We start from the raw sequence: 47,040 nt of genomic DNA, 5'->3' as shown, positions 1-47,040 counted from the left end.
GCATTCCCGCCGACACCCGTGGTGGCACCGCCGCCTGCGTTCCCGCCCGTGCCCACCTTGGCGGCGCCACCCGCGTTCACGCGACCGCCCACGTGGGCACCGCCACCCGAGGTCACACGGTCGCCCGCATTCACGCCGACGCCCGTGTCAGCGGCGGCACCCGAGCCCACACGGTCGCCCACGTTCCCGCCGCCGCCCGAGTTCGTGTCGTCGGTCGCGGTCGCGTCGGTGCTCGTCGTGGGCTCGGGGTGGGTGGAGGGGGCTGTGGGGGCGCGGCGCGGAGTGTGGCGCGCTTCCGTGCTCATGCACCCCCCGTTTCCTCGTCCCCGGGCCGTCTCCTCGGTACGCGGGTCGTCCTGTCCCTCACCCGGGCCCGCTGTCGGTCCGTCCCGGGCACGCATACCCGCACGGACGCGACGGCATCCCGGCGCGGGGCCGCGGCCGACGGCGTCGCATCGTGCGTGCGCGTCACTCTACGGGTTGTTCCACGGCCAACGGGAACCAGTCCGCGACGCCGTGGCATCTGCCCGGAACGTCCCCCTACCCTGCGGTAATCCTGTCTGGCAGGCTGCGTCCATGACTGCGCGCGCCGCCGACCGGGCCCGTTACGACCGGGCCGCCGCCCACCTCGACGCCCCTGTCGCGATCGTGGACCTGGACGCCTTTGACGCCAACGCGGACGACCTCGTGCGCCGGGCCGGCGGGAAGCCGATCCGGGTGGCCAGCAAGTCCGTGCGCTGTCGCGCCCTGCTGGAACGCGTCCTGGCGAGGGACGGTTTCCAGGGCATCATGTCGTTCACGCTGGCCGAGTCGCTGTGGCTCGCGCGTTCCGGGTTCGACGACGTCCTGCTCGCCTATCCGTCCGCCGACCGGTCCGGTTTCGCCGAGCTGACCGCCCATCCCAAGCTGGCCGCCGCCGTCACCGTCATGATCGACGACCCGGCCCAGCTCGACCTCATCGATGCCTCCCGCGCCGGCGGCGGTGAAGTCGTGCGCGTCTGCCTGGAGTTGGACACATCGCTGCGGCTGATGGGCGGGCGGCTGCGGGTCGGGGCGCTGCGTTCGCCGCTGCACTCCCCCGACCAGGTCGCCGAGTTGGCGCGCGCGGTGGTGCGGCGCCCCGGTTTCACGCTCGTCGGGATCATGGCGTACGAGGGTCATATCGCCGGGGTGGGCGACTCCGTCGCCGGTCGTCCGCTGCGCTCGCGGGCCGTCCGGCTGATGCAGGCCACCGCGCGACGCGAACTGGCCGCGCGGCGGGCCGCCGTGGTGCGGGCCGTCCGTGCGGTGGCGCCCGGACTGGAGTTCGTCAACGGCGGCGGCACGGGCAGCGTGCAGCACACGGCGGCCGAGGCCGCCGTCACCGAGGTCGCGGCCGGTTCCGGGCTGTATGTGCCGCGCCTGTTCGACAACTACACGTCGTTCACCGGCCGTCCGGCCGCGCTGTTCGCGCTGCCGGTGGTGCGCCGGCCGGGCGTCGGTGTGGTGACGGTGCTCGGCGGGGGCTATCCGGCCTCCGGGGCGGCGGGCGCCGACCGGCTGCCGGTGCCGTGGCTGCCGCAGGGGCTGCGCTACGACCCGCAGGAGGGGCCGGGCGAGGTGCAGACGCCGCTGCTCGGTGCGCCCGCCGACGACCTGCTCGTCGGCGACAAGGTGTGGTTCCGGCACGCCAAGGCCGGTGAGTTGTGTGAGCGGTTCGAGGTGCTGCATCTGGTGGAGGGGGACCGGGTGACGGCGGCCGTGCCCACCTATCGGGGCGAGGGTCACACGTTCCTGTGACGGTCAGTGCGACGGGCCGAGGCTGCTGCCGACGCCGCCGCCGGTGTCCGCGTCGCCCACCGCCCGTATGCCGCGGGTGATCTCGTCCATGTCGGACAGCGGGGGCCCGTCGGCGCCGGCGTCGAAGACGAAGCGGACGACGACGGGTGCTTCGGTGCCGACGCTGGACGGGAAGGCCAGCGACTGGACGTAGCCGCCGGGCCCCTTGGCCGTGCTGACCCGCCAGCGCACGTAGTACCCGCTGCGGCCGGCGACCGCGATCTGGCCGGAGGCGACGAGCCGATGGGACGTGATGCCGCCGAAGGGCCGCTGCCCGAGGGCGTTCTCGTCGAAGGCGGCGTCCGCGGCGTCGGTGATGTCCTGTTCGGCGAGCGCCCGGGGCGAGGTCCCGGCGGTGGCGCCGTCGGTGCGGGTGCTGACCAGGCCGTGAAAGCACAGGCCGACGCCGGCCGGGCAGTCGTAGGTGCCGTCGGTGGTCATGACGACGTCGTCGTCGGCGATGTACCGCGGGCGCTCCCAGCCGTCGGGCAGCGGCAGTGTGATGCCGTTGAGCTGGTCGACGACGGTCGCGGGGTCGTCGGCGGAGGGGTCGGAGGCCGACGGTGTGCCGGACGGCGACGGCGATGCGGGCCCCGGGTCGCCGGTGGTGGGCGTGGCCGCGGTGTTCGCCTCGGTGGCGCCGGCGCCCTCGTGGTCCGTGCGGAGCACGAGGGCGCCGGTGACGATCGCCGCGACCAGCACGGCGCCCGCGGTGACCAGCGCTACCGCCTTGGCCCGCCGGGAGGCACGGTCCGGGGCCGCCGGCGGGACGGGCGCGCCGGGCGCGCGGCGGTGCTCGGTCCAGGCGCTGCCGTCCCACCAGCGCTCCGCCTGCGGGGCGCTCGGGTCGGGGTACCAGCCGGGCGGCGGCGTCATGCTCATCCGGGCACTGTAGGCCGCGGCCCCGAGTCGCGTACACGGTGTCCGGCCCGCGGGCGGGCGCGGTCCGCTCAGAGCGGTGTGACGTAGGCGCCGGAGATTCCGCCGTCCACGAGGAAGTCGCTGGCGTTGACGAAGGAGGAGTCGTCGCTCGCGAGGAAGGCGACGGCGGCGGCGATCTCCTCGGCCTCGGCGAACCGGCCGAGCGGGATGTGCACCAGGCGGCGGGCGGCGCGCTCCGGGTCCTTGGCGAACAGCTCTTGCAGCAGGGGGGTGTTGACGGGGCCGGGGCACAGCGCGTTGACCCGGATGCCCTCCCGAGCGAACTGCACACCGAGTTCCCGGGACAGGGCGAGCACCCCGCCCTTGGAGGCGGTGTAGGAGATCTGCGAGGTGGCAGCGCCCATGCGGGCCACGAAGGAGGCGGTGTTGATGATGGATCCCCGGCCCTGGCGGCGCATGTAGGGGATGGCGGCCTTGCAGCACAGGTAGACGGAGGTGAGGTTGACCTCCTGGACGCGTTTCCATGCCTCAAGTCCGGTCTCCAGGATGGAGTCGTCGTCGGGCGGGGAGATGCCGGCGTTGTTGAAGGCGACGTCGACGCTGCCGTAGGTGTCGTACGCCGTCCTGAACAGTGCCTCGACCTGTTCGGGGTCGGTGACGTCGACCTTCGCGAACAGCCCGCCGATCTCGTCGGCGGCGGCCTTGCCGCGGGTCTCGTCGATGTCGCCGCAGACGACGTGGGCGCCTTCGGAGGCCAGTCGGCGGGCGGTGGCGAGGCCGATGCCGCTGCCCGCTCCGGTGACGACGGCGGTACGGCCGACCAGCCGGCGGCAGATGGTCTCAGGGGTCTCGGCGGTCACTGTGCGGGGCCCTCCGTGCTGATGAAGACGTTCTTGGTCTCGGTGAAGGCGGTCAGGGCGTCCGGGCCCAGTTCGCGGCCGAGGCCGGACTGTTTGAAGCCGCCGAACGGGGTCCAGTAGCGGACGCTGGAGTGGGAGTTGACGGACAGGTTGCCGGCCCGGACGGCACGGGAGACGCGCAGGGCGCGGCCGAGGTCCCGGGTCCACAGGGAGCCGGCCAGTCCGTAGGGGGTGTCGTTGGCGAGGCGGATGGCGTCGGCCTCGTCGGTGAAGGGCAGCAGGACGGCGACCGGGCCGAAGATCTCCTCGCGGGCCGCGGCCGTGTCGGGCCGCTCGCCCGTGAGCACGGTGGGCGGGAACCAGTAGCCGGGTCCCTCGGGCGCGGTGCCGCGCAGGGCGGGGGCGTCGGCGGGCACGTAGGAGCGTACGCGGTCGCGTTGCCGGGCGGAGATCAGCGGGCCCATCTGGGTCTTCGGGTCGGCCGGGTCGCCCACCACGACGGCCGCGAGCGCATCCGCGAGCAGTTCGCGGACCTGGTCGTGGACCGGCTCCTGCACCAGGATCCGGGTGCGGGCGCAGCAGTCCTGGCCGCAGTTGTCGAGGAAGGAGAACGGGTCGACGGCGGCCTCGACGTCGGCGTCGGCGAAGACGATGTTGGGGCTCTTGCCGCCGAGTTCGAGGGTGACCGGCTTGACGAGGCGGGCGCACCGCTCCATGACCTCGCGGCCGGTGCGGGTGGAGCCGGTGAACACGATCTTCGCCACGTCGGGGTGGTCGACGAGCGCGCGGCCCGCGATGTGCCCGTGTCCGGGCAGCACCTGGAACAGGTGCTCGGGCAGGCCCGCCGTCAGGGCGAGTTCGGCGAGGCGGAGCGCGGTGAGCGGGGTGGCCTCGGCGGGCTTGAGGACGACGGCGTTGCCCGCGGCGAGCGCGGGGAAGCAGCCCCAGGCGGCGATGGGCATCGGGAAGTTCCAGGGCGCGATGACCCCGACCACGCCCAGCGGCTCCTGGAAGGTGACGTCCCAGCCGCCGGGTACCGGGATCTGCTTGCCGAGCAGGCGTTCGGCGCCGCCGGCCGCGTACAGCAGCAGATCGCGGGCGTTGCCGGCCTCCCAGCGTGCGGTGTCGAGCAGATGTCCGGCCTCGCGGACCTCCAGCCGGGCCAGTTCCTCGATGTGGGTGTCGACGGTGTCGGCGAAGCGGCGCAGCAGCCGGGCCCGGTCGGCGGGCGCGAGGGCGGCCCAGCGCCGCTGTGCCGCCGTGGCCCGTGCGACGGCCGCGTCGATGTCGGCCGCGGTGGCGGCGGGGACGGTGGCGACGATCTCTTCGGTGGCGGGGTTGCGCACCTGGAGTTCGGGTGCGGTGGACAGCGCGTCGTTCGAGCCGTGCGCGTCGGACCGGTCGGACACGGTGGGCCTCACATGCGTTCGAAGGAGCGGCGCAGCTCCCAGTCGGTGACGGCGGCGTCGAAGGCGTCCAGTTCGACGCGGGCCAGGTTGTGGTAGTGGTCGACGACCTCGTCGCCGAAGGCGGCCCGGGCGATCGGGCTGGCCGTCCAGAGCGCGGCGGCCTCCCGCAGGGTGGTCGGGACGTGCTCGAAGCCTGCGGTGTAGGCGTTGCCCGGGCAGGGCGGTGGCAGTTCCAGTTTCCGTTCGACGCCGTACAGTCCGGCGGCCACCAGGGCGGCGACCGCGAGGTGCGGGTTGACGTCGCCGCCGGGCAGCCGGTTCTCGAAGCGCAGGGAGCGGCCGTGGCCGACGACGCGCAGGGCGCAGGTGCGGTTGTCGTGGCCCCAGGCGACGGCGGTCGGCGCGAACGAGCCCGGCTGGAACCGTTTGTAGGAGTTGATGTTGGGCGCGTACAGCAGGGCGAAGTCGCGCAGCGCCGCCAGTTGTCCGGCGAGGAAGTGCCGCATGACGTCGGTCATTCCGTCGGGCCCGGCCATCGCGCCCACGCCGTCGGCGTCGGCGAGCGAGAGATGGATGTGGCAGGAGTTTCCCTCGCGTTCGTTGTACTTGGCCATGAAGGTGATCGACACGCCTTCCTGGGCGGCGATCTCCTTGGCGCCGGTCTTGTACACGGCGTGCTGGTCGCAGGTGACCAGGGCCTCGTCGTAGCGGAAGGCGATCTCGTGCTGGCCGGGGTTGCACTCGCCCTTGGCCGACTCGACGGTGAGGCCGGCGCCGGCCATGTCGTTGCGCAGGCGGCGCAGCAGCGGTTCGATGCGGCCGGTGCCGAGGATGGAGTAGTCGACGTTGTACTGGTTGGCCGGGGTCAGCCCGCGGTAGCCCGCGTCCCAGGCCTGCTCGTAGGTGTCCTTGAAGACGATGAACTCCAGCTCGGTGCCGACCTGGGCGGTGTAGCCGAACCCGGCCAGCCGTTCCAGTTGGCGGCGCAGGATGTGGCGGGGCGCGGCGGCGACCGGGGAGCCGTCCGCCCAGGCGAGGTCGGCGACGACCAGGGCGGTGCCCGGGTGCCAGGGGATGCGGCGCAGGGTGCTCAGGTCGGGGTGCATGGCGAAGTCGCCGTAGCCGCGGTCCCAGGAGGACATGGCGTAGCCGTCGACCGTGTTCATCTCGGTGTCGACGGCGAGCAGGTAGTTGCAGCCCTCGGTGCCGTGATGCAGGACCTCGTCGAGGAAGAAGCGGGCGGCGAACCGCTTGCCCTGGAGCCGCCCTTGCATGTCGGGGAAGGCCAGCACGACGGTGTCGATCTCACCGCTCGCGACGAGGGCGTGCAGTTCCTCGACGGCGAGCGGGGGTGTGCGGTCTGCCACGGCAGAGCCTCCTTCGGCTTCTACGGCCGGCCGGGAGCCATAAGGTATTGCCGAGAACCATTGGTTGGGAAGGGGGCACGACCGGATGGCGCGGGACACACGGCGGGGGATGCCGGACGACCGGCTCGCGCCGGTGCTGCGGCCGGTGCGGGCGGGCAACGGCTTCGAGGAGGCACTGGAGCAGATCCTGCAGATCGTACGACTCGGCCTGGTGCCGTGCGGCGAGCGGCTGCCCGCCGAACGGGAGCTGGCGCAGCGTCTTGGCATCAGCCGGGTGACGCTGCGCGAGGTGCTGAAGGTGCTCCAGGACCAGGGGCTCGTGGAGTCACGGCGCGGGCGCTACGGCGGCACGTTCGTGCTGCCCCGGACGAACGCGGGCGGCGAGGACGAGCTGCGGCGCCGCATCGCCGCGGTCGACGTCGACGACGTGCTCAGGTTCCGTGAGGTGCTGGAGGTGGGCGCGGCGGGACTGTGCGCGACGCACACACCGGCCGGCGCGTCGGCGCAGCGGCTGCGGGCGGCGCTGGCCGGCACGCACGACGCGCCGCTTCCCGAGTACCGGCGGCGGGACACCCTGCTGCACCTCACCCTGGCCGAGCTGTCCGGCTCGCCGACGCTGGCCGCGCAGTACGCGGCCGTCCGGGCGACCGTCAACGACCTGCTGGACTGCATCCCGCTGCTGGTCCGCAACCTGGAGCACTCCCAGCGCCAGCACACGGCCCTGGTCGAGGCGGTCCTGGACGGCGACGCAGAGGGGGCCCGGGACATGATGCGGGAACACTGCGCGGGAACGGCGGCACTCCTGCGGGGCTTTCTGACATGAGCCGGCGCGGCACGGCCGGTGGCGGCGGCACGCCCCACGGCACCGCCCCGAGGCGTCCGCCGCGGCGGCGCCGGGCCGGGGGGCTTGCCCGGGGGTGGGTTCACGGTAAAGGTGTGCGTGCCAGCCATTGCGGGGAGCCAAGGAGGGTGCCATGGCGGGTCGGCCGTTGATCGGGGTCAGTACGTATCTGGAGTCCGGGGCGCGCTGGGGGGTGTGGGAGCTGGAGGCGGCGCTGCTGCCGGCCGGTTATCCGCGGCTGGTGCAGCGGGCCGGCGCTCTGGCCGCGATGCTGCCGCCGGACGGGCCCGAGCAGGCCGCGGCCACCGTGGCACGGCTGGACGCCTTGGTGATCGCGGGCGGCCCGGACGTCGAGCCGGTACGCTACGGCGCCGTCACCGGCCCGCGGACCGGTCCGCCGGCCCGGGCCCGCGACGCCTGGGAACTCGCCCTGATCGACGCCGCGTTGGCCGCGGCCGTGCCGCTGCTCGGGATCTGCCGCGGCATGCAACTGCTGAACGTCGCGCTCGGCGGCACGCTGGTGCAACACCTCGACCAGCACGCCGAGCACGCCGGGCCGCCAGGGGTCTTCGGCCGGCACCTGGTCGAGCCGGTGCCCGGCACCCGGTACGCCGGCATCGTCCCGGAGGAGACCTCCGTACCCACGTTCCACCACCAGGCCGTGGACCGGCTCGGCAGCGGGCTCGTGGCGTCGGCGCACGCGAAGGACGGCACGGTCGAGGCGATCGAGCCCTCGGGGCCCGGCGGGTGGGTCCTGGGGGTGCAGTGGCATCCGGAGATGGGCGAGGATCTGCGGGTGATGCGGGCGCTGGTGGCGGCGGCCGGCTGAGCCCGGCTCAGCCGCGGGTCAGCGACAGCAGTTCCCGGGCCGGTCCCGTCGGCCGGTGCCCGGTCCGCCAGACCGCCCGCAGGTCACGGCCGAGCAACACGTCCCGTACGGGGATGCGGACCAGGCGGCGCAGGCCCAGTTCCTCCCGTACCGCGAGTTCGCTCAGGACCGCGGGCCCGGCGCCGCCGACCGCGGAGGCCTTGACCGCCGTGGTGGAGGACAGTTCGATCAGCGGGCGGGCGAGCCCGCCCAGGGCGGCGTCCAGGACCTGGCGGGTGCCCGAACCGCGTTCGCGCAGGATCAGCGGGGTGGTGGCCAGCTCGTCCGCGGCCAGCGGGCCGCGGCGGCGGGCCCAGGGGTGCGCGGGTGCGGTGACGACGATCAGGTGGTCGTGCGCGATGACCGCGGAGTCCAGCCCGGCGGGGACCGTCAGCCCCTCCACGAAGCCGAGGTCCGCCTCGTCCGCGAGCAGCCGTTCGGCCACCGTCGTCGAGTTCCCGGCCAGCAGGGAGACCGCCGTGTCCGGGCGTCCCGCGCGCAGGGCCAGCAGCCAGCCCGGCAGCAGATACTCGGCGATCGTCATGCTGGCCGCCACCCGCAGCCGCGAGTCACGCCGGTCCCGCAGCGCCTGCGCGCCCGCGTCGAAGGCTTCGGCCGCCTCCACGATCCGCCGCGCCCAGTCGGTCACCAGCGCCCCGGCGTCGGTGAGCCGGGAGCCGCGCGGCGAGCGGTCCACCAGGGCCACGCCGAGCTGCCGCTCCATGGAGCGGATCCGGCTGCTGGCCGCCGGCTGGGTGACGCCCAGTTCCCGGGCCGCAGCGCCGAGGCTGCCGGTGCGCGCCACCGCCAGCAGCAGTTCCAGCGCGCCGAGATCGGGCACCCGGTGGGCCAGCGACCTCGGCCCGCGCCGCTCCTCCGCCTCACTCATAAGACCAGCTTATGCCCTGATAGGGACGGACTCCCTGGTGACCGTCCGCGCCCCGCGTGAGGGTGGACCCATGGTCATCGCAGCCCAGCCCCCGGTCCCCCGCCGCGCCCCGCGCGTCCGCCACCTCGGCCCCAACTGGTACGCCGCCGTCATGGGCACGGCGGCCGTCGGCTCGGCCGGCGCCGTGCTCCCCTGGCACACCGGGCCGCTGCGCACCGGCTGCACCGTCGTGTGGGCCCTGTCGCTCGCCCTGCTGGTGGCCCTTCTCGCCGCTCGCGCCCTGCACTGGGCGTACCACGGCGACCAGGCCCGCGACCACCTCCTCGACCCGGCGACGGCGCCCTTCTACGGCTGCCTGTCCATGGCGCTGCTCGCGGTCGGCGGCGGCGCCATGACCGTCGGGCGGGACCCGCTCGGCGCGGCGGGCGCCATGGCCCTGGACGCCGTGCTGTTCGTCGCCGGCACCGTCGTGGGGCTCGCGGCGGCGGTGGCGGTGCCGTACCTCATGGTGGTACGGCACCGGATCGAGCCCGCTCAGATCTCCCCGGTGTGGCTGCTGCCGCTCGTCGCGCCCATGGTGTCGGCCGCGCTCGGCCCGCAGCTCGTGCCGCACCTGCCGCCCGGGCAGCCCCGTCAGACCCTGCTCCTCGCGTGTTTCGCGCTGTTCGGGCTCAGCCTGCTCGCGACCCTGCTGATGCTGCCCCTCGTGTTCGCCCGGCTGATCGTCTCGGGCCCGCTGCCGCTCGCGCTGACCCCGACGCTGTTCCTGGTGCTGGGACCGCTCGGGCAGTCCACCACCGCCGTGGGCGCCTTCGCGGATGTCGCGCCGGGGGTCGTGGCGGCCCCCTACGACCGCGGTTTCGTGGTGCTCGCCGTCCTGTACGGGGTGCCGGTGATGGGTTTCGCGCTGCTGTGGCTGGCGTTCGCGGCGGCCCAGGTGGCGCGGGCCCGGCGGCGCGGCATGGGGTTCACGATGACCTGGTGGGGGTTCACCTTCCCGGTGGGCACCTGTGTCACCGGTGCGGCGGCGCTGGCCCGGCACACCGGTCTTGCCGCCTACGACTGGCTGACGGCCGGCCTGTACGGGGTGCTCCTCGCCGCCTGGGCGGCCGCCGCCGTGGGCACGGTACGCGGGCTGATCAGCGGTGAACTGCCCGCAGCGCCCCGGACAGCACCCGCGGCGCCTCGGCCAGCGACGGGCCGTACCACGTCAGATGCCGTCCGCTGACCAGGGCGCAGGGCAGACCCGGGAATGCTTCGGGGCCGTCGTCGGCCGTGAAGCGGTACGGCTCGTCGGGCAGCACGACGAGGTCGGGCGCGGCGGCCCGCAGCTCGTCCAGCGGGATCCGCGGATAGCGGTCGGCGTGCCCGGCATGGATGTTGTCCACGCCCAGGCGGGCGAGCACGTCGCCGGCGAAGGTGTCCCGGCCGAGCACCGTCCACGGCCGTCGCCAGACCGGCACGACCGCTGTCACGCGCCGCGCGGGCACCGGCAGCGCGGACCAGGCGTCCTCGGCCTCGTCCAGCCAGCGTGGCCGGGTCGTCGCGCCGCACGCGATCAGCACGCGGGTCAGCTCGCCGAAGGACCGTGGCACGTCGCGCACCTCGGTGACCAGCACGGTGAGGCCCGCGGTACGCAGCGCGTCCAGGTCGGGGGCGCGGTTCTCCTCCTCGTTGGCGATCACCAGATCGGGGGCGAGGGCGACGATCCGGTCCACCCGCGGGTTCTTGGTGCCGCCGACGCGGGTGACGGCAAGGCCCGCCGGGCGGACGCACCAGTCGGTGGCACCGACCAGCACGCCGGGCACGGTCTCGGCGACCGCTTCGGTGAGCGACGGAACGAGAGAGACGACGCGCATCATGCGCTCCGCGGAAAGCGCACGCACGGCGCTGCCGCGGCCGGTGACCGGCGGGTCGTGTGCCTGGCCACGGTGAGGTCACCCGGTCTGTTCAGCGGGGCCGGTCGTGGACGGCCTCGATGTGCTCGGCCACGGCGACGACGATCACGCGGGTGTCGGGGACCGTGGCGCGCCAGCGGTGGCGCACCCCGCCCGTCAGGTAGAGGGTGTCGCCGCGGCCCAGGCGGTAGGCGCGGCCCTCGGCCTCTATCTCCACCGCGCCGTCGGCGACGTACAGCAACTCGTCGTTGCGGTGCTGGAATTCGCGGCCCGCGTCGTGGTCGCCGGTGAACTCGGAGGCGTGCAACTGGTGGTGACCGCGCACCAGCGAGCGCACCCGGGGGGCGAAGTCGGTCTCGATGACCTCGCCGCGCACGACGTCGACGCTGCACGCCGGGTCGGCGGCGGCGAGGAGTTCGACGGCCGTGGTGCGCAGCGCGTCGGCGACCTTCTCCAGGGAGTTGGTGCTGGGGCGTGCCCGGTCGTTCTCGATCTGGCTCAGGAAGGGCACGGACAGGCCGCTGCGCTCGGCCACGACGGCGAGGGTCAGCTCCAGCGCGCGGCGCCGCCGCCGGACGGCCGCGCCCACTCGGACAGGCTGTTGTTCCTTGTGGTCGCCCATCGCTCCGGCTCCCTCCTCCGCTCGTCGTGCCGCCGCTGTCGGGGCCCGACGCCGGGCCCCGTCGCCCTGATGGGTTCTCTGCACCCTACGCATGTTCGGCAAACCGTTTCATGCGGCCGTCACATCCACGTCACGTGGGGTAAGCGCGACCCTCACGGTTCGCGCCAGTGGGCGGGCGGTCCGCCGATCGGTCCGGCCGACCGCGGGACGGTGGGCCCATGGCGACCAGCTCCCGGGGTCGTGGCGCGACCGCTGACCCTCGATCAGCACGGGATCGCGCCCTTTATCTTCAATGCGCCGGCGGCTCCCGGTGTTCCCGGCCCGCGCCCCGGATCCGCGCCGTGCGACGGAGTCGCTGGTCAGGGCGGGTACGGCGGGTGGCGAAAAGGGTGCGGGCCGGGCCCGGCGGGCGACCGCCCGAACGACCGGGCGGTGCACGGTCCGCCGTGCGCGCGGTCGACGGCCCGGCTGCGGTGTGCGCGGGCTCGGGCGGGACCGTGGCGCTCCGTGGTTGGCCGGATCCTTCTCGTGGGCGGCGGCACCACGGCGGGCCCGGCGCCGAAGGGGTCCAAGAACGGTCTCGACGACCGGGACCTGCCGGCCGAGTACGGCGCTCGCGGACCGCGGCGGGTGAGACAACGGGAGATCACGGGTGGCGCGGAACGGGCGGAGCGGTGGCCACGCCCTTCGACGCGACCACCGCTCCCTTCGCCGGCGGGCCTCAGGCCACGGGTGCCAGCTTGTCCTCAAGACCCGGCTGGGCGTCCAGCCACTGCCGTGCGGACGCCTTCTCGTGCCCGGCGCCGCCCTGCTGTATCGCGACCTCCAGGGAGGCGAGCTGTTCCTCGGTGAGCTCGAAGTCCTTCAGCCAGCCGGACAGCTCCGGGAAGTCCTGGCTGAACGTCTTCTTGCCGACCATGTGGATCCGTTCGCCCTTGCCCCAGGCGCCCTCGGGGTCCTTCAGCTTCTTCAGGTCGTACTTGCCGTACGCCCAGTGCGGCGACCACAACGTCACCACCACCGGCTCACGCTTCTTGATCGACCGGTCCAGCTCCGCCAGCATCGACGACGTACTCGACGACACCACCTTGTACTCACCCTCCAGCCCATAAGCCTTCAGGACCTTGCTGTTCAGCGTCCCCATCATCCCGGCACTCGCCTCAATACCGATGATCTTCCCGCCGAACTTCTTCCCCTGACCCTTCAGATCGGCCAGCGAATCGATCCCCTTCACATACGAGGGAACCGTCAACTCCAACGACGTCGGCCCGTACCACGACCCCAGATCCTCCAGCCGCGAACCGTACTTGTCCCAGTACGCCTTGTGCGTCGTCGGCAGCCAGGCATCCAGCTGTACGTCCATCTGGCCCTGGGCGAGGGAGCTGTAGAGCGGGCCCGGGTCCAGCTGTTTCAGGGCCGGCTTGTAGCCGCGGTCCTCCAGGATGTTCTGCCAGAGGTAGGTGCTGGCGATGGCCTCGTCCCACGGGAAGTAGCCCATGTTGACGGTCTTGCCCGCGTCCTTGCCCCGCTTCTTGGCGCCGCCGTCGGGAACGGGGGCGAGCCGGTCGACCAGGCCGGGGCTCTTCTTCAGCCAGGAGCGCACACCGTCCTGCTCATGGCCCTGGCCGGCGTCCCTGATGTCGTTCTCCAGACCGGTCAGCTGCTGCTCGGTGAGCTTGAAGTCCTTCAGCCACTGCGCGGCGACCGGGTCGTCGGCGCTGAAACCCTTGCGGGCGACGGTGTGGATCCGTTCGCCCTTGCCCCAGGCGCCCTCGGGGTCCTTCAGCTTCTTCAGGTCGTACTTGCCGTACGCCCAGTGCGGCGACCACAACGTCACCACCACCGGCTCACGCTTCTTGATCGACCGGTCCAGCTCCGCCAGCATCGACGACGTACTCGACGACACCACCTTGTACTCACCCTCCAGCCCATAAGCCTTCAGGACCTTGCTGTTCAGCGTCCCCATCATCCCGGCACTCGCCTCAATACCGATGATCTTCCCGCCGAACTTCTTCCCCTGACCCTTCAGATCGGCCAGCGAATCGATCCCCTTCACATACGAGGGAACCGTCAACTCCAACGACGTCGGCCCGTACCACGACCCCAGATCCTCCAGCCGCGAACCGTACTTGTCCCAGTACGCCTTGTGCGTCGTCGGCAGCCAGGCGTCGGTCTGGAAGTCGACGTCGCCGCGGGCCACGCCGGAGTAGAGCGGGCCGGGGTCGAGCTGCTTGACGTCGGTCTCGTAGCCGCGCTGCTCCAGCAGTTCCTTCCACAGGTACGTGGTGGCGGTGCCCTCGTCCCAGGGGATGTAACCGATGTTGATCCGCTTGCCCTTGCCGACGTCGGTGCTCGAACCGGCCTGGGCGTCGCCGGAGCCGACCAGGTTCAGGCCGCCCGCGACCAGCGCGAGCACGACGACACCGACGACCGCGACCGCGCCGGCCGGCCGGTAGTGGGCGAACCGCGCCCGTCCCACCAGGGCCGAGACCTTGGCCGCCGCGCGCCGGCCCAGCGGGGACACCCGCTCGCCCAGGGCGCCGGTCATCCGGTCCAGGTACATGGCGAGGATGACCACCGCCACCCCGCTCTCCGCGGCGAGACCCACCTTGAGCTGGGTGATCGCGGAGTACACCTGCTCACCGAGGCCGCCCGCGCCGGCCATGCCGCCGATGACCACCATCGACAGGGCCAGCATGATGACCTGGTTGACGCCGGCCATGATGGTCGGCAGGGCCAGCGGCAGCTGGACGCGCAGCAGGATGTCGCGCGGGGTGGTGCCGAACGCCTCGGCGGCCTCGACGAGTTCACCGTCGACCTGACGGATGCCGAGCTCGGTCATGCGCACGCCCGGCGGCATCGCGAAGATGATCGTCGCGAGCAGACCCGGGGTCGTGCCCACGCCGAAGAACATCACGCCGGGGATGAGGTAGATGAACGCCGGCATGGTCTGCATGACGTCCAGCACCGGCCGCAGCTGAGCGCTGACGCGCCTGCTGCGCGCGGCCCAGACACCGAGCGGAATGGCGATCACGACGGTGATGACCGCGGCCACGAGCACCAGGGACAGGGTGTCCATGGCGTCGTCCCACAGCCCCAGCGAGTCGATGAGCGCGAGCCCCACGAAGGCGAGGACACCGGGCAGCAGGCCGCGCAGCCAGGCGGCGACCACGGCGAGGATGCCGGCCAGCAGCAGCGGTTCGCCGCCGCTGAGGACGGTGTCCACGGCGCTGTACATGCCGTCGAGCACGGCGTTGACGATGTCGAAGACCCAGGTCAGATGGGACTGCAGCCAGTCGACCGCGGTCTCCACCCAGTCGCCGAAGTGGATCCTAGGCACGGGCGGCCACCTTCCCGCCGCGCGGACGGCAGGGCGCGGGCTCGCCCTGCTCGTCCCCGAGGAACCCGACGAGGCGGTGCCGCGGCACGACGCCGACGAGGCCGTTGTCGCGGTCGACGACGGCCACCGGGTGGTTCACACGGGCGCTGATCGCGCACAGCTCCGTGAACGGAGTGTGCGGGGTGGCGGTCTCGCAGTCGCAGTCGGCCTCGTCACCGCGGACGTCGGTGTCCATGACGGCGGCGGCGGTCAGCACACGCGCGCGGTCGACGTCCTTGGTGAACGAGGCGACGTAGTCGTCGGCGGGGCGCACGAGGATGTCCTCCGCGGTGCCCACCTGGGCGATCCGGCCGTCGCGCATCACGGCGATCCGGTCGCCCAGGCGCATGGCCTCGTTGAGGTCGTGGGTGATGAAGACGATCGTCTTCTTCAGGCTCTTCTGCAGTTCCAGCAGCTGGTCCTGCATGTCACGGCGGATCAGCGGGTCGAGCGCGCTGAACGACTCGTCCATGAGCAGCAGGTCGGCGTCCGTGGCGAGGGCGCGGGCCAGGCCCACGCGCTGCTGCATGCCGCCGGACAGCTCGTCGGGCCAGGACTTCTCCCAGCCGGCCAGGCCACACAGGGCGAGCGCCTCGTCGGCGCGACGATCGCGCTCGGCGCGGGGCACGCCCTGCACGCTCAGGCCGTAGGCGGCGTTGTCGCGGACGCTGCGGTGCGGGAACAGCGCGAAGTGCTGGAAGACCATGCTGATCTTGCGTGAGCGCAGCTCGCGCAGTGCGCTGTCGGACAGCGCGGTCAGGTCCTGGCCGTCGAACCTGACGCGGCCCGCGGTGGGCTCCGACAGGCCGTTGAGCATGCGCAGCAGGGTGGACTTGCCGGATCCGGACAGCCCCATCACGACGAAGATCTCGCCGGGTTCCACCTGGAAGGAGGCGTCGATGACAGCGGCGGTGGTGCCGTCGGCGCGCAGTTCCTCCCGGTCGGCGCCCTGCCGAAGTCGCTCCACTGCATCGTCGGGTCGTCTTCCGAACACCTTGTAGAGATGTTCGGCCTCTAGCCTGGGTGACACGCGTACCTCTCGTCTCGGGGGCCGGGGACAGAGGCCGCGCCTGCCCCGATCCGAGGAGGGCAAACGCCAGAGTGGCCCACCTCACATCACCGGTGGGCGGGCCGTCGCCGCTGGTCGCGGGCGGGTGTCGGTGCCGTACGGCATGATGCGGGGCGTGACCGGACGACTCATGCTCCTCGACACCGCCTCGCTGTACTTCCGTGCGTACTTCGGCGTCCCCGACTCGGTGAAGGCACCGGACGGCACCCCGGTGAACGCCGTGCGCGGGCTGCTGGACTTCATCGACCGGCTGGTGCGGGACCACCGGCCCGACCGGCTGGTGGCCTGCATGGACGCCGACTGGCGGCCCGCGTGGCGGGTCGAGCTGATCCCCAGCTATAAGGCACACCGGGTCGCCGAGGAGCATGCGCTGGGCCCGGACACGGAGGAGGTGCCGGACACGCTGTCCCCGCAGGTGCCGGTCATCGAGGAGGTGCTGGACGCGCTCGGCATCGCCCGGGTGGGCGTCGCTCAGTACGAGGCGGACGATGTGATCGGCACGTTCACCGCGCGCGCCGAGGGCCCGGTCGACATCGTCACCGGCGACCGCGACCTGTACCAGCTGGTGGACGACGCGCGCGGGGTGCGGGTGCTGTACCCGCTCAAGGGAGTGGGCACGCTCCAGCTCACGGACGAGGCCGTGCTGCGCGGGAAGTACGGCGTCGACGGCCGGGGGTACGCGGATCTGGCGCTGCTGCGGGGCGACCCGAGCGACGGGCTTCCCGGGGTGCCCGGCATCGGTGAGAAGACGGCGGCGAAGCTGCTCGCCGCGTTCGGCGACCTGGCCGGGATCATGGCGGCGGTCGACGACCCGAAGACCGGGCTGACCCCGTCGCAGCGCAAGCGTCTCGACGAGGCCAGGGCGTATGTCGCGGTCGCCCCGAAGGTCGTCCGGGTCGCCGACGACGTGCCGCTGCCGGACGTCGACACGGCGCTGCCGCGCGCCCCGCGTGACCCGGCGGGCCTGGAGGCGCTGACGGCGCGCTGGGGGCTGGGCGGGTCGCTGCAGCGGCTCCTCGCCACGCTCGCCGGGTGAGCGGCGTTGCCACGCTCGCTCGCGGGGGTGAGCGGGTGTTCCGGCCTGTTCCGCTCCGTGTTCCTGTCGGCCGCAAGGACGTGGTGCTAACTTAGGTAAACCTAAGGAAGTGACATGGAGGCAGCCATGGCAGAACGTCCGGCACGGAGGCCGAGGAAGCCCCACTCCGCGCAGGTCATCCGCACCGAGCGGCTGACCCCGCACATGCAGCGGGTCGTGCTCGGCGGTGCGGGACTGGCCGATTTCGCGGCGGACACCTGCACCGACCACTATGTGAAGCTGCTGTTCCCGGTCGGCGGCGCGACCTATCCGGAGCCCTTCGACCTGGAGCGGATCCGGGCGGAGTTCCCCCGTGAGCAGTGGCCGGTGACCCGGACGTACACGGTGCGTGACTGGGATGCCGAGCACCGGGAGATGACCCTGGACTTCGTGGTGCACGGCGACGAGGGTCTGGCCGGCCCCTGGGCGCTGCGCGTGCGGCCCGGCGAGACCGTGTGGTTCATGGGCCCCGGCGGCGCCTACGCGCCCGACGCGAGCGCCGACTGGCATCTGCTGGCCGGCGACGAGAGCGCGCTGCCCGCGATCGCCCGCGCCCTGGAGACGCTGCCTGCCGGTGCCCGCGCCCATGCCTTCGTGGAGGTGTCCGGGCCCGAGGAGGAGCAGAAGATCGACTGCGACGTGGCGGTGACCTGGCTGCACCGCGGGGACCGGCCGGTCGGCGACGCCCTGGTCGAGGCCGTACGGGCACTGGAGTTCCCGGCGGGCCGGGCGCACGCGTTCGTGCACGGCGAGGCGGGCTTCGTGAAGGAGCTGCGCCGGCTGCTGCGGGTCGAGTACGCGATCCCCCGCGAGGACCTGTCGATCTCCGGCTACTGGCGGCTTGGGCATGACGAGGACGGCTGGCAGGCGTCCAAGCGGGAGTGGAACGCCCGCATCGAGGCGGAGCAGGAGGGCAGCGCCGCCGCATGACCGCGGCGATCCGCGGGCCGCGCCCGAAGGGGCGCGGGAAACCGCGCGATCAGCCACGACGCCCCGGCACCCGACCGACGCCCCCTGCACGGCGGCCCCACCACGCCTACGTGCGCCGGACGGCGGGGCGTGGACGGCGCGGACGGCCGGTGCCGGCCGGGGCCGCTCGGCTTCGCGCACCGGCGCGGGCAGCGGCCCGTACGCTGGGTGTGATGAGACGAAGGACCCGCATCCCGCCCGCTCCGCTGCCCGCGCGCGACGGCGTGGATCCCGTGCGGGTGCGGCTGCCCGCCGAGGGGCCCTGGGAGACGGTGCGCGCGCATCTCGTGGCGCGGCTGTCCGGGGCGCCGCCCGGCCTGGTCGACGGGATGCTGGCGGCGGGCCGGATCGTCGGGGCCGACGGGCGGGCGGTCACACCGGACGATCCGTACGTGCCCGGCATGTACGTGTGGTTCCACCGGGAGCTGCCCACCGAGGTACCCGTGCCGTTCGAACTGGGGATCGTCCACCAGGACGCGCATCTGGTCGTCGCCGACAAACCGCACTTCCTCGCCACGACCCCGCGCGGCGGCCACGTCGTTCAGACCGCGCTGACACGGCTGCGCCGGGACCTGGGCGTTCCCACGCTGTCCCCGGCGCACCGTCTGGACCGGCTGACGGCGGGGCTGGTGCTGTTCACGGTGCGGCCCGAGGAACGCGGCGCCTACCAGTCACTGTTCCGCGACCGGCTGGTACGCAAGGAGTACGAGGCCGTCGCCCCGTACGATCCCGCGCTCACCCTGCCCCGGACGGTGCGCAGCCGGATCCTGAAGGAGCGTGGGGTGCCGGCCGCCCGGCAGGTCCCGGGCGAGCCGAACGCGGTGACCCGGGTCGAGCTGGCCGAGGTCCGGGAGCGCGAGGCGCTGGCCCGCTACCGGCTGACCCCGCACACCGGGCAGACGCATCAGCTACGGGTGCACATGAACGCCCTGGGCGTGCCGATCCTCGGCGATCCGCTGTATCCGGTGGTGACCGAACCCGGGCCGGCCGGTGACTTCCGTCGACCGCTGCAACTACTCGCCCGCCGACTGGAGTTCACCGACCCGATCACCGGATCGGAACACCGCTTCCACAGCAACCGAACACTCACGGCCTGGACCACAAACTGACCCACCGCACCCAAGCCCCCGAAGGGGGCGCGGGGAACTCCGCGAGCAACCCCACACAACCCGCACCCACCCACCCACAGCCACACCCCCAAAGGGGCGCGGGGAACTGCGCAAACAACCCCACACAACCCGCGCCGACCCCGACACCCAAGCCCCCGGAGGGGGGGCGCGGGGAACTGCGCAAACAGCCAAAAGCAACCCGCACCCACCCCGACACCCAAGCCCCGAAGGGGCCGGTGCCAACCGTCACCCCACCGACGAGTACGCCACCACACCCCGCAGCAACTGCTCCACCGCCTTACGCGCACTCTTGGCCACGGTCGAGCCCTCCGCAGGAGCCGCCGCCGAGATCTGCCCGAGCACATCGATCACCTGCTTGCACCACCGCACGAAGTCCCCGGCCGGCATCTCCGCCTCGCGCAGCACCTCGTCCAGGCCCGAACCGGAAGCCCACATATAGGCGGCCCAGGCGAACCCGAGATCGGGCTCACGCTGCCCCACCCCCTCGGTCTGGGTGATCCGGAACTCCTCCTCCAGACCGTCGAGCCGCCCCCAGATGCGGACCATCTCGCCGAGCGCGGCCTTCGCCCGGCCCGACGGCACCCGGGGCGCCAGCGCATCGTCACCGACCCGCGCCTCGTACACCAACGCCGAGACACAGGCGGCGAGTTCGGCGGGCCCCAGCCCCTCCCAGACCCGCTCACGCAGACACTCGCTGGCCAGCAGGTCGAGTTCGCCGTACAGCCGGGCGAGCCGCTTGCCGTGTTCGGTGACCTCGTCGCCCCGCAGATAGTCGAGTTCGGTCAGCAGCGCCACGATCCGGTCGAAGGTCCGCGCGATCGTGTTCGTACGCCCCTCGATACGGCGCTCCAGCTGCGAGGTGTCGCGCAGCAGCCGGTGGTAGCGCTCCGCCCAACGGGCGTGGTCCTCACGGTCGTTGCAGCCATGGCAGGGGTGCGCGCGAAGCGCGGCGCGCAGCCGGGCGATCTCCCGGTCGTCGGCGGCCTGCGCCCGCTTCTTGCGGTGCCGCTCCGGCGGAATGTGCCCGGCCTTGCTGCGCAGCGCGGACGCCAGGTCCCGACGGGACTGCGGCGAGCGCGGGTTGAACGTCTTCGGGATGCGCATCCGCTCCAGCGGCTCGACCGGCACCGGGAAATCGATCGACGCCAGCCGCTTGACCTGCCGCTCGGCGGTGAGGACGAGGGGGCGCGGCCCGTCGTGGTACTCGAAGCCGCGGTGGCCGTTGGAACGCCCGGCGGGCAGGCCGGGATCCAGCACCAGGGCCAGGCCCGCGTACTTGCCGGTGGGCACATGGATGACGTCGCCGGGCCGCAGCTTCTCCAGGGCCACGGCGGACTCGGCACGCCGCTGGGCCGCACCCTGCCGGGCCAGTTCGTTCTCCCGGTCCTTCAGTTCGCGGCGCAGGCGCGCGTACTCCTCGAAGTCGCCGAGGTGGCAGGTCATGGACTCCTTGTAGCCCGAAAGTCCCTCCTCGTTGCGCTGCACCTGCCGGGAGATCCCGACGACCGACCGGTCCGCCTGGAACTGCGCGAAGGAGGTCTCCAGCAGTTCGCGCGAGCGGTGCCTACCGAACTGCTCGACCAGGTTGACCGCCATGTTGTACGACGGCTTGAAGCTGGAGCGCAGCGGATAGGTGCGGGTGCCCGCAAGGCCCGCGAGGTGTTCGGGGCTCATGCCGCGCTGCCACAGCACCACCGCGTGGCCCTCGATGTCGATGCCGCGCCGACCGGCCCGCCCGGTGAGCTGCGTGTACTCGCCGGGGGTGATGTCGGCGTGCTGCTCGCCGTTCCATTTGACGAGCTTTTCCAGCACCACCGAGCGGGCCGGCATGTTGATGCCGAGCGCCAGGGTCTCGGTGGCGAAGACGGCCTTCACCAGGCCGCGCACGAACAGTTCCTCGACGACCTCCTTGAAGGTGGGGAGCATGCCCGCGTGGTGGGCGGCGATGCCCCGCTCCAGGCCCTCAAGCCACTCGTAGTAGCCGAGGACGTGCAGGTCCTCGCGGGGGATGGAGGCGGTGCGCTCCTCCACGAGGTCACGCACCCGCTGCCTGGCCTCCTCGTCGTTGAGCCGCAGTCCCGCGTACAGGCACTGCTGGACGGCGGACTCGCAGGCGGCCCGGCTGAAGATGAAGGTGATGGCGGGCAGCAGGCCCTCGGAGTCGAGCCGTTCGATGACCTCGGGTCGGCCCGGCGTCCACACCCGGGAACGCTGCCGCCGCTCGCGCTCGCGGTCCGCCTCGCGCATCGCACGGCCGCGTCTGCGGTCCTGGTAGGAGGGTCTGCTGGCCTCCATGCGGGCGAGCCGGGCGAGGTCGGGGTTGACCGCCCTCTTGTGGCCCTCGCCCTCCTCGAACAGGTCGTACATCCGGCGTCCGGCGAGCACGTGCTGGAACAGCGGGACCGGCCGGTGCTCGGAGACGATCACCTCCGTGTCACCGCGTACGGTGTCCAGCCAGTCGCCGAACTCCTCGGCGTTGGAGACGGTCGCCGACAGCGAGACCAGGGTGACCGACTCGGGGAGGTGGATGATGACCTCCTCCCACACCGCGCCGCGGAAACGGTCGGAGAGGTAGTGCACCTCGTCCATGACGACATGGCCGAGGCCGAGCAGGGTCCGGGACCCCGCGTACAGCATGTTGCGCAGCACCTCGGTGGTCATCACGACCACCGGGGCGTCGGAGTTGACGCTGTTGTCGCCGGTGAGCAGGCCCACCTTGTCCGGGCCGTAGCGGCGGCACAGGTCGGCGTACTTCTGGTTCGACAGCGCCTTGATGGGTGTCGTGTAGAAGCACTTCTTGCCCTGGCGCAACGCGAGGTGGACGGCGAACTCGCCCACAATGGTCTTCCCGGAGCCGGTGGGGGCGGCCACCAGCACGCCCTTGCCCGCCTCAAGGGCCTGGCAGGCCTCGATCTGGAAGGGGTCGAGGCCGAAGTCGTACATCTCGCGGAAGGACGCGAGCGCGGTGGCCTGCTCGGCTGCCCGCCTGCGGGCTGCCGCATACCGCTCGGCCGGTGAGAGGTCCTCTGTCATCGTGCTTTCGAGCGTACCGGGCCGCACTGACAACAGGACGATCATTATCCGGAACGCGGGATGTACGCCGGGCGCACCCAGGCGCCGCACACGCGGCCTGCCCGCGCCGTCGCGGGCGCGGGCAGCTCACCTCGCGGGGCGCGAACGCTCAGGTCACGTCGTCGTAGCCGTTGACCCGGTCCGTGCTGGACTGCTCGGGCAGCGCCCGGCCGGCGGAGACCGTCTCGACCTCGCCGATGTCCTCGGGCGTCAGATCCAGGTCGGAGGCCTCGTCGTCGGCGGGGCCCTCGGCCTCGCGCCGCCGCCTGCGCCGGTCGTTGAGCAGGGAGAAGGCGACCGCGAAGAAGTACAGCACCCAGATCGGCCCGGCGAGCGACAGCATCGAGATGGGGTCGGTGCTGGGGGTGGCCACGGCCGCGAAGACCGTGATGCCCATGATCATGGCCCGCCACCAGCCGAGCATGCGCTTGCCGCTGAGCGCGCCGGTCAGATTGAGCATGATCAGCAGCAGGGGCAGCTCGAAGGAGAGACCGAAGACGACCACCATGCGGGTGACGAGTTGCAGCAGATCGTCCAGCGGCAGCAGGTTGTCCACGCCGTGCGGCGTGAACTGCATCAGCACCTCGGCCGTGGTGGGCAGCACCCGGTACGCGAAGTAGGCGCCGCCGAGGAACAGCGGGGCGCCGGTGCCGACGAACGCGTAGGCGTACTTCTTCTCGTGCCGGTGCAGACCCGGCGCGACGAACCCCCACAGCTGGTAGAGCCAGATCGGCGAGGCCAGCACGACGCCCGCCATCAAGGAGACCTGCAGGGCCAGCGTGAACGGGGCGAGGAGGCCGTTGATGGTGATCCGCGCGCACTGCTGGGTGTCGTCGCTCGACCGGGCCAGTTCCTCGAAGGTCTTCCCGCAGCCGACCGAGTCGAGGATCGGCTTGGTGAGGAAGTTGATGATGTCGTTGTAGAAGAAGGCGGCGACGACCGTGACGACGACGATGGCCAGAATCGCCTTCGCGAGCCGGTTGCGCAGCTCACGAAGATGATCCGCAAGGGGCATCCGCCCCTCGGGATCCTTCTCCTTGTTGCGGGCAGGCTTGGGCAACCCACGTCCTCATCTCGTGCGGCGGGCCGGGAGCTTCCGGCCCTGCGTCAGCGCTTGGTGGTGTCCGACGGCTCGGTGACCGGCCGCGAGCTGGTCACGTCGCCGGGGGCTGCCTGGATGGTGCGCTGGGCCGAGGACTGCTCGTCGGAGCTGGGGGCCTGCGCGGAGGCGGCGGTGTTGTTGCCGCCGTCCTCCTTCATCGCCTTGGCCTCGCTCTTGAGGATGCGGGCGGACTTCCCGAGCGAGCGGGCCATGTCCGGAAGCTTCTTCGCGCCGAACAGCAGGACGATGACGACGAGGATGAGAATGATCTCGGGGGCTCCGAGCCTTCCGAACATAAGTCTTTACCTTCTCACCGAGGCGGCTGGGTGGGGTGCTGTCCGACCCATCGGACATGTGCCCGAAGGACCGTGCTGGCAGCGATCGTAACGCTCAGGGGTGAACGCGAGGCAATCCCTGTGCGTACTCCCGGTCCGCGGTACGGGCCTCGTTCTGCGCACCGCGACCAGCAGCGTACCCGCCCAAACGGGCGGCGTGACAGGGCGAAGTAACACATAGCGCGTCCGGTTCACACGGTCACCGCCGCGCACCTCGGCCCTCACAGCGCGTCGGCGGCCCGGGACGCGCTCACCGCGGCCCGCTCCAGGTCCTCGGCCGCACGGCCGATCCGGCGCGCCGAGTCCTCGACCTGCCGCCCCAGCCGCCGCGCCTCCACGAAGACCCGCACGGCGAGCACACCGAGGACGGCCAGACCCAGAAAACCCACGGCCACCGCGAACATCGCCCAGAACATGGCGTCGAGCCTAAAGGGCGGAGTGCAGCCGCAGCGTCCTGACCCCACCGTCGGTCAGCAGCTCGACGATGCGTTCACTCGCGGGCTTGCGGACCAGGACACCGCAGTCCGGGCAGGTGAAGGAGTAGAACGTCGTACGGCTGGTGGCGCCGACGGCGAGCCTGAGGGCGCCGGCGGACAGCTCGAAACGGCCCCGGCACTCCGGGCAGCCCGCCCTGAACACCACCGGAACCACTCTTCGCATCCCCGCGAAGGCGGCCGCGACCGTCATCTCTCCCGCATCCGACACCGCAGACTCGCTCAAAGCCCTCGCTCCTCACTTCGTGGTAGGTCGCCTCCGCGGCGAAACCGCAGGCGACACGGCCGCCGCGCCGCGCACGGCCCGCCCGGCGCGGCGGCCCCGCGGCACCGGGCGGACACCCGCGGCTCACTGCGCCCTGTCGTACAGCCCGTCGCGCTCCGCGCGCGTCCCCTCACACGGCGCGCCCTGCGCCGCCTCCACCCCGTCGTACCCGGCCAGCGCCGCCCGGGCGGCCCGCCGGGCACTGTCGGCCAGCTCCGGCGGCGAGACGATCCTGCCGTCACGGCCGAGCCGCAGCGCCAGACGTCTCAGCGAGGCCGGATCCGGGGTGCGCACCGTGATACGCAGCCCGCCGTCGGGAAGCTCATCGGCACTGTCGTGCGGGTAGTACTCGGCGACCCAGCGGCCGCCCGGACCGACCTCGACCACCACCTCCGGATCCTCGGCGGCCGGCTGCACCAGCCCCTCCGACAGATCCCGCAGCTCGATCTCCGGCGGCGCCGACGGCTCATCGAGGATCTTGATCTCGGCGACCCGGTCCAGCCGGAACGTGCGGCGCGCCTCCGAGCGGCGGCACCACGCCTCCACATAGGTGTGGCCGACGCTGACCAGACGGATGGGATCGATCTCCCGCTCGGTGACCTCGTCACGGGCGGGCGAGTAGTAGCGGATCCACAGGCGGCGCCGCTCGGAGATGGCCCGGTCGACATCCGCGAACACACCACCCTCCGACTCGAAGGTCACCGACAGCCGCGCACTGGCACCCGCCGCGTCACCGGCCGCCCCCTCCACCTTGGCGGTGGCCCGCAGCAGCGCCTGCCGGTCGCTCTCCCGCAGCCCCGGCAGGGTGGCCACCGCACGCGCGGCCACCAGCAGCGCCGTCGCCTCGTCCGCGGCCAGCCTCAGCGGCTCCGCCGCGTCCGCGCCGAGCGCCGCCGGATTGTGCCACCAGATGCGCTCGCCGTCCGTGTCGATGTCCAGCAGATCACCGCCGCGGAAGCTGGTGCCGCACATGGGCAGCACATCGAGGTCCGAGACCAGCTCGTCCTCGGTGACGCCGAAGGCACGCGCCACATCGGCGACCCGGGCGCCGGGGCGCTCCCGCAGATATGTCACCAGGGAGAGCATCCGCCGGGTCTGGTCGATGGCGTTCACGGGCCTGACCGGTTTGCCTGCCACAGTTCCGCTCCGCTCCCCCTCAGCCCTTGGCCACGGCACGCAGCCGGTCCACCACGTCGGCCCGCAGCTCGGCCGGCTCCAGGACCACCACATCGGGCCCGAACTCCACCAGCCAGGCGTCCAGACCGTGCCCGTACGGAATCTCCAACTCGTCCCAGCCGTCCCCGAGTTCCCGGACCACGGTGGCCTTCGCCCGAAGGGGGTAACCCGCACCGGAACGCAACCGGATCAGCGCCGAACGATCCGCGATCTCACCCGCCCAGCTCGCGACGGTCTCCCGCACGGTGACCACATCGGGCACCGCGGCGGTGAAGACGCTCCCACGGGAACGGACCCGGCCGGTGATCCGGGACAGCCGGAACACCCGCTCCGCACACCGGTCACGGTCCCAGCCCGCCAGATACCAGTGGCCGCGCCAGCACTCCAGCGCCCACGGCTCCACATGCCGGGTCTCGGGCCGGGCCGCACTCGCCTTGCGGTAGTCGAACACCACCGGACGGCGATCCCGGCAGGCCAGCATCAACGGCTCGAAAGCGGCCTCGTGCACCGGGATGCGCGGCTCCAGCGCGCCATGCGCCTCGTACGGGTCGACGTCCTCGGGCAAACCCGCCGCACGCAGCTTCTGCAGGGCACCGCTGGCCGCGCCGGCCAGCCGGGCCTGCTGCCACACCTTGGCGGCAAGACCCAGCGCGGCGGCCTCCTCCGCGTCCAGCGTGATGGGCGGCAGCCGGTTGCTGTCCCGGCGGGCGAGATAGCCGACCTCTCCGTCGATGTTCTCGACGGTCTCGATGACCAGGCCGAGTTCCCGCAGGTCGTCCTTGTCACGCTCGAACATCCGGCTGAAGGAGTCGTCAGCGCCGGCCGCGCCCTTGCCCGGCCCGAAAGCCTCGACATACGCCTCGATGGACTCCCGCAGCTCACGCTTGCTGAGCGGCCGCCGCGTCCCGAGCAGACACAGCGCCAGATTCATCAGCCGCTCGGCCTTGGCAATGGCCATCGACGCCCTTCGCCTCCCTGTGGTGCTTACGATCGTTGACCGTACCGCTCCACGGTGGCGCGGCAAAAGCCGAGGGCCCGTGCCCGGGCGGGCACGGACCCCGGACGATCGGATCCGATCAGACCCCGACCAGGTCGCAGACGAAGATCAGCGTCTCGCCGGGGGCGATCCGGCCGCCGCCCGCACCACGGTCGCCGTACGCCAGGTGCGCCGGAATGGTCAGCTGACGACGGCCGCCGACCTTCATGCCCTGCACACCCCGGTCCCAGCCGGCGATGACCTGGCCGGCACCCAGCTGGAACTTCAGCGGCGTGCCGCGGTTCCAGGACGCGTCGAACTCCTCACCCGTGGAGAAGGCCACGCCCACATAGTGGACGGAGACGGTGTCGCCGGCCTTGGCCTCCGGACCGTCGCCCGCCCAGATGTCCTTGATCTCAAGGTCCGCCGGGGGCTCGCCACCCGGGAAGTCGACCTCGGGCTTCTCGATGCTCACGTCTCTAGCTCCTGCTTGTGTACGACACGGAACGCGGACAGTCTTTCATCCCCGGCCCCGGCACGCCCGCGACGGGCGGCACGTCCCCACACACACGGCCTCACATCGCCGCCAGAATGTCGACGGAGAACACCAGCGTGGAGCCCTTCTTGATGACGTCCCCGCTCGGCGGCGTGTCGCCGTAGGCCAGGTCCGGGGGCACCACGACGAGGACCCGGCTGCCGACCTTCTTACCGGTCAGGCCCTGCGACAGCCCCTTGACGACCTGCTGCATCTGCTGCAACGAGAACTGGCTCAGCCGGCCCGAGCCATAGGTCTGCTCGAACGTCTTGCCCCCGTCCCAGACCACACCCCGGAACTGGCACAGGATCGTCTGGTCCGCCTTCAGCGCGGCGCCGTCGCCCTCCAGGACATACGCGGACACCAGCTTGCCCGGCGCCGCCGACTTCGGGATGTCCACGGAGGGCGCGTTGCCGTCCGTGTTCGTGCCGACCTTCGGCAGGGCGGCATCGGTCTGCGGGACCTCCTTGCCCCGCGCCGAACTCTTGGAGTTGAACGCGTCCACCAGGTCGACGACGAACACCAGCGTGTCCGTGCCCTTGATCCCGGCCTGCGCATTGCCCGACGCGCCGTAGCCCCAGGTCGGCGGCACCGCCATCAGCACCCGGCTGCCGGTCTTCTTGCCGGTCAGGGCATACCGCCAGCCGTCGATGACACCGCCCTCGGCCAGCTGCAGCACCAGCGCGCTCTTGCGGTCGTAGGAATTGTCGAAGACCTTCGCCGAGTTCCAGATCTGCCCCAGATAGTGCGCCTGGACGAAGTCGTTCTCCGCGACCGTCCTGCCGCCGCCCGCGATCACCGTCTTCACCGCGAGATCCTTCGACGGCTCCCCCGACCCCTTGGCCACGGTCGGCTTCTCACCGAACTTCTGCCCCGCGGTGATCGCCGGCAGCGGCCCCTCCACGATCTTCGGCGGCGGCACCGACGAAGCCGAGCCGGACGGCGACGCGCTCGCCTTGCTGGAGTCCGACTTGCCGTCGCCGCACCCGGCGAGCGTGACCAGTCCTGCGGGTACGGCGGCGAAGAGGAGTGAGCGTCGGCGCACGGTGGGGGCCTCGTAATCGGTCGATCTTGCGGATGGAGTGCCCGCGCAACTCTACGGCGTGCGAAGGGCGCCGTACGGGAAACGTACGGCGCCCGTGTGGCGTTCTCCCCGTATCCCCCTTTCGAGCGAACTCGAACAGGGGAACGCGGCAACGCCCCGCTCACATACCGGCGATGAGCTTCTCCACCCGGTCGTCCACCGAACGGAACGGGTCCTTGCACAACACCGTCCGCTGCGCCTGGTCGTTGAGCTTGAGATGCACCCAGTCGACCGTGAAATCACGGCGCTGCTCCTGGGCCCGCCGGATGAAGTCGCCGCGCAGCCGCGCCCGAGTCGTCTGCGGCGGAACCGACTTGCCCTCGAAGATCTTCAAGTCGTTGCAGATCCGGGCGGCTTGCCCCTTCTTCTCCAGCAGGTAGTACAGGCCACGACGCCGGTGGATGTCGTGGTACGCGAGGTCTATCTGCGCGACCCGCGGATGCGACATGGTCATGTTGTGCTTGGCCCGGTACCGCTCGATGAGCTTGTACTTCATCACCCAGTCGATCTCGGTGGCGATCCGGTCCAGATCCTCCGACTCGATCGCGTCCAGCGTACGGCCCCACAGCTCCAACACCTGCTCCACCGTGCCGGTGCGGATACCACGGCGCTCACAGAAGTCCACGGCCTTCTCGTAGTACTCGCGCTGCACCTCGAGCGCCGACGCCTCCCGCCCGCTGGCCAGACGCACCTTGCGCCGGCCCGTGATGTCATGACTGACCTCACGGATCGCCCGGATCGGGTTCTCCAGGGTCAGATCACGCATCACCGTGCCCGCCTCGATCATCCGCAGCACCAGATCGGTGGCCCCGACCTTGAGCAGCATCGTCGTCTCGGACATGTTCGAGTCGCCCACGATGACATGCAGCCGGCGGTAACGCTCCGCGTCCGCGTGTGGCTCGTCCCGCGTGTTGATGATGGGCCGGGAACGCGTCGTCGCCGACGACACGCCCTCCCAGATGTGCTCCGCCCGCTGGCTCACGCAGTACACCGCACCACGCGGCGTCTGCAGCACCTTCCCCGCACCGCACAGCAGCTGCCGGGTGACCAGGAACGGAATGAGGATGTCGGCGAGCCGGGAGAACTCCCCGTGCCGCGCCACCAGATAGTTCTCGTGGCAACCGTAGGAGTTGCCCGCCGAGTCCGTGTTGTTCTTGAAGAGGTAGACGTCGCCCGCGATTCCCTCCTCGTGCAGGCGTCGCTCCGCGTCCACCAGAAGCCCTTCGAGAATGCGCTCGCCGGCCTTGTCGTGGGTGACCAGTTCGATCACGTTGTCACACTCGGGTGTCGCGTATTCCGGATGTGACCCCACGTCGAGATAGAGGCGGGCACCGTTGCGCAGAAAGACATTGCTGCTACGGCCCCATGACACGACACGGCGGAAGAGGTACCGCGCCACCTCGTCAGGCGACAGGCGGCGCTGTCCCCTGAACGTGCACGTGACGCCGTACTCGTTCTCCAGCCCGAAAATGCGGCGGTCCATGACTGAACATTACGCCCGATCCCCTGAACTGAAACGAGGTTCGACAGCACGATTTGGATCATTTTCCGCTGACGCCGCAACCACCGCCCGCCGTGCGGGAACTGCGAGGACCCGCTCCGTGGCCAGCAACACCAGCAAGGACACGGCCCCCGCGGCACCCGGAACGGCGAACCCCCACAGCGCGCCACCCGCCTCGACCACCGGACCCGCCAGGCCCGTTCCCACCGAAGCACCCACCGTGAACGTCGTCACAAGCCAGGAGAACGCCTCCGTGACCGTACCGCTCGGCGCATGCCGGTCGACGATGACGAACGCACAGGCGATCGACGGCGCCAGGAACACCCCGGCGACCACGGTGAGCAACACCATCGCCACCGCACCCGGCATCAGCATCAGCGGCAGATAACACAGCGCCAGAAGAGCCACCAGCACCCGCAGTCGCCGCTCCGGCACGCCACCCCACCGCCGCGCCCCGTACACGCTGCCGCCGACCAGCGCGCCGAGCCCCAGGGCCGCCATCAGCCAGCCGTACACCGCGTCACCGCCGTGATCGTCGGCATAAGGCACCGAGGCCACCGTGATGGAGCCGAGCGCGACCCCCACGAACAGAAACGCGCCGAGCAGCGCCAGCAGCCCGGGCGAGCGCAGCGGGCCCAGCCAGTGCGCCTCACGCGGCGCGGAACGCCACGCGCGCGAAGGCGGCGACAGCACCACCGACAGCGCCCCGAGCACGCCCACAACATTCAGCACCAGCAGGGCCGCCCGCTCCGACCACACCGACACGCACACCGTCACCAGCAGCGGACCGACGGTGAACATGACCTCCTGAGCGACCGCGTCCATGGCGTACGCCGTGTGCACCTGCTCCTCGCGGCGCAGCACCGACGGCCACAGCGCCCGCAGGCCGCCCTCCAGGGGAGGCGCGAACAGGCCCGCGCCGGCCACGGCGGCATAGGCGAGGGGCAGCGGGTCCGTGCCGCAGAGGGCGAAGACCGCCATCGACAGCGCCGCCAGCACCGCCGCGGGCAACTGGACCCGGGGCTGCCCGTGCAGGTCGACCAGCCGCCCCAGGACCGGCTGCCCGACCGCGTTGGCCACGCCGTAGACCGCGGCCAGCGCCCCCGCGAGGCTGTAGCTGCCGCCCTCAGCGCGCACGAACAGCACCAGCGCGATCGCGGCCGTCGCGTTCGGCAGCCGGCCCACCAGCGTGCCCGCCAGCAGCCGCGCCGCATGCCTCGCCCTGAGGATCTCCAGGTATCCCGCGGCCATCTCCTGCCCTCCACCGGCTCGCCCGAGGTCGGTCGCCACCCTCACGTGTTACGTATAACGACCGGGTCATACGTACCATGTGCGCTGTTCGCACGTCCAGACGAAGGAGCGCACCCACGGTGCCACCCAGCAGCACGCGCCCCACAAGCCGTGACGTCGCCCAAGCCGCCGGCGTCTCCCAGGCAGCCGTCTCCCTCGTCCTCGGCGACAAATGGCACGGCCGGGTCTCCGCCGCCACCGCCCAACGCGTCCGCGACGCCGCACACCACCTCGGCTACCGCCCCAACCTCGCCGCCCGCAACCTCCGCCTCGGCCGCACCCGCACCGTCCTCCTCGTCGTCCCCGCCCTTACCACCGAGTTCTTCGCCGGCGTCTACACCGGAGCCGCCCGCATCGCCGCCCGACACGGCTTCGGCGTGGTCCTCTACCCCTCCCCCGAAGGCGTCGGCCCGGCCCGCGACCCCTTCGCCTCGGCACAGGCCGCACTCGACGGAGTCATCGCCTCCTCCATGGCCGCCGACGCACTCACCGCCATCCACGGCGACCAACTCCCCCTCATCATGCTCGACAGCGACCCGCACGGCAGCCTCGGCGCCGCCACCGTCAACCTCGACATCGCCGACGGCGTCCGCCAGATCACCGAACACCTCCTCGGACTCGGCCACCGCAGCTTCCTGCACCTCGCCGCCGACGTACCCTCCTGGACCTTCCAGGTACGCGCACACGAACTGGCCACCCGCATCGCCGCCGTCCCCGGCACCACCGTACGGACCGTCCCCACACCCCTGACCATCGAGGACGCCACAACCGCCACCCACACCGCCCTCACCACCCCAGGACCCCACCCCACCGCCCTCGTCTGCGACGACGACAAACTCGCCGCCGGCGCCTACAAAGCACTACGCCGCCGAGGACTCCACGTACCCACCGACATCTCGGTCACCGGCCTCGACGACCTCGCCCTGGCCACCGCCATCGACCCCGAACTCACCACCGTACGACTCGACGCCGAACGGTTCGGCGAACGCGGCATGCAAGCCCTCCTGGACGTCCTGGAGGGCCGCGAACCGGACCGCGCCGACATCCCCGTGCACCTCGTCGTACGTGGCTCCACGGCGCCGCCCAGGCCCCTCTGACGGCCGCCACGCGGGCACCACGCGCCGCGCCCCGGACGGCGAGGCCGACCGGGGCGCGCAAGGCATGACACAGCAGACGCGAACTACTCGTCCCCAGCGCCCTCGCCCTCGGCGCTCTCCGCCTCCGTGGCCGCACCGTCCCCCGCCAGCAGCCGCGACAGCTGCCGGCCCACGATGCGCTTGAACTTACGCTGCTGCGGTCGCGTCCGATCCAGCACGGCGACCTCCAGACGCTCCGCCGGGATCTCCCGCTCACTGCCGTTCGTGTCCCGCGACAGCGCCTGCACCGCCAGCTTCAGCGCCTCCGCAAGAGTCATCCCGTCACGATGCCGCTGATCCAGGAAGCCACTGATCTGCTCGGCATTGCCACCCACCGCGACCGAACCGTGCTCATCCACGATCGACCCGTCATGCGGCAGCCGATAGATCTGATCACCCTCCGGGGTCTCCCCGACCTCGGCCACCACCAGCTCCACCTCGTACGGCTTCTCAGCCGCACTGGAGAAGATCGTGCCCAGCGTCTGGGCATACACATTGGCCAGACCCCGGGCCGTCACATCATCCCGGTCATAGGTGTAGCCACGCAGATCCGCATAGCGCACACCGCCGATACGAAGGTTCTCGTACTCGTTGTACTTACCGGCCGCGGCGAAACCGATCCGGTCATAGATCTCGCTGAACTTGTGCAGCGCACGGGACGGGTTCTCACCGACGAACACGATGCCGTCGGCGTACTGCAGCACGACCAGGCTGCGGCCACGGGCGATGCCCTTACGGGCGTACTCCGCCCGGTCGGCCATCGCCTGCTGAGGTGAGACATAGAACGGCGTCGACACCGGTTATCCGTCCCTTTCTGTCGAAGTCACTGGACCACCTGGCAAAGAAACAACCGGCTACAGCAGCGCGGCCCGCGGGCCGTCCGGCTGCTCCAGACGCCGCTCAAGGACCGAACGGGCGATCTCGGAGGACTCCTCCTCGGTGAGCCGGCGGAAACCGTCCTCGGTGATCACGATGACGATCGGATAGATCCGGCGCGCGACATCGGGACCACCGGTCGCCGAGTCGTCGTCGGCCGCGTCGTACAGGGCCTGCACCACGAGGGTCGTGGCCTGCTCCTCGGACAGGTCGTCACGGAACAGCTTCTTCATCGCACCACGCGCGAAGACCGAGCCGGAACCGGTCGCGGCGAAGTTGTGCTCCTCGGAGCGGCCCCCGGTGACGTCATAGGAGAAGATCCGGCCCTTGTCACGATCCACGTCAAAACCGGCGAACAGCGGCACCACGGCCAGCCCCTGCATCGCCATGCCCAGATTGGACCGGATCATCGTCGACAGCCGGTTCGCCTTGCCCTCCAGCGACAACTGGGCGCCCTCGACCTTCTCGAAGTGCTCCAGTTCCAGCTGGAAGAGCTTGACCATCTCGACCGCCAGACCCGCGGTACCGGCGATCCCCACTGCCGAGTACTCGTCGGCGGGGAAGACCTTCTCGATGTCCCGCTGGGCGATCACATTGCCCATCGTGGCCCGGCGGTCACCGGCGAGCACCACGCCGCCCGGGAACGTCACGGCCACGATCGTCGTCCCGTGCGGCGCCTCGATCACCCCCTGCGTGGGCGGCAGCTGCCGCCTGCCCGGCAGCAGGTCCGGCTGGTGATCGGAGAGAAAGTCCATGAAGGAAGAGGACCCAGGCGTCAGGAAGGCAGCCGGTAGACGCCCGGTGCTACGAGTGTTGGCTTCCACGCGTTTCCTTCCACGTATGCAGCAGCCCGCCTTATGGCCTCGGGCTGATCCTTGAACTGCCCCAGTGCAGCGTTGCAGCTGAAGCACAGTACGCCACGGACCCTACCCGTCTCATGGCAGTGATCCACATGTGCGGGTTGAGCCGACAGGCATATACAGCAGACGCCTCCTTGGGCGGCGATCAGCTTGTCGCGTTCCGCTTCGGTCAGGCCGTACTGACGCTTCAAGTGGCCCTGCCGCCCCTGCGCGGCCTTGCACGCCTTTGGAGGCGGTTGCGTTGCGATGCCATTCGCTGTGGGGCTTGACCTCGCCGCAAGTGCGGCAGAGCTTGTGCCCGGCCGGGACATCCACCTTCTCCCGGACCGGCTTGCCCATCGCCTCCCGGCGGCGCCGGTAGTGCGCGGCGCCGTACTCCGCCACGCACTTCCGGCAGTGCACCTGGAGGCCATCGCGCCGGTTCCTGTCCCGCGCGAACGCCTCACGAGGCAGATCCCGTCCACATTTCCTGCATCGCTTCGCGTTCGGGTCCTCAGCCACCCAACTCCCCCGTAACCTTCACTTCGAAGGTAAAGTGACCAATTTCCCTCTACTGACCACCTTTCTGCACGAAGCTTCGCACGAAATCCTCGGCATTTTCCTCAAGTACGTCGTCGATCTCGTCCAGTACCGAGTCCACGTCGTCGCTCAGCTTTTCGTGTCGTTCCTTGAGGTCCTCCGAGCCCTGCGCGTCCTGCGCCTGCTCCTCGACCTCCTCGGTAGAGCGCGTGGCCTTCTGCTGGCCGCCGCCGGTGTCCTTGGTCGCCATAACCCTCACCCCGCTCAGTTCGCCCGACATGGTCGGCAGGTCGGCATTCCTGCCGATCGGTGATGATCAGACCCTACAAGCCGGGTCCGACATCGGCCCCGCAGTTTCTCCAACGTACGGGGGCCACCTCGATGATTCCCGGGCGCCGGGATTTCCACCCCGGACGCCCGGTGCGGACCGCCGGCCCGTTCAGCCGCCGGACAGGACCCTGACCAGGTCTTCCGCCGTGCGGCAGCGGTCCAGCAGCTCCTTGACGTGATTTCGCGTTCCGCGAAGCGGTTCCAGGGTTGGAACGCGCTGGAGGGAGTCCCGGCCGGGCAGGTCGAAGATCACCGAGTCCCAGGAGGCTGCCGCCACGTCGTCCGCGTACTGCTCCAGGCACCGGCCCCGGAAGTAGGCGCGGGTGTCCTCCGGCGGCTTGGTGCGCGCCCGTTCGACCTCGGTCTCCCGCAGGAGCCGTTTCATGCGTCCGCGGCTCACCAGGCGGTTGTAGAGGCCCTTCTCGGCGCGTACGTCGGCGTACTGGAGGTCCACGAGGTGCAGCCGGGCGGCGTCCCAGTCCAGGTTGTCGCGGCGGCGGTAGCCCTCCATGAGTTCGCGCTTGGCGACCCAGTCGAGTTCGCCGGCGAGGCTCATGGGGTCGTTCTCCAGGCGGTTCAGGGTGTCTTCCCAGCGGATGAGGACGTCTTTGGTCTGTTCGTCGGCGTCCGCGCCGTGGCGTTCTTCGACGTACTTGCGGGCCAGTTCGTAGTACTCCATCTGGAGCTGTACCGCGGTGAGTGTGCGGCCGCTGCGGAGGGTGACCAGGCGCTTGAGTGTGGGGTCGTGGGAGACCTGGTGGAGGGTGCGTACGGGCTGGTCGACGGCCAGGTCGACGGCGATGAAGCCGTCTTCGATCATGGACAGGACCAGGGCGGTCGTGCCCAGTTTGAGGTAGGTGGAGATCTCGGAGAGGTTGGCGTCGCCGATGATCACGTGGAGGCGCCGGTATTTCTCGGCGTCGGCGTGGGGCTCGTCGCGGGTGTTGATGATGGGGCGTTTGAGGGTGGTCTCCAGGCCGACCTCGACCTCGAAGTAGTCGGCGCGCTGGCTGAGCTGGAAGCCGTGTTCGTGGCCGTCCTGGCCGATGCCGACGCGGCCGGCTCCGGCGAAGACCTGCCGGGAGACGAAGAAGGGCGTGAGGTGGCGCACGATGTCCGAGAAGGGGGTCTCCCGCCTCATCAGGTAGTTCTCGTGCGTGCCGTAGGAGGCGCCCTTGTTGTCGGTGTTGTTCTTGTACAGGTGGATGGGCTGGGCGCCGGGGAGCTGGGCGGCTCGTTCGGCGGCCTCGGCCATGATGCGTTCGCCGGCCTTGTCCCAGAGGACGGCGTCGCGCGGGTTGGTGACCTCGGGTGCGCTGTATTCGGGGTGTGCGTGGTCGACGTAGAGGCGTGCGCCGTTGGTGAGGATGACGTTGGCGAGGCCGATGTCCTCGTCGGTGAGCTGGCTGGCGTCGGCGGCTTCGCGGGCGAGGTCGAACCCTCGTGCGTCGCGCAGCGGGTTCTCTTCCTCGAAGTCCCAGCGGGCTCGGCGGGCCCGGTGCATCGCTGCCGCGTAGGCGTTCACGATCTGGGATGAGGTGAGCATGGCATTGGCATTGGGGTGGCCGGGGACAGAGATGCCGTACTCCGTCTCGATGCCCATTACTCGCCGTACGGTCATGCGGCCCTCCTTGCCCGGCGGCGTCCTCGGTCGTGGGCGCCGCTCAAGTACCGCTGGCGCTCCGGTGCGTGTGCGGTGCCCGTCCCCGCACTGCGCGACTCGGCGGTACCGAAGAGCCTAGAACGCCTTTGCGCTGGTGGGGAGATCATTTGCGTCATTGCCTGTCCGGCGTGGCCTGGAAAACAGTCGGCTGCGGGTACCCGGTGGGGGCACCCGCAGCCGCCCTGTGTTTACAGGTACTGTCCGGTGTTCGCCACCGTGTCGATGGAGCGTCCGGTGTCCGCGCCCTGCTTTCCGGTGATGAGGGTGCGGATGTAGACGATCCTTTCACCCTTCTTGCCGGAGATCCGGGCCCAGTCGTCCGGGTTCGTGGTGTTGGGCAGGTCTTCATTCTCCTTGAACTCGTCCACGCATGCCTGGAGGAGATGGGAGACCCTGAGGCCCTTCTGGTTGTGTTCGAGGAATTCCTTGATCGCCATTTTCTTGGCGCGTCCGACGATGTTCTCGATCATCGCTCCGGAGTTGAAGTCCTTGAAGTAGAGGACTTCCTTGTCGCCGTTGGCGTAGGTGACCTCCAGGAAGCGGTTCTCCTCGGATTCGGCGTACATGTGCTCGACCGCGGTCTGGATCATGCTCTGGACCGTGGTGGCCTTGTCGCCTTCGTGTTCTCCGAGGTCGTCCGCGTGCAGCGGCAGGCGCTCGGTGAGGTACTTCCCGAAGATGTCCTTGGCCGCTTCGGCGTCCGGACGCTCGATCTTGATCTTCACGTCGAGCCGGCCGGGGCGCAGGATGGCGGGGTCGATCATGTCCTCGCGGTTGGAGGCTCCGATGACCACGACGTTCTGCAGCCCTTCGACGCCGTCGATCTCGGCGAGCAGCTGGGGGACGATGGTGTTTTCCACGTCGGAGCTGACGCCGGAGCCGCGGGTGCGGAAGAGCGATTCCATCTCGTCGAAGAAGACGATCACGGGGGTGCCCTCGCTGGCCTTCTCCCGTGCGCGCTGGAAGACGAGGCGGATCTGCCGCTCGGTCTCGCCGACGTACTTGTTGAGCAGTTCGGGGCCCTTGATGTTCAGGAAGAAGCTCTTGCCTGCGGCCTGGCCGGTGACCTCGGCGACCTTCTTGGCCAGCGAGTTGGCGACGGCCTTGGCGATGAGCGTCTTGCCGCATCCGGGGGGTCCGTAGAGCAGGACGCCCTTGGGTGGGCGCAGCTCGTGCTCCTTGAAGAGGTCGGGGTAGAGGTAGGGCAGCTCGACCGCGTCGCGGATGGCCTCGATCTGGTTGCCGAGGCCGCCGATCTGCTCGTACCCGATGTCGGGTACCTCTTCGAGGACGAGTTCTTCGACCTCGCTCTTGGGGACCACTTCGTAGACGTAGCCGGAGCGGGGTTCGAGCAGCAGGGCGTCGCCGGGGCGGATGGTGACGTCCAGCAGCGGCTCGGCGAGCCGTACCACCCGTTCCTCGTCGGTGTGCCCGAGCACCAGGGCGCGCTCGCCGTCCTCCAGGATTTCCTTGAGGGTGACGATGTCCCCGACGCGCTCGAACTCCATGGCTTCGACCACGTTGAGCGCTTCGTTGAGCATGACTTCCTGGCCGCGTCGCAGGATGTCGAGGTCGACGCTGGGGCTGACGTTCACCCGGAGCTTGCGGCCGCCGGTGAAGATGTCGGCGGTGCCGTCCTCGTTCGCCTGCAGGAAGACTCCGAAGCCGGCCGGTGGCTGGGCGAGCCGGTCGACTTCTTCTTTGAGGGCCACGATCTGGTCGCGGGCCTCGCGGAGTGTGTTGGCGAGTCGCTCGTTCTGTGCGGACACGCCGGCCAGGTTGGTCTGCAGCTCGACGATCCGCTCTTCGAGAATCCTCGTGTGCCGCGGAGAGTCGGCGAGCTTGCGTCGCAGGACGGCGATCTCCTGCTCAAGGTAGGCGATCTGCCCGGCAGGGTCCTCGGACCCTCGTCCCGGGCGGATGCCGCGGTTCATGTCGTCGTCGTGGGCTGCCACGGTCCTCACCTCCTCCAAGGGGAGCTGGACGCTTCCAGACCCTACCTGGGTGGGTGTCGATTGAAACCCCTAGATCACAAAGACTGTCAAGGTGTGTCCGATCTTCACCCTTGCGCTCTCCCTCACGCCAGGGGAATACCCACCGAACATGATTGGGAAGCCGTCGCGGGTAGGGTCGTGGGTTCAACACCCGTCAGAGCTGGCCGGATTCCCGTCGGCTCGGTCCGGGAACGGCAGGAGGGATGACCGTGCGGCAGGAGGTCCCAGGCGGCGGTGGGTCGCTGGAGGTCTGGATCGACCAGGATCTGTGTACGGGGGACGGGATCTGTGCCCAGTACGCGCCCGAGGTGTTCGAGCTGGACATCGACGGGCTGGCTTATGTGAAGGGGGCGGACGACGTGCTGTTGCAGGCCAAGGGGGCAGTGGCGGCGGTGCCGTTGCCGCTTGTCGCGGATGTGGTGGACTCGGCGCGGGAGTGTCCGGGCGAGTGCATCCATGTGCGTCGGGTTTCGGACAGGGTCGAGGTGTACGGGCCGGACGCGGAGTGATTTTCGGGTCACCCCGCGTGATCGGTGTCTGATTTCTCACATTCCCGGCGGGACGGGGTGTTTCATACGCTGTGGGCGGCCGCCGGTGTGGAGCGGATGAACGCGCGGCCGTTCCACTGCCACTTGGCGGGGGTCTTCACGTCGGGGCAGCAACTCGGTACGTCGGCCGTGGAGTAGCCGAGGAGGGTCGCGGTGACGGCGCCGGAGCGCACGGCGAAGTCGGTGACGGTGAGCCGGTCCTTGGGGTCGACGAGGGTGGCGACGACGCGGGCCTGCCCGGTGCGTGTGTCCCGGGTGAGGACGTACACCCCGTCGGGCGGGGTGCCCATGGGGGCGTCGCAGTGCACCACGGCGACGCTTTCGGGGCGGTCGTCGCCGTCGAGGTCTCCGGTGGCCTTCTGTTTGACGACGGCCCTCACGGAGCCGCAGTCGACGGGGAAGGCGACGCCGGTGGTGCCGGGCGCGGTGGCCGCGGGGGCGGGCTTCGTCTCCCGGTCCGCGGCGGGCTGGGCGGCCTTGGCCGAGCCGGGCTGGAGCATCGAGGAGAGGGCGACGACGCCGGCGACAGCGGTTGCGGTGGCCACCCAGTGGATGGGGCGGGTGTGGGTGTGCGCGAGTTCCGGGACCGCGGATTGCACGAGGAGTGTCTCCTGTGAGGGCTGTGCCGGTGGGGGTGGCCAGCATGGTGCCACACGTCACACTGCGGGGGAACGGCGGGGTCCGGGTTTGCCCCGGGTGCTTGGTCCGCGGGTGGTGGCGCGTGGATGCGGCCGTGTGCCGGTCTGTGCCGCCTCAACGCGGCGGCGGGGGGGGGGGGGGGGGGGGGGGGGGGGGGGGGGGGGGGGGGGGGCGGGGGGGGGGGGGGGGGGGGGGGGGGGGGGGGGCGGCGCCCCCCCCCCCCCCCCCCGCCGCCGCGTTGGTCGGTTGTACGGGGGTCAGCGGCCGGTGGTGCCGCCGTCGGGGTTGGGGCCCGCGTAGTCCTCGCCGTAGGCGCCCTTGGCGGGGCGGCGGCGGCGCATGGGCGGCTCGACGCCGTCGGCGAGGCGGCGGGCGGTGAGCAGGAAGCCGGTGTGGCCGATCATCCGGTGGTCGGGGCGTACGGCCAGGCCCTCGATGTGCCAGTTGCGGATCATCGTCTCCCAGGAGGTCGGCTCGTTGAAGCAGCCGATCTCGCGGATGGACTCGACGGTCCGGGCGAGCTGTGTCGTGGTCGCCACGTAGCAGCACAGGATGCCGCCGGGTACGAGCGCCTTGGAGACGGCCTCCAGGCATTCCCAGGGGGCGAGCATGTCGAGGATGACGCGGTCGATGTCGGTGTCGGACAGGTTGTCCTGGAGGTCGCCGACGGTGAGCTGCCAGGCCGGGTGCGGGCCGCCGAAGTAGCGCTCCACGTTCTGCCGGGCGATGTCGGCGAAGTCCTCGCGGCGCTCGTAGGAGTGCAGCATGCCCTGGTCGCCGATGGCCCGCAGCAGGAAGCTGCTGAGCGATCCGGAGCCGACGCCGGCCTCCACGACGCGGGCGCCGGGGAAGATGTCGGCGAAGGCGAGGATCTGTCCCGCGTCCTTCGGGTAGACGACGGCCGCCCCGCGGGGCATGGACAGGACGTAGTCGGGGAGCAGGGGGCGCAGCGCGAGGTAGGCGACGTTTCCGGTGGTGCGGACAACGCTGCCCTCGGGAGCGCCGATCAGTTCGTCGTGCGGGAAGGAACCCTTGTGGGTGTGGAAGTTCTTCCCGGCTTCGAGCGTGAACGTGTAGTGGCGGCCCTTGGGGTCGGTCAGCTGTACCTGGTCCCCGACCTTGAAGGGCCCGCGCCTGCGGGCGGCACCGGTCGGTTCGGACATGTGACCAGCCTACCGGTTCCCTGCCGGGGGCTTGGCCGTCGGAGGGGGTGGGGGGCGGCTGTGTGCGGACGGTACGGGTTGTGTGTGGCTTGTCGCGCCGTTCCCCGCGCCCCTGGGGCGTGTTCCACGCGGCCGTGCCATTGCCTTGACCTGGGACGGACACGGGGCGAGGGTGCTGCCGCTTCGTGCGCCGGGCGCGGGTGCGTCGTGGCTGGGCGCGCCGTTCCCCGCGCCCCTTAGGGGCGCTCATGTGCGGGGCGTTGTCAGGCCCGGCCTTGCCATTGCTTTGACGAAGGCGCGACAAGGGGGGCGCGGTGCTGCTTTGTGGGCGGGTGCGAGTGCTTCGTGGTTGAGCGCGCAGTTCCCCGCGCCCCCTTGGGGGCGCCTCAGGCGGGGCGTGCCATTGCCTTGACGAAGGCTCGTTCTACGTCTGCTGCGGACAGGACGCCGTAGATCTCGCCCGTGTTCTCGACCACCAGGTACTCGGTCGCCGGGGTGGCACGGAGGACGTCTAGGAGGTCTTCTCCCGCGAGTTCCGCGGAGACGCGCATGCCGTCGGTGAGTTCCTGGGCGAGACCGCTGACCGCCACCCAGGGGCGGCGGTGCTCGGGTACGCCGACGATGGCGGCCTCGCGGACCAGGGAGAGCGGGTGGCCGTCGGCGTCGACGACGACGAGGGCGCGGGCCCCCGCGGCGTTGGCGCGGCGCAGTGCCTCGGACAGCGGGGTGTCGGTCTCCACCGGGACCGCGCGCCGGGTCAGGGTGCGGGCCCGCAGCTCCGGCAGGTGCTCGCGCAGCCGGGCCATGCGCAGGCTGTTGCCGGCGCCGGTCCAGATGATCGCGGCGAGGATGGCGGCGAGCAGGGCGTCGGTGACGGTGTCCATGCCGCTGATGTCCTGGGCGTCGGAGCCGAGGGCTCCGGACTGGTTGAGCAGCGGGAGCCCGATCAGGACGGAGATGGCGAGGGCGCGGCCGACCCAGGCGGCGGCGACGGTGCCGCTCATGGGCCTGCCGGTGATCTTCCAGACGACGGCGCGGAGCATCCGGCCGCCGTCGAGGGGGAGGCCGGGCAGGAGGTTGAACGCGGCGACGATGAGGTTGGAGATCATCAGGCCGGCCAGCAGGACGCCGGGTACGGTTCCGGGCTCGACGGGCTGCATGGCCAGGTAGAACAGGCCGGCGAGGACGAGTGAGAGCAGCGGTCCGACGAAGGCGAGGACGAACTCGCGTCCGGGGGTTTCCGCCTCCTTCTCGATCTCGGAGACGCCGCCGAAGAACTGGAGCTGGATGCGGCGGACCGGGAGTTTGAAGCGGACGGCGGCGACGGTGTGGGCGAGTTCGTGGACGAGGACGGAGGCGTAGAAGGCGACCGCGAAGAACAGGGACACCAGGTAGCGGGCGGCGCCCAGTTCCGGCAGCACCCGGTCGAGCTGGCCGCCGAACACCCAGGTGATGAGTGCGGCGACGAGGAACCAGCTGGGCGCCACGTACACGGGCACCCCGAAGGGCCGTCCCATGAGCAGTCCGCCGCCGGGCCCCTTGGGGCGCTCGGGCGGCCGTCCGAGTCCCTTGCCGGTGCCGGAGTCGGCGTGGGCGCGCGGCTCGCCGTCGTCCCCCGGCCGCCCGGGGGCCGGGGTGGGCTCGGATCGCTTGGGCGGGGCCGCGGGGACGGGGCGCTCGGAGGGGGTGTCGCCCGTGGCGGTCGGTTCGGCCGGTCCGGGCGTGGGCCGGGTGCCGTCCTGGCTTTCGGGCGGGGTCGGCAAGGGGTGCGCGGCCGAGTCGTGCGACGGGTCGTGCCCGGTCCTGCCGGCGGGGTCGTGTCCGGTTCCGGATGCGCGTTCGGAGTGGGGCTCTGCCGCGGTGTCAGCGTCGGACGCGGGCTCGGTCCGTCCAGTGGGTTCGGTGGTAGGGGTGGGTTCGGTGGCCGCGGCCCTGTCGTCGGTGCCGTTGCCGTCGCCGGTGTCGGTGCCCGGGGCCGTAGGACCTGCGGGGCGCTGGGCCGGCTCGTCGTTGCCGGACCGCGGCTGCCCGCTCCCGCCGCTCACGTCCACGGTGTCCCCTCGTTCGAAGCGTCCTCCGCGCCTGCCGGGCGGAAGGGTCTGTGGTCGATGGTATGCGGCCGTCGTCGTGCGTTCCGCCCCGGCACCCCCCGAGTTCGCCCCGCGGACGGCGGGCGGGCGGCGCGGCTGGGTCACTGTCAGTGGCGGCACGTATGGTCTGTGCTCATGGACAGCAGCATCGAGAGTGCCACGGAGGCCGCTCACGGCGACAGCGGGGAGGCGGATCCACCGGTCGCGGGGGCGGCGGCGCGTGAGGCAGCGGCGCAGGGGGCGGCAGACGACGCATCGGGCCGCCCGGCCGGAACGGCTGAGACGACCGCCGGCACGGGTACGGCTGAGACGGGTGCGGCCGGGACGGGTGCGGCCGGGACAGCCGGCACGGGTACGGCTGAGACGGGCGCGGCCGGGACGGTCATAGCTGAGGCACGTGCGGCCGAGACGGGTACGGGTGAGGCCGGTGCCGCCGGTACGAGCGAGGCCGGTGCTGAGATGCCCGTCGGGGGCGGTGCCGTGCCGCCCGCTTCGCTGTCGCCCTCGCGGGCCGGTGACTTCATGCAGTGTCCGCTGCTGTACCGGTTCCGGGTGATCGACCGGCTCCCGGAGAAGCCCAGCGAGGCGGCGACCCGGGGCACCCTGGTGCACGCGGTGCTGGAGCGGCTTTTCGACGCGCCCGCGGCCGAGCGGACCGCGCCCCGCGCCAAGTCGCTGATCCCCGGCCAGTGGGACCGGCTGCGCGAGACGAGGCCCGAGGTCGTGGAGTTGTTCGCGGACGACCCGCGCGGCGAACGGCTCGCGCGGTGGCTCGGCGAGGCGGAGCAGCTGGTCGAGCGCTGGTTCACGCTGGAGGATCCGAGCCGGCTGGAACCCGCCGAGCGGGAGATGTTCGTCGAGGCCGAGCTGGAGTCGGGGCTGCGGCTGCGCGGGATCATCGACCGGGTCGACGTGGCCCCCACCGGCGAGGTGCGGATCGTCGACTACAAGACGGGCAAGGCGCCGAGACCGGAGTACGCGGAGGGCGCGCTGTTCCAGATGAAGTTCTACGCGCTGGTCGTGTGGCGGCTCAAGCGGGTGGTGCCGCGCCGGCTCCAGCTCGTCTATCTGGGCAGCGGCGATGTGCTGACGTACGACCCGGTGCTCGCCGACCTCGAACGGGTCGAGCGCAAGCTGCTGGCGCTGTGGGAGGCGATCCGGCAGGCCACCGAGACGGGTGACTGGCGTCCGCGGCCGACCCGGCTGTGCGGCTGGTGCGACCACCAGGCGCACTGCCCGGAGTTCGGCGGCACTCCCCCGCCCTATCCGCTGCCGGTGAGGGGGGCCGAGTCCCGGGGCGTGCCGCAGGGCAGAATGGGGCCGGGCTAGCGAAGGAGACTTATGGCCATCCGCGTCCTACTGGTCGACGACCAGCCGCTGCTGCGCACCGGATTCCGGATGATCCTGGAGGCGGAGCAGGACATCGCGGTCGTGGGCGAGGCCGGCGACGGCCTCCAGGCCCTCGACCAGGTGCGTGCCCTGCAGCCGGATGTGGTGCTGATGGACATCCGCATGCCGCGGATGGACGGGGTGGAGGCGACCCGGCAGATTTCCGGTCCTGGGCGTGACGGCCCGGCGAAGGTGCTGGTGCTGACCACGTTCGATCTGGACGAGTACGTGGTGGAGGCGCTGCGGGCCGGGGCGAGCGGCTTTCTGTTGAAGGACGCGCCCGCCAATGAACTCGTCCAGGCGATCCGGGTGGTGGCCGACGGTGAGGCGATGCTCGCGCCGAGCATCACGCGTCGGCTGCTGGACAAGTACGCGACACATCTGCCGTCCGGTGAGGAGCCGGTGCCGGACACGCTGCACACGCTCACCGAGCGTGAGGTGGAGGTGTTGAAGCTGGTGGCGCGCGGCCTGTCGAACGCCGAGATCGCGGCGGACCTGTTTGTCAGCGAGACCACGGTGAAGACGCACGTCGGGCATGTGCTGACGAAGCTGGGTCTGCGGGACCGGGTGCAGGCGGCGGTGTACGCGTACGAGAGCGGATTGGTGCGCCCCGGCGCGCAGTGACGCTCCGGGCGTGGCGTACGGCGTACCGGCACGCCCCTGGGGAGGTCCCGCCGAGGGTGTGCGCGCCGGCCGTACGAGAGCTGTGAGAGCCCCGGGGGCGCCTCTTCCGTGGAAGGGGCGCCCCCGGGGCTCTTGCGGGTGCGGGGCCCGGCGGCCGGGCCCTGGACCGGCGGGGTGTGTGTCAGCCGCTCACGCCGCGGCCGAGCTCCCACAGCTGGAGCGAGGAGGACGAGTTGATGGCGTACGCGGCGCCCGTGATGTCGTCCCGCGCGGCGACGTACTGCTTGCCCTGCCACAGCGGCAGCAGGGGGACGTCGTCGGCGACGATGTCCTGGATGCGGGTGAGGGTCTTGGCGGCGCCGAGCCGGTCGGCCTCGCGACGGGACTCCGGGATCAGGGTGTTGATGATCTCGGGGTTGGCGTAGGGCGAGGCGAGGAAGTTGTCCTTGTCGAGGAACGGCGCCAGGTAGCTGTCCGGGTCGGGGAAGTCGGGGAACCAACCCATGCCGTAGACGTCGTACTTGCCCTTGCGTTCGTCGGTCTGGTAGACGGACCAGGGCCAGCCCTTGACGCTGACGTCGAACAGGCCGCTGTCGTTGAGCTGCTTCTGCAGGACCTCGAACTCCTGCTTGGTGGCCGCGCCGTAGTGGTCGGTCGTGTAGTGCAGGGTCAGCTTCACGGGGGCGGTGACGCCGGCCTTGTCGAGCAGTTCCCTGGCCTGGTTGACGTCGGGCTCGCCGTACTTGTTGAAGAACGAGTTGGAGTGCCCGGTGATGCCGGCCGGGACCAGCGAGTACAGCGGCTCGGCCTGGGAGCCGTACACCTTGGAGACGAGTTCGGCGCGGTTGATGACCTTGGCCATCGCCTGGCGGACGGCCTTGTCCTTCACGGTGGGCGCGTTGGTGTTGAAGCCGAGGTAGCGGATCTCCAGGCCGGCCATCTCGACGAGGCTGACGTGCTCGTCGGTGCCGGCGTCGAGCTTGCGGACCTGTGCGGGCGTCATGGCGCGGGTCATGACGTCGATGTCACCCTTTTCCAGGGCGGTGCCCATCGTGTCCGCGTCGCCGAAGGAGCGCATCTCGACCTTGTTGTTGTTCACCTTCAGACTCCCCTTGTAGTGGGGGTTCTTGGTGAAGGTGGCCGAGACGATCTCGTTGTCCTTGACGTCGGCCTTCATCGAGTAGGGGCCGGAGCCGTCCACGGCGAAGCCGTCGCGCAGCTTGTCCTTGGCGTAGTCCTTGGCGTTGACGATGCCCGCGACCGGGGTGGACAGCTTGTACGGGAAGGTGGCGTCCGCGGTCTTGAGGTGGAAGATCACCTCACGGTCGCCCTGGGTCTCGATGGTGTCGATGGTGGAGAGCAGGGCGAACACACCGGAGTCCGCCTTGATGCGCAGCGCTCGCTCCATCGAGTACTTGACGTCGCCGGCCGTGACGTCGTCGCCGTTGGCGAACTTCAGCCCGTCGCGCAGCTTGCAGGCGTAGCGCTCGTTGCCGCTGTCGGTGAAGCCGCAGCTCTCGGCGGCCTCGGGCACCGGATCACCGTCGCCCTTGGGCTGCGTCATCAGGGTCTGGACGGTCTGGCGCAGCACGTTCCAGGAGCCGACGTCGTACGCGTAGGCGGGATCGAGGGGGGCCGGGGCGTCCTTGGTGGCGGTGAACCGGTCGGTGGTGCCGACGACGATCGCGCCGCCGCCATCACTCCCGCTGTCGGAACCACCGCATGCGGCGAGCACCGGCGCGAGCAGGCCCGCCATGGCCGGCAGCACCAAAGTCTTGCGGTTCATGCTCGAAATTCTCCAGGGCTGTTCGAGTCCGTGTACGCGGCATGCAGGGGTGTTGCGGCCGATCACGGGGGTAAGGGCGATGTTCTCGCGACGAGATTAGTCCGCGCCCGCACGACGCTTCACGGCCACGGGAGTTGAGCGCCCATCACGCAGTGAAACCGGGCGTGGACGCACCGAAAACCCGACAGCAGCAGGATTAGTGCAGCGTTCCATCAATCGGGACACATGGTCGTGCGGAGGGCGCCTGGGCGGGGTGGGCTGGCACAGGTCCCGGCGGATGTCGACCCTCGGGAAAGTGGCAAACCTCACATCCTCAACTGGGCCGTGCGTCAGCGTAATTCAGCCAGTCGGCCGACTTTGCATTCGCCGTGGCGTACGGCGGCGGATTCCCGCCCAATGGGCTTGGCGCGCTGGGGTGACGGCTAGTGTCTCGTGATCCTGTTCATGGAACCTGAGGCTTCTGTGATCGTTGAGTCAGGTATGGATCTCTCCTCTGAACAGATGGCAGAACTGCGGG

Annotated in this window: 40 protein-coding genes and 2 pseudogenes; 11 read left to right on the top strand and 31 right to left on the bottom strand. The window is 71.0% G+C overall.

The features are described from left to right. Positions 1-305: pseudogene (locus tag ACIRFL_RS32370) on the bottom strand (hypothetical protein); the annotation flags it as partial. A gap of 271 nt (positions 306-576) precedes the next feature. On the opposite strand from ACIRFL_RS32370, the gene ACIRFL_RS32365 reads away from it, so the two are divergent. Next, on the top strand, positions 577-1,779 hold the full coding sequence (locus ACIRFL_RS32365; RefSeq protein ID WP_404035440.1) for an alanine racemase: 1,203 nt from the start codon (positions 577-579) through the stop codon (positions 1,777-1,779). A gap of 3 nt (positions 1,780-1,782) precedes the next feature. On the opposite strand, the gene ACIRFL_RS32360 is transcribed toward ACIRFL_RS32365, so the two are convergent. The 4 genes from ACIRFL_RS32360 to ACIRFL_RS32345 form a co-directional block, all read right to left on the bottom strand. Further along, a complete protein-coding gene (locus ACIRFL_RS32360) occupies positions 1,783-2,694 on the bottom strand; it encodes a DUF2510 domain-containing protein (protein WP_404035499.1) in 912 nt (303 codons plus the stop codon). 74 nt (positions 2,695-2,768) lie between these two features. Continuing rightward, positions 2,769-3,560, bottom strand: a complete 792-nt coding sequence (locus ACIRFL_RS32355) for a 3-oxoacyl-ACP reductase (RefSeq protein ID WP_404035437.1) — start codon at positions 3,558-3,560, stop codon at positions 2,769-2,771. Beyond that, positions 3,557-4,930: an aldehyde dehydrogenase family protein gene (locus tag ACIRFL_RS32350; protein WP_404035496.1), complete on the bottom strand. Its 1,374-nt coding sequence runs from the start codon at positions 4,928-4,930 to the stop codon at positions 3,557-3,559. Before ACIRFL_RS32350 ends, ACIRFL_RS32355 begins: the two co-directional genes overlap by 4 nt. A gap of 47 nt (positions 4,931-4,977) precedes the next feature. Next, entirely contained in the window at positions 4,978-6,336 is a 1,359-nt protein-coding gene (locus ACIRFL_RS32345) for a glutamine synthetase family protein (RefSeq protein WP_404035435.1), read from the bottom strand. Positions 6,337-6,421: 85 nt separating this feature from the next. Here ACIRFL_RS32345 and ACIRFL_RS32340 point away from each other — a divergent pair, with 85 nt between their 5' ends. Beyond that, positions 6,422-7,159, top strand: a complete 738-nt coding sequence (locus ACIRFL_RS32340) for a FadR/GntR family transcriptional regulator (RefSeq protein WP_404035432.1) — start codon at positions 6,422-6,424, stop codon at positions 7,157-7,159. A gap of 151 nt (positions 7,160-7,310) precedes the next feature. After that, entirely contained in the window at positions 7,311-8,006 is a 696-nt protein-coding gene (locus ACIRFL_RS32335; protein ID WP_404035430.1) for a gamma-glutamyl-gamma-aminobutyrate hydrolase family protein, read from the top strand. A gap of 7 nt (positions 8,007-8,013) precedes the next feature. Here the strand turns inward: ACIRFL_RS32335 and ACIRFL_RS32330 are convergent, their stop codons facing one another. Further along, the gene (locus ACIRFL_RS32330; RefSeq protein WP_404035427.1) at positions 8,014-8,934 is read right to left on the bottom strand and encodes a LysR family transcriptional regulator; all 921 of its coding nucleotides are present in this window, start codon (positions 8,932-8,934) and stop codon (positions 8,014-8,016) included. Positions 8,935-9,004: 70 nt separating this feature from the next. Between ACIRFL_RS32330 and ACIRFL_RS32325 the strand changes: the two genes are divergently transcribed. Further along, on the top strand, positions 9,005-10,162 hold the full coding sequence (locus ACIRFL_RS32325; RefSeq protein ID WP_404035425.1) for a TDT family transporter: 1,158 nt from the start codon (positions 9,005-9,007) through the stop codon (positions 10,160-10,162). Here the strand turns inward: ACIRFL_RS32325 and ACIRFL_RS32320 are convergent. The 4 genes from ACIRFL_RS32320 to ACIRFL_RS32305 form a co-directional block, all read right to left on the bottom strand. Next, a complete protein-coding gene (locus ACIRFL_RS32320) occupies positions 10,074-10,793 on the bottom strand; it encodes a helical backbone metal receptor (RefSeq protein WP_404035493.1) in 720 nt (239 codons plus the stop codon). The genes ACIRFL_RS32325 and ACIRFL_RS32320 overlap by 89 nt on opposite strands. A 91-nt stretch (positions 10,794-10,884) precedes the next feature. Continuing rightward, positions 10,885-11,454 (bottom strand): helix-turn-helix domain-containing protein, encoded by a 570-nt coding sequence (locus tag ACIRFL_RS32315; RefSeq protein ID WP_404035422.1) that lies wholly within the window; start codon positions 11,452-11,454, stop codon positions 10,885-10,887. 721 nt (positions 11,455-12,175) lie between these two features. Further along, positions 12,176-14,794 (bottom strand): ABC transporter permease/substrate binding protein, encoded by a 2,619-nt coding sequence (locus tag ACIRFL_RS32310; RefSeq protein ID WP_404035419.1) that lies wholly within the window; start codon positions 14,792-14,794, stop codon positions 12,176-12,178. After that, positions 14,787-15,863: a glycine betaine/L-proline ABC transporter ATP-binding protein gene (locus ACIRFL_RS32305; protein ID WP_404035416.1), complete on the bottom strand. Its 1,077-nt coding sequence runs from the start codon at positions 15,861-15,863 to the stop codon at positions 14,787-14,789. Before ACIRFL_RS32305 ends, ACIRFL_RS32310 begins: the two co-directional genes overlap by 8 nt. 145 nt (positions 15,864-16,008) lie before the next feature. Between ACIRFL_RS32305 and ACIRFL_RS32300 the strand changes: the two genes are divergently transcribed. From ACIRFL_RS32300 to ACIRFL_RS32290, 3 genes are all read left to right on the top strand, one after another. Beyond that, complete coding sequence (locus ACIRFL_RS32300; protein WP_404035491.1) at positions 16,009-16,938, top strand: 5'-3' exonuclease H3TH domain-containing protein; 930 nt, start codon at positions 16,009-16,011, stop codon at positions 16,936-16,938. 126 nt (positions 16,939-17,064) lie between these two features. Next, on the top strand, positions 17,065-17,907 hold the full coding sequence (locus tag ACIRFL_RS32295) for a siderophore-interacting protein (RefSeq protein WP_404035413.1): 843 nt from the start codon (positions 17,065-17,067) through the stop codon (positions 17,905-17,907). Positions 17,908-18,119: 212 nt separating this feature from the next. Then, positions 18,120-19,055 carry an RluA family pseudouridine synthase gene (locus tag ACIRFL_RS32290; RefSeq protein WP_404035410.1) on the top strand — a complete coding sequence of 312 codons (936 nt, stop codon included), beginning with the start codon at positions 18,120-18,122 and terminating at the stop codon, positions 19,053-19,055. A gap of 246 nt (positions 19,056-19,301) precedes the next feature. Here ACIRFL_RS32290 and ACIRFL_RS32285 read toward each other — a convergent pair whose 3' ends face one another. The 11 genes from ACIRFL_RS32285 to ACIRFL_RS32235 form a co-directional block, all read right to left on the bottom strand. After that, on the bottom strand, positions 19,302-22,154 hold the full coding sequence (locus tag ACIRFL_RS32285) for a DEAD/DEAH box helicase (protein WP_404035407.1): 2,853 nt from the start codon (positions 22,152-22,154) through the stop codon (positions 19,302-19,304). Positions 22,155-22,257: 103 nt separating this feature from the next. Continuing rightward, on the bottom strand, positions 22,258-23,208 hold the full coding sequence (gene tatC / locus ACIRFL_RS32280) for a twin-arginine translocase subunit TatC (protein WP_404035404.1): 951 nt from the start codon (positions 23,206-23,208) through the stop codon (positions 22,258-22,260). Between the two features lie 47 nt (positions 23,209-23,255). Next, positions 23,256-23,546 carry a Sec-independent protein translocase subunit TatA gene (gene tatA, locus ACIRFL_RS32275; RefSeq protein WP_404035401.1) on the bottom strand — a complete coding sequence of 97 codons (291 nt, stop codon included), beginning with the start codon at positions 23,544-23,546 and terminating at the stop codon, positions 23,256-23,258. Positions 23,547-23,806: 260 nt separating this feature from the next. After that, positions 23,807-24,001, bottom strand: a complete 195-nt coding sequence (locus tag ACIRFL_RS32270; RefSeq protein WP_351730040.1) for a hypothetical protein — start codon at positions 23,999-24,001, stop codon at positions 23,807-23,809. Positions 24,002-24,011: 10 nt separating this feature from the next. Next, positions 24,012-24,305, bottom strand: coding sequence for a hypothetical protein (locus ACIRFL_RS32265; RefSeq protein WP_404035398.1), 294 nt, complete (start codon positions 24,303-24,305; stop codon positions 24,012-24,014). A gap of 123 nt (positions 24,306-24,428) precedes the next feature. After that, positions 24,429-25,481 carry a helix-turn-helix transcriptional regulator gene (locus ACIRFL_RS32260; protein ID WP_404035395.1) on the bottom strand — a complete coding sequence of 351 codons (1,053 nt, stop codon included), beginning with the start codon at positions 25,479-25,481 and terminating at the stop codon, positions 24,429-24,431. 19 nt (positions 25,482-25,500) lie between these two features. Beyond that, on the bottom strand, positions 25,501-26,478 hold the full coding sequence (locus ACIRFL_RS32255; RefSeq protein ID WP_404035392.1) for a helix-turn-helix transcriptional regulator: 978 nt from the start codon (positions 26,476-26,478) through the stop codon (positions 25,501-25,503). 118 nt (positions 26,479-26,596) lie between these two features. Continuing rightward, positions 26,597-26,971 (bottom strand): FKBP-type peptidyl-prolyl cis-trans isomerase, encoded by a 375-nt coding sequence (locus ACIRFL_RS32250; RefSeq protein WP_404035389.1) that lies wholly within the window; start codon positions 26,969-26,971, stop codon positions 26,597-26,599. Between the two features lie 100 nt (positions 26,972-27,071). Beyond that, the gene (locus tag ACIRFL_RS32245; RefSeq protein ID WP_404035386.1) at positions 27,072-28,076 is read right to left on the bottom strand and encodes an FKBP-type peptidyl-prolyl cis-trans isomerase; all 1,005 of its coding nucleotides are present in this window, start codon (positions 28,074-28,076) and stop codon (positions 27,072-27,074) included. Positions 28,077-28,236: 160 nt separating this feature from the next. Beyond that, positions 28,237-29,598, bottom strand: a complete 1,362-nt coding sequence (gene pafA / locus ACIRFL_RS32240) for a Pup--protein ligase (protein ID WP_404035383.1) — start codon at positions 29,596-29,598, stop codon at positions 28,237-28,239. Positions 29,599-29,607: 9 nt separating this feature from the next. Continuing rightward, positions 29,608-30,867 carry an MFS transporter gene (locus tag ACIRFL_RS32235; protein ID WP_404035381.1) on the bottom strand — a complete coding sequence of 420 codons (1,260 nt, stop codon included), beginning with the start codon at positions 30,865-30,867 and terminating at the stop codon, positions 29,608-29,610. 77 nt (positions 30,868-30,944) lie between these two features. Here ACIRFL_RS32235 and ACIRFL_RS32230 point away from each other — a divergent pair, with 77 nt between their 5' ends. Then, the gene (locus ACIRFL_RS32230; RefSeq protein WP_404035378.1) at positions 30,945-32,003 is read left to right on the top strand and encodes a LacI family DNA-binding transcriptional regulator; all 1,059 of its coding nucleotides are present in this window, start codon (positions 30,945-30,947) and stop codon (positions 32,001-32,003) included. A gap of 83 nt (positions 32,004-32,086) precedes the next feature. On the opposite strand, the gene prcA is transcribed toward ACIRFL_RS32230, so the two are convergent. The 6 genes and pseudogenes from prcA to arc all read right to left on the bottom strand — a co-directional run bounded on the left by prcA (position 32,087) and on the right by arc (position 38,245). Then, positions 32,087-32,839, bottom strand: coding sequence for a proteasome subunit alpha (gene prcA / locus ACIRFL_RS32225; protein WP_404035375.1), 753 nt, complete (start codon positions 32,837-32,839; stop codon positions 32,087-32,089). Positions 32,840-32,896: 57 nt separating this feature from the next. After that, a complete protein-coding gene (prcB, locus tag ACIRFL_RS32220) occupies positions 32,897-33,742 on the bottom strand; it encodes a proteasome subunit beta (RefSeq protein WP_404035372.1) in 846 nt (281 codons plus the stop codon). Next, positions 33,694-34,279 (bottom strand): annotated as a pseudogene (locus tag ACIRFL_RS32215) (endonuclease VII domain-containing protein). The gene prcB and the pseudogene ACIRFL_RS32215 overlap by 49 nt, the downstream one beginning before the upstream one ends. A 49-nt stretch (positions 34,280-34,328) precedes the next feature. After that, positions 34,329-34,547, bottom strand: a complete 219-nt coding sequence (locus tag ACIRFL_RS32210; protein WP_058079921.1) for a ubiquitin-like protein Pup — start codon at positions 34,545-34,547, stop codon at positions 34,329-34,331. A 189-nt stretch (positions 34,548-34,736) separates the two neighbouring features. Continuing rightward, positions 34,737-36,248, bottom strand: coding sequence for a depupylase/deamidase Dop (gene dop / locus ACIRFL_RS32205; protein WP_404035368.1), 1,512 nt, complete (start codon positions 36,246-36,248; stop codon positions 34,737-34,739). A gap of 230 nt (positions 36,249-36,478) precedes the next feature. After that, positions 36,479-38,245 (bottom strand): proteasome ATPase, encoded by a 1,767-nt coding sequence (arc, locus tag ACIRFL_RS32200; RefSeq protein WP_351730001.1) that lies wholly within the window; start codon positions 38,243-38,245, stop codon positions 36,479-36,481. 242 nt (positions 38,246-38,487) lie between these two features. Between arc and ACIRFL_RS32195 the strand changes: the two genes are divergently transcribed. After that, positions 38,488-38,793, top strand: coding sequence for a ferredoxin (locus ACIRFL_RS32195; protein WP_404035365.1), 306 nt, complete (start codon positions 38,488-38,490; stop codon positions 38,791-38,793). A gap of 62 nt (positions 38,794-38,855) precedes the next feature. Here ACIRFL_RS32195 and ACIRFL_RS32190 read toward each other — a convergent pair whose 3' ends face one another. The 3 genes from ACIRFL_RS32190 to ACIRFL_RS32180 all read right to left on the bottom strand — a co-directional run bounded on the left by ACIRFL_RS32190 (position 38,856) and on the right by ACIRFL_RS32180 (position 42,685). Next, entirely contained in the window at positions 38,856-39,431 is a 576-nt protein-coding gene (locus ACIRFL_RS32190) for a hypothetical protein (RefSeq protein ID WP_404035362.1), read from the bottom strand. A 297-nt stretch (positions 39,432-39,728) separates the two neighbouring features. Beyond that, positions 39,729-40,634, bottom strand: coding sequence for a tRNA (adenine-N1)-methyltransferase (locus ACIRFL_RS32185; RefSeq protein WP_404035359.1), 906 nt, complete (start codon positions 40,632-40,634; stop codon positions 39,729-39,731). A gap of 386 nt (positions 40,635-41,020) precedes the next feature. After that, on the bottom strand, positions 41,021-42,685 hold the full coding sequence (locus tag ACIRFL_RS32180) for a site-2 protease family protein (RefSeq protein ID WP_404035356.1): 1,665 nt from the start codon (positions 42,683-42,685) through the stop codon (positions 41,021-41,023). A 174-nt stretch (positions 42,686-42,859) separates the two neighbouring features. Between ACIRFL_RS32180 and ACIRFL_RS32175 the strand changes: the two genes are divergently transcribed. Then, positions 42,860-44,053, top strand: coding sequence for a RecB family exonuclease (locus ACIRFL_RS32175; protein ID WP_404035354.1), 1,194 nt, complete (start codon positions 42,860-42,862; stop codon positions 44,051-44,053). A 12-nt stretch (positions 44,054-44,065) separates the two neighbouring features. Beyond that, positions 44,066-44,737 carry a response regulator transcription factor gene (locus ACIRFL_RS32170; protein ID WP_351729983.1) on the top strand — a complete coding sequence of 224 codons (672 nt, stop codon included), beginning with the start codon at positions 44,066-44,068 and terminating at the stop codon, positions 44,735-44,737. A gap of 181 nt (positions 44,738-44,918) precedes the next feature. Here ACIRFL_RS32170 and ACIRFL_RS32165 read toward each other — a convergent pair whose 3' ends face one another. Then, the gene (locus tag ACIRFL_RS32165; RefSeq protein WP_404035351.1) at positions 44,919-46,523 is read right to left on the bottom strand and encodes an ABC transporter substrate-binding protein; all 1,605 of its coding nucleotides are present in this window, start codon (positions 46,521-46,523) and stop codon (positions 44,919-44,921) included. Between the last annotated feature and the right edge of the window lie 517 nt (positions 46,524-47,040).

This window comes from Streptomyces sp. NPDC102462 (assembly GCF_044765425.1).
Taxonomy (GTDB): Bacteria; Actinomycetota; Actinomycetes; order Streptomycetales; family Streptomycetaceae; genus Streptomyces.
The sequence above is the reverse complement of the archived record's forward strand: the minus strand, read 5'-3'. Positions and strand labels throughout refer to the sequence as shown.

Coding starts and splice junctions, on each gene's coding strand:
- ACIRFL_RS32365 (WP_404035440.1), top strand. CDS start 577: ATGACTGCGCGCGCCGCCGACCGGGCCCGTTACGACCGGGCCGCCGCC.
- ACIRFL_RS32360 (WP_404035499.1), bottom strand. CDS start 2,694: ATGACGCCGCCGCCCGGCTGGTACCCCGACCCGAGCGCCCCGCAGGCG.
- ACIRFL_RS32340 (WP_404035432.1), top strand. CDS start 6,422: ATGGCGCGGGACACACGGCGGGGGATGCCGGACGACCGGCTCGCGCCG.
- ACIRFL_RS32335 (WP_404035430.1), top strand. CDS start 7,311: ATGGCGGGTCGGCCGTTGATCGGGGTCAGTACGTATCTGGAGTCCGGG.
- ACIRFL_RS32330 (WP_404035427.1), bottom strand. CDS start 8,934: ATGAGTGAGGCGGAGGAGCGGCGCGGGCCGAGGTCGCTGGCCCACCGG.
- ACIRFL_RS32325 (WP_404035425.1), top strand. CDS start 9,005: ATGGTCATCGCAGCCCAGCCCCCGGTCCCCCGCCGCGCCCCGCGCGTC.
- ACIRFL_RS32320 (WP_404035493.1), bottom strand. CDS start 10,793: ATGCGCGTCGTCTCTCTCGTTCCGTCGCTCACCGAAGCGGTCGCCGAG.
- ACIRFL_RS32315 (WP_404035422.1), bottom strand. CDS start 11,454: ATGGGCGACCACAAGGAACAACAGCCTGTCCGAGTGGGCGCGGCCGTC.
- ACIRFL_RS32300 (WP_404035491.1), top strand. CDS start 16,009: ATGCGGGGCGTGACCGGACGACTCATGCTCCTCGACACCGCCTCGCTG.
- ACIRFL_RS32295 (WP_404035413.1), top strand. CDS start 17,065: ATGGCAGAACGTCCGGCACGGAGGCCGAGGAAGCCCCACTCCGCGCAG.
- ACIRFL_RS32290 (WP_404035410.1), top strand. CDS start 18,120: ATGAGACGAAGGACCCGCATCCCGCCCGCTCCGCTGCCCGCGCGCGAC.
- ACIRFL_RS32285 (WP_404035407.1), bottom strand. CDS start 22,154: ATGATCGTCCTGTTGTCAGTGCGGCCCGGTACGCTCGAAAGCACGATG.
- tatA (WP_404035401.1), bottom strand. CDS start 23,546: ATGTTCGGAAGGCTCGGAGCCCCCGAGATCATTCTCATCCTCGTCGTC.
- ACIRFL_RS32270 (WP_351730040.1), bottom strand. CDS start 24,001: ATGTTCTGGGCGATGTTCGCGGTGGCCGTGGGTTTTCTGGGTCTGGCC.
- ACIRFL_RS32255 (WP_404035392.1), bottom strand. CDS start 26,478: ATGGCCATTGCCAAGGCCGAGCGGCTGATGAATCTGGCGCTGTGTCTG.
- pafA (WP_404035383.1), bottom strand. CDS start 29,598: ATGGACCGCCGCATTTTCGGGCTGGAGAACGAGTACGGCGTCACGTGC.
- ACIRFL_RS32235 (WP_404035381.1), bottom strand. CDS start 30,867: ATGGCCGCGGGATACCTGGAGATCCTCAGGGCGAGGCATGCGGCGCGG.
- ACIRFL_RS32230 (WP_404035378.1), top strand. CDS start 30,945: ATGTGCGCTGTTCGCACGTCCAGACGAAGGAGCGCACCCACGGTGCCA.
- ACIRFL_RS32210 (WP_058079921.1), bottom strand. CDS start 34,547: ATGGCGACCAAGGACACCGGCGGCGGCCAGCAGAAGGCCACGCGCTCT.
- dop (WP_404035368.1), bottom strand. CDS start 36,248: ATGACCGTACGGCGAGTAATGGGCATCGAGACGGAGTACGGCATCTCT.
- ACIRFL_RS32195 (WP_404035365.1), top strand. CDS start 38,488: ATGACCGTGCGGCAGGAGGTCCCAGGCGGCGGTGGGTCGCTGGAGGTC.
- ACIRFL_RS32185 (WP_404035359.1), bottom strand. CDS start 40,634: ATGTCCGAACCGACCGGTGCCGCCCGCAGGCGCGGGCCCTTCAAGGTC.
- ACIRFL_RS32175 (WP_404035354.1), top strand. CDS start 42,860: ATGGACAGCAGCATCGAGAGTGCCACGGAGGCCGCTCACGGCGACAGC.
- ACIRFL_RS32170 (WP_351729983.1), top strand. CDS start 44,066: ATGGCCATCCGCGTCCTACTGGTCGACGACCAGCCGCTGCTGCGCACC.
- ACIRFL_RS32165 (WP_404035351.1), bottom strand. CDS start 46,523: ATGAACCGCAAGACTTTGGTGCTGCCGGCCATGGCGGGCCTGCTCGCG.